Raw genomic sequence first — 44,454 nt, forward strand, 5'->3', positions numbered from 1 at the left:
CTCATCGGCCTCGGCCTCGGCACGGCCTACGGGCTGCTCGGCACGCAGTCCGCGCTCGGCTTCCTCACCCAGGTGATCGTGGACCTCCCGTGGGTCCAGCTGGCGGCCGTCCTGGCCGTGGCGGTCTGCGCCGGACTGCTGGCCTCCGTGGTCCCGGCACGCCGAGCCGCCCGCCTCTCGCCGGTGGCGGGCCTCGCCACCGAGTAACGGCAGAGCGTGGCGTGGCCCCCGCGCACTCCGTGCCGGGGCCACGCCTGCACACTCGGCTGAGAACCGGGGACGGCGCCCAGAGCAGGCGCAGAGAACAGAGGACGACGGCGGTAGGGAACCTACCGCCGTCGTCCTCTGTCATGTGCGCTCTGTCATGTGCCCTCTGTCAGGGGCTGGGCTCAGCGCGCCGCAGTCCCGCGCGATCGCGTGTCCGGTCAGCTCAGGCCGCGGGTTCCTCGTAGCGCGGGAAGACCGGCGCCGGGTCCGGCAGCTCGGTGCCCGGCTCGAGCGGCATGTCAAACGCCGCGAACATGCGGGCGGCGCCCTCGGGCTGGCCGAGCACGTCGAGCAGCCGGCTGGCCGCCTCCGGCACGACCGGCTGGACCAGCAGCGCCACGCGCCGCACGACCTCCAGCGTCACGTACAGCACCGTGCCCATGCGATCGACGTCGGTCTTGCGCAGCACCCACGGCGCCTGGTCCGCGAAGTAGGCGTTCGCCTCGCCCAGGACGTGCCAGACCGACTCGAGGGCCCGGCTGAACTCCTGGCGGCTGTAGAAATCACGGTTGGTCTCCAGGAGCCGGCCGGCCAGATCCAGAATCGCGCGGTCCGCGTCCGTGAACTCCCCGGGCTCGGGGACGCACGAGGCGCAGTTCTTCTTGACCATGGACAGCGAGCGCTGCGCCAGGTTGCCGAGATTATTTGCCAGGTCCGAGTTGATGCGCCCGACGATCGCGTCGTGGCTGTAGCTGCCGTCTGCCCCGAACGGGACCTCGCGCAGGAAGAAGTAGCGCATCTGGTCCAGACCGTACTTCTCGACGAAGTCCGCGGGAGCCACGGTGTTGCCGAGGGACTTGGACATCTTGACGCCGTTGTTGTGCAGGAAGCCGTGGATCATGACGCGCTTGGGCAGCTCCAGTCCGGCGGACATGAGGAACGCGGGCCAGAAGATCGCGTGGAAGCGGGAGATGTCCTTGCCGATGACGTGGACGTCGGCGGGCCAGTACTTCCGGAAACTGGCCGACTCGACGTCCGGGAATCCTGCGCCGGTGAGGTAGTTGGTCAGCGCGTCCACCCACACGTACATCACGTGCTTCTCGTTGCCCGGGACGGGCACGCCCCAGTCGAACGTGGTGCGCGAGATCGAGAGATCATCCAAGCCGCGCTCCACGAAGCGGATGACCTCGTTGAACCGGGAACGGGGCGCGCCGAAGTCCGGCTGGCTGCGGTAGAGGTCCAGCAGCTTGTCCTGGTACGCGGAGAGCCGGAAGAAGTAGGACTCCTCCTCCGTCCAGGTCACCTCGGTGTCCGTCTCCTTGGCGTAGCGGACGCCGTCCTCGCGGACCTCGGTGTCCTCCTCGGAGTGGAAGGCCTCGTCCCGGACGGAGTACCACCCGGCGTACTTGTCCAGGTAGATGTCCCCGTTGGCCTCCATGCGCCGCCAGATCTCCTGGGCGGCGTCGATGTGGTCCGGATCCGTGGTGCGGATGAAGCGGTCGTAACTGGTGCCGAGCTCGTCGTTCATCTGCTGGAAGGCGTCGGAGTTGCGCTGGGCGAGCTCCCGCGGGGAGAGTCCCATCCGCTGGGCCGTCTGCAGCATCTTCTGGCCGTGCTCGTCGGTACCCGTCATGAAGAAGACGTCGTGCCCGTCGAGCCGCTTGAACCGGGCCATGGCGTCCGTGGCGATGACCTCGTAGGCGTGGCCGATATGGGGCTCGCCATTGGGGTAGGAGATCGCCGTGGTGATGTAGAAGGGGGGCTGCTCGGTGGAAGTCACCCAAGAGAATTTACCGCATGGACGGCGGTTCCCCGGCGGTGCGCGGCCGGCTGTGAAGAGAGCCGGCACCGCGTCGTCGACGCCGTGCCGGCTCTCGCCGTTCGTCTCTCGGCTCCCACCGTCAGAATGGGCGCCAGCGCCTCCCCGGCACCGCCGTGCGGGGAGGCACCCCTGCTGTAGATCAGCAGGACTCGAGATTCGCCACCTTCTGCGAGAGCACGCCCTCGCCGCCCAGCAGGGTCACCAGTTCGACGCCGGCGTCCGCATGCAGGATGTCCTTCAGCGAGGCCGCGGGAACGCACGTAGGACGCGAGAGGTAGATCGGCGTAGCGTGCCAGCCCGCCGAGGCAGCTCCGGCCAGAGCATCGGGGTAGTTCATACCCGTCGCGAGCATCACCTCGCGCGAGATGCCGAGCAGCTCCCGATTCACGAGGAGGTTGGTGTGGTAGCGGTCCTTGCCCGAGTAGCGGAAGGTGTCGATGCCGTCGGCCTCGAGTCCGGATTGGAACCCAGCGGAGATGACACCGTTGCCACCCACCAGGGACGCTTGGAAGATCCCGAGCTCGTCCAGGAGGGCGACCGTCTCCGCGTCGGGGCTCGTGCTGGTTCCCCGGACGAGAACCACGGGCACCTCGAGCGCACCGGCGAGGGGCGCTGCGGACAGGGCATCGGGGTAGTCGAGGCCGGTGGCCAGGTAAGCCTCCTCGGCGCCCTCCGGGAAGACGGAGCGGGCGATGTTCGCGGCCGTCTCGTACCGGTTGTCGCCGCCGACGCGCTCCACGGCCTTCTCTCCGACGATTCCTGCGACGGAGTCCGCCACGGTTTGGCTGACGGCACCTTCGCCGCCCACGAGGACTACCTTGTACGGCGCGAGGCGCTTGATCTCCTCGGCGACCGTGGGGTCCAGCGCGCCGGCGGGCGTCAACAGCACAGGTCCGCCCTCCGTGGCCGCCGCCGGACCGGCGACCAGTGCATCGGCGAAGTCGTGTGCCGTCGCCAGGTAGACGACGCTGGAGCCCCCGGGGAAGTAGGTCTTGGAGATCTCCACGGACGTCTTCATGCGGTTGCTCCCGCCAAGCCGGTCGACCTCGACACCCGGCGGCACAGCGGCCGGCTGGGCGGCGGATGCCGCCGGCACGGCCGTGGCCGTCAGGGCGGCGGCGAGAAGACCGGCGGCGACGGTTCGGCGGACGCGGGCGCGCCCGGAAGCGGGCGCGGAGGAAGTCAAGGACATAAGAGTCCCCTTCGTGAATGCACCTGATGAGTGCGAGCGAGAGTCACCCGAAATGGTGTGATGAGCAGAAAGATACCACCCGGAGCAACCGTTTCAGCGGCCGATGCAGAAACGTTGTAGAACAACGGTACGGGGCGCCACCTCCGCGGCCGCAGCCGCGTGGGTGACGCCCCGCCGTCGTCCTGTACGGGCCGGGCCCGCCGGCGTCAGTCCGTCAGGTCGACCTCGCGCGCGAACGTCGCTCCGACGGTGGTGCGCACCTGCTCGAGGGTTCCCTCCGGGAGCGCGTCGTCCACGGTGAGGATCGCGAGCGCCTCGGCGCTGTCCGCGCTCGGCGAGACCTGCATGCCCACGATGTTGACGCCACGCTCCCCGAGGACGGCGCCGAGGGCGCCGACGACGCCCGGGCGGTCCTCGTAGCGCAGGACCACGAGGTGCTCGGCGATCGGGATCTCGATCTCGTAGCCGTCGATGCCGACGAGCTTCTCGATCTGCTTCGGGCCGGTCAGGGTGCCCGAGACGGCGAGGACCTTGCCGTCGCTGGTGGCACCGCGCAGATTCAGGACATTGCGGTACTCCGGGGAGTCGCTGGTGGTGATCAGGCGCGCCGCGACACCGCGCTGCTCGGCGAGCACGGGGGCGTTCACGTAGGACACCTGCTCCGAGACGACGTCGGTGAAGATGCCCTTGAGGGCGGCCAGCTCGAGCGCCTTGACGTCGAGGCTGGCGATCTCGCCGGCGACCTCGATGTCGAGGCTGACCAGCGAGTCCTCGGTGAGCGCCGTGAAGATCCGGCCGAGCTTCTCGATCAGCGGGATGCCCGGGCGGACATTCTCGTCGATGACGCCGCCGGCGACGTTCACGGCGTCGGGCACGAGCTCGCCGGCCAGCGCCAGGCGCACGGACTTGGCGACCGAGATGCCGGCCTTCTCCTGGGCCTCCTCGGTGGAGGCGCCCAGGTGCGGGGTGACCACGACGTTCTCGAACTCGAAGAACGGCAGATCGGTGCTGGGCTCGTTGACGAACACGTCGATGCCGGCACCGGCGATCTGGCCCTCCTTCAGCGCCGTGTAGAGGGCCTCCTCGTCGACGAGGCCGCCGCGGGCCACGTTGACGACATAGGCGGAATCCTTCATCTTCGCGAAGGCGTCGGCCCCGAGCATGCCGAGGGTCTCGGGGGTCTTCGGCATGTGGATGGTGATGAAATCGCTGGCGGCGAGGAGCTCGTCGAGATCCATCAGCTGCACGCCGAGCTGCTGGGCCCGGGCGGCGGTGACGTAGGGGTCGTAGGCGGCGACCTTCATGCCGAAACCCTGCAGACGGGCGGCAACGAGGGCACCGATCCGGCCGAGGCCGATGATGCCGGCCGTCTTCTCGTAGAGCTCGACGCCGGCGTACTTGGAACGCTTCCACTCACCGTTCTTCAGGGCGCCATTGGCCGCCGGGATGCGCCGCGCGAGGGAGACGATGTGCCCCACCGTGAGCTCGGCGGCCGAGATGATGTTCGACGTCGGGGCGTTGACGACCATGACGCCGGCCTGGGTGGCCGACTTGATGTCCACGTTGTCCAGGCCCACGCCGGCGCGGGCGATGACCTTGAGGTTTCTTGCCGCCGCGATGGCCTCGGCGTCCACCTTGGTGGCGGAGCGGACCAGGATGGCGTCCACGTCGGCGATGGCCTCGAGCAGCTGAGATCGATCGGCACCGTTGGTCTGGCGGATCTCGAAGTCCGGACCGAGGGCCTCGACTGTTGCGGGCGAGAGCTCTTCGGCGAGCAGAACGACGGGCTTGTTCTCTGACACTGCGGTGGCACCTTCTCTGAGTGTGGGATGCGGTCACGACCGGCGACCGGGCTGAGGGCACAGGTCTGCCGAATCTAGGCTATGCGGGGGCCGCCCCGCCTCCGAACCCCGCTCCGCACTGTTACAGGTCGGCAGTCTCCGCCGCGCAGCCCACCGCCGCCATGGCGCGCCGGCCCTTCCCTTTACCTGCACCATTCCTTAGTCTTCCGGTGGGTGAATCCCCACGCCCGCCATGGCGGGTGCCACATGCCGACGCGCCGTACCGAGGACCATTCCGAGGCGGCTTGCAGGCAGAATAAAGGTTGTGGCCATCGCCACTCCCTTCGTCTATCTCTGGAGTCTCCCCATGGCGCCTCAGAACGCCACCTCCGGCCCGCCCGCCACCCGCGGACCGCTCCTGTCCCTCGCGACCGCCGCACTGACCGCAGCGCTCTCCGTCTCGCTGGCGATGGCCGGCGCAGCGCCGGCTCCCGCCGCTTCGCCGTCCGCTCCCCTGCCCTCTCCCTCGGCCCCGGCGTCCGAGGGCGACGGCACACCCGTTGCGCCCGCCGAAGGCGCGCCGGATGTCCCGGACCCGGCGGCCGTCGAGGCCGAACTGCCCGATGGGCCCGCGAATCCGCAGGCCGAGGTCCACGCGGCCGTCGAGGAAGTGGCCGCGCGGGCGGTCGCCTCACTCGACCTCGATCCTGCGCAGGCCTCCGTCGTCGGCGCGACCTGGCAGGGCCCGAACCCGGAGGCCGAGTACCGGGCCAGGGTCGACGGCGAGTGGAGCGAGTGGCAGGAGCTGCCCGACGACGACGCCGACTCCGGTACCGGCGCCGCACAGCCGCAAGAGGCGGGGTCCTCCGACCCCGTGGCCCTCGTCCGGGCCACCGCCGTCGAGGCCCGCGCCACCAACCCGGACTTCGGCTCCGAGCTGGAGCTCGTGGCCTACTCCTCCCCCGAGACCGCGGTCGACCGCGAGATCACCGAGGGCAAGGGCGGCACCGACTCCCCCTCGCCGGCGGTCGAGCCCGCCGCGGAGCCTACGGCGACCGCGACGGCGATGGAGACGCTCGCCGTCGAACGCGCCGCCGTGCGGACCGCGCCCAGCTCCTCCAGCAGTGTCCTCAACCGGGTCATCACGCGCTCGTCCTGGGGCGCCGCCGCACCCGTGTGCGATCTCGGCAACAGCGAGCGCAAGTACGCCACGATCATCCACCACACCGCCGGCACCAACAGCTACACGGTCTCCCAGGTGCCGGGGATCCTGCGCGGCATCCAGCGCTTCCACATGGCCAAGGACCCCACCTGGTGCGACATCGGCTACCACATGCTCGTGGACAAGTGGGGCAACATCTACGAGGGCCGCGGCGGTGGACTGGGCGTCTCCCGCGTCGCGACCCACGCCGCGGGCTGGAACAGCGACACGTTCGGCGTTTCCGTCATGGGCGACTACACCAACGCCAAGCCCTCGTCCGATGTGGTCCGTTCCCTGCAGCAGATCGCCGGCTGGCAGGCGGCCTACTGGGGCTACGACCCCACCGGGACGGTGCGGCTCGTGGCCGGCCGCGGCAGTCAGAAGCACGACGACGGCGCCACGGTGACACTCCCCCGCGTCTTCGGGCACCGCGACGTCGGCTACACCACCTGTCCGGGCCTGATCTACAACTACCTCGGAACCGTGCGCACGGGCGCGAAGGCCTGGATGCCCAACGAGGCGTCCGGCCAGACGGGCGTCGGGGCCTACCGGATCGCAGGCGACGACCGCTACACGACCTCCGTGGCGGCGTCGAAGCAGGCCTACCCGAGCGGCGCCCGCACGGTGTACGTCGCCACCGGGGCGGACTACGCCGATGCGCTCGTCGCGGCCCCGGCCGCTGCGCGACAGGGCGCCCCGCTGCTCCTGACCCGCCCGGGTGGGCTGCCCGGCCCCATCGCCGCCGAGGTGGACCGGCTGAACCCGCGGAAGATCGTCGTGGTCGGCGGGACCGGGGCCATATCCAATACGGTGGTGAGCCAGCTCAAGCGCTACACGTCGAACGTCGTGCGGCACGGCGGCGACGATCGGTACTCGACGGCGGCCGCCGTCGTGCGTGGTGCCTTCCCCTCGGCCTCGCGCGCCTACATCGCGACCGGGCTCGACTACCCGGACGCTCTCGCCGCCTCGGCGCTGGCAGGCTCATATGGCGCGATCGTCATGCTGGTCCCCGGCAGGGACTCCACGGCGAACGCGGAGACCCAGCAGGTCCTGCGTGGCCTCGGCGTGGACAAGGCAGTCATCGTCGGCGGGCCGGCCGTGGTCTCCAGCGGCATCGCCACCTCGCTGCGCGCCTACTCCCCCAGCCGCGTGTACGGCAGCAACCGGTACGAGACCGCGCGGAAGCTGAACTCCGGGCTCGTGGACTACGCCTCCCGGGTCTACTTCGCCACCGGCCGGGACTTCCCGGATGCACTCGCCGCGGCGGCGATCGCCGGCACGCGACGCGCCCCGCTGTACCTGACCCACCCCACGTGTGTACCGCTGGCGATCCGCACGGACATCGTGGAGTCGGACGTCGCCACCGCCACCATGGTCGGCGGCACCGGGGTGCTCACCAACGCCGTCGGACGGATGTCTCCCTGCTACTGACCTCCTCCACCGGCCGACCCCGTCGGGACATCGCGCCGGGTGCACGAGAAGAGGGCTGGCCCCCGCTGCGGTAGCAGCGGGGGCCGGCCCTCTTCTCGCTCCGGACGGTTCATCCGTCCCGGACCCGGGGATCAGCGAGCGGCGCTGCCCTCGGTGTAGTCGTCGTCCTGCTGGCTCCACGAGAAGTGCGAGCGCAGGGCCTTGCCGGTCGCCTCGATCGGGTGCCCGGCCTCCTCCTCGCGCAGCTTCAGGAACTCGGCGGCGCCGTTGTCCTGGTCGTCGATGAAGCGCTGGGCGAACGCGCCGGACTGGATGTCCGCGAGGATCGCCTTCATGGACTCCTTGACCTCCGGGGTCACCACGCGCGGTCCGGAGACGTAGTCGCCGTACTCGGCGGTGTCGGAGATGGACCACCGCTGCTTCGCGATGCCGCCCTCCCACATGAGGTCCACGATGAGCTTCAGCTCGTGCAGGACCTCGAAGTAGGCGATCTCCGGCTGGTAGCCGGCCTCGGTCAGGGTCTCGAATCCGGCCTGGACCAGGTGGGAGACGCCGCCGCAGAGCACGGCCTGCTCGCCGAAGAGGTCGGTCTCGGTCTCCTCGGTGAACGTGGTCTTGATGACGCCGGCGCGCGTGCCGCCGATCCCCTTGGCGTAGGACTTGGCCAGATCCCAGGCAGAGCCGGTGGCGTCCTGCTCCACCGCGATGATGTCCGGGATGCCGCGGCCGGCGACGAACTCGCGGCGCACGGTGTGGCCCGGGGCCTTCGGGGCGACCAGGAGGACGTCCACGCCGGCCGGCGGCTGGATGTAGCCGAAGCGGATGTTGAAGCCGTGGCCGAAGACCAGCGCGTCGCCGTCCTTCAGGTTGGACTCGATGTCCTCCTTGTACAGGTGGCGCTGCACCTGGTCCGGCGCCAGGATGACGACGACGTCGGCCCAGGCGGCGACCTCGGACGGGGTGCCGACGGTCAGGCCCTCCTCCTCGGCCTTGGCGCGGGACTTCGAGCCCTCCTTGAGGCCCACGCGGACCTCGACGCCGGAGTCGCGCAGGTTCAGCGAGTGGGCGTGGCCCTGCGAGCCGTAGCCGATGACGGCCACCTTCTTGCCCTGGATGATCGACAGGTCAGCGTCGTCGTCGTAGTACAACTCGGTCACAGTAACTCCTTGGTAGTGCGGGGCTGGGGGAAACTAGGCGGAAACGGAGCGCAGTGCGCGCTCCGACATGGATTTGGAACCGCGGCCGATGGCGAGCGTGCCCGACTGGACGATCTCCTTGATCCCGAAGGGCTCCAGCACGGAGAGCAGCGCGTTGAGCTTCTCGGCGTTGCCGGTGGCCTCGAGGACCAGGGAATCGGTCGCCACGTCGACGACGTTGGCGCGGAAGAGGTCGGCGGCCTGGGTCACCTGCAGCCGGGTCACGGCGTCGGCACGGACCTTGACCAGGATGTGGTCGCGCTGCACCGAGGCCTCGGGGACGAGCTCGACGATCTTGAGCACGTTGATGAGCTTGTTGAGCTGCTTGGTGACCTGCTCCAGCAGGTCGCCCTCGGCGTCGACGACGACGGTCACGCGGCTGATGCCCTCGTGCTCCGTCGGGCCCACGGCGAGTGAGTGGATGTTGAACGCACGGCGGGCGAAGAGGCCGGCCACGCGGGTCAGGACGCCGGGGACGTCCTGCACGAGCACGGAGAGTGTGTGACGTGCCATGGCTTAGTCCTCCTCTTCCCAGTCCGGCGTCATGTCGCGCGCGATCTGGATCTGGTCGTTGCTGACGCCGGCCGGGACCATCGGCCAGACCATCGAGTCGCGGCTGACCACGAAGTCGATGACCACCGGGCGGTCGTTGATCTCCAGCGCCTGGGCGATGGTCGCATCCACGTCCTCCGGACGTTCGCAGCGCAGGCCGGCGCAGCCGTAGGCGTCGGCGAGCTTCACGAAGTCCGGGATGCGGGCCGTGCCGTGACCGGTGTTCAGGTCCGTGTTGGAGTAGCGGGAGTCGTAGAAGAGCGTCTGCCACTGCCGGACCATGCCCAGCGATGAGTTGTTGATGACGGCGACCTTGATCGGGATCTGGTTGATCACGCAGGTGGCCAGCTCCTGATTGGTCATCTGGAAGCAGCCGTCGCCGTCGATCGCCCAGACCACCCGGTCCGGGTTGCCGACCTTGGCGCCCATGGCGGCCGGGACGGAGTAGCCCATGGTGCCCAGGCCGCCCGAGTTCAGCCACTGGTGCGGCCGCTCGTACTTGACGAACTGCGCAGCCCACATCTGGTGCTGGCCCACGCCGGCGACGTAGACGCCCTCCGGCCCGGTCAGCTCCCCGATCCGCTGGATCACGTGCTGCGGTGCGGTGAGCCCGTCGTGCGGCTCCGTGTAGCCGATCGGGTACGTCTCGCGCAGACGCTTCAGCGTGCTCCACCAGGAGGCGAGGTCCTGGCGTCCCGACTCCTCGAAGCGGGCGCGGCAGGCGTCCAGCAGCTCGGGGATGATGTCGGCGAGGTCGCCGACGATCGGCACATCCGCCACGCGGTTCTTGGAGATCTCCGCGGGGTCGATGTCGGCGTGGATCACCTTCGCGTTCGGGGCGAAGGTGGAGAGCACGCCCGTCACGCGGTCGTCGAAGCGCGCGCCCAGGGTGATCAGCAGGTCGGACTGCTGCAGGGCGGTGACCGCGGAGACGGCACCGTGCATGCCCGGCATGCCCACGTGCTGCTCGTGCGAGTCGGGGAACGCGCCGCGCGCCTGCAGCGTCGTGGCGACCGGGGCCCCGACGAACTCGGCGAGCTCGCGCAGCTCCCGGGAGGCGTGCGCCTTGATGACGCCGCCGCCCACGTAGAAGACCGGGCGCTGCGCCGCGGCGATCAGCTTGGCGGCCTCGCGGAGCTGCTTCGAGTGGCCCTTGCTGATCACGCGGTAGCCGGGCAGGTCGATCCTCGGCGGCCAGGAGAACTCCATCGTCGCCTGCTGGGCGTCCTTGGAAATGTCGACGATGACGGGCCCGGGCCGGCCGCTGCCGGCGATGTAGAACGCCTCGGCGAGGACGCGCGGGATCTCCTGCGCGTCCGTGACCAGGAACGAGTGCTTGGTGATCGGCATGGTGATGCCGACGATGTCCGCCTCCTGGAAGGCGTCCGAGCCGATGACCGCGCTGTTGACCTGGCCGGTGATGGCGACCATCGGGACCGAGTCCATGTGGGCGTCGGCGATGGCGGTGACGAGGTTGGTGGCTCCCGGGCCGGAGGTGGCGATGCACACGCCGACCTCGCCCGTGACCATGGCGTAGCCCTGGGCGGCGTGGCCGGCTCCCTGCTCGTGACGGACCAAGACGTGGTTGATCACGCTGGAGTCCATCAGCGGGTCGTAGGTGGGGAGGATGGCCCCGCCCGGCAACCCGAAGACGTCTGTGACGCCCAGTTCTTCCAGTGAACGAACGATGGCTTGTGAGCCAGTCATCTCGGTGGGGGGCACGACGTTGTTCGGTCCCTGCACGGGATTGGCCCCCTCCACGGCGGAAGAGACAGGAGCAACATCCTTCGCGCGGCTGGCCGTCCTGGCCACCAGCGCCGGGCTGATGTCGGGTCCGTTTGTCATGGATTCTTCCTTCTCTTCGATGCAATCACGCATAAAAAAACCCCTCTGGCCCGGCAGTTCCTGGGCTTCAGTGGGGGTTCAGCGCGTCACCTGTCCGACCAATCGGCGGCTAGGCCACGCGCTCGGTAACTCGTAGGACGGTGATGATGCTCTGCATGCCACTCAGTCTTGCCCTGCCAGCAGGGGGTGTCAACGAGCCACACGCCCCGTCTCGTATCGTGGACACGACGTCCAAAGGCTGAACAGGCGCGACGGCGTCCTCAGCCGCACCGCGGCGGCCGGCGGAGGACGCCGTCGTACCCTGCCCCTGCGGCGTCAGCCGCAGAAGGCCCCGACGCTCGCGGACTTCACGAGCTTGGTGTACTTGGCCAGCACGCCCGTGGTGAACCGCGCCGGGAGGGGCTCCCAGCCGACCTTGCGGGACTCGAGCTCGGCCGGCTCGACCAGCAGGTCGAAGGTCCGGGCGGCGATGTCCACGCGGATCCGATCGCCGTCGCGGACGAACGCGATCGGGCCGCCATCGACGGCCTCGGGGGCGACGTGGCCGATGCACAGGCCCGTGGTGCCCCCGGAGAAGCGGCCGTCCGTGAGCAGGAGGACGTCCTTGCCGAGGCCGGCGCCCTTGATCGCGCCGGTGATGGCGAGCATCTCGCGCATGCCCGGGCCGCCCTTGGGGCCCTCGTAGCGGATGACGACGACGTCGCCGGCCTTGATCTCGCCGCGGTCCAGCGCGTCCAGGGCGCCCTGCTCGCGCTCGAACACGCGGGCGGTCCCCTCGAAGACGTCGGCGTCGAACCCCGCGGACTTCACGACGGCGCCCTCCGGGGCCATCGAGCCGTGCAGCACGGTGACGCCGCCGGTCTTGTGCATGGGATTGTCGAGTTGTCGCAGGACCTTGCCGTCGAGCGGGCCGGGGGCGATCTCCTCGAGGTTCTCCGCGATCGTCTTGCCGGTCACCGTGAGGCAGTCGCCGTGCAGCAGACCGGCGTCCAGGAGTGCCTTCATGACCACCGGGACGCCGCCGATCTTGTCCAGATCGAACATGACGTGCTTGCCGAAGGGCTTCATGTCCGCCAGGTGCGGGACCTTGTCGCCGATGCGGTTGAAGTCCTCGAGGGTCAGCTCCACCTCGGCCTCGCGGGCGATGGCCAGCAGGTGCAGGACGGCGTTGGTGGAACCGCCGAACGCCATGGTGACGGCGATGGCGTTCTCGAACGCCTTCTTGGTCAGGATGTCGCGGGCGCGGATGCCCTGGCGGAGCATCTCGACGACTGCCTCGCCGGAGCGGCGGGCGTACATGTCGCGACGGCGGTCGGCCGAGGGCGGCGCGGCCGAGCCAGGGAGGGACATGCCGAGCGCCTCGCCGATGGAGGCCATCGTGTTGGCCGTGTACATACCGCCGCAGGCGCCCTCCCCCGGGCAGATCGCCCGTTCGATCGCGTCGAGGTCCTCGCGGCTCATGGTTCCGGCCGCGCACGCGCCGACGGCCTCGAAGGCGTCGATGAGCGTGACCTCCTTCTCCGTGCCGTCGGACATCTTGGCGAAGCCGGGCATGATCGTGCCGGCGTAGAGGAACACGGAGGAGAGGTTCAGGCGGGCCGCGGCCATGAGCATGCCCGGCAGCGACTTGTCGCAGCCGGCCAGCAGGACGGAGCCGTCGAGGCGCTCGGCCATCATCACCGTCTCCACGGAGTCGGCGATGACCTCGCGGGAGACCAGGGAGAAGTGCATGCCCTCGTGGCCCATGGAGATGCCGTCGGAGACCGAGATGGTGCCGAACTGCATCGGGTAGCCGCCGCCCGAGTGAACGCCCTCCTTGGCACCCTGGGCGAGACGGTTGAGCGATAGGTTGCAGGGCGTGATCTCGTTCCACGAGCTCGCGATGCCGATCTGCGGCTTGGAGAAGTCGTCGTCGCCCATGCCGACGGCGCGGAGCATTCCGCGGGCCGGGGCGGCATGGATGCCATCGGTGACGGCGCGGCTGCGTGGCTTGATATCTACGGTGGAGTCCTGCGTCATAGCCGCGATTCTAGGCCTGCCGATTCTGGGCCGACCAACCCGTGACTCCGGCACGTAACGATCCAGTGAATTCTTTCCACAACACCCAGATTTTTGTCAGCGACCCTCCATAGACTGTTCGCATGGTCACCACCAAAGACCCCGAACTGTGCGATGCGGCGTTGAAGGCGCACCTGCACCAGGCATTCGACCACCAGATCCCCAACTTCGGCAGCTACAACCTCGTCTACGCCACTGGCAACGCCGGCAGTGGCGGCAGTCTCATCGTCGGTTTCCGGCGCCAGCCGCTCGAGCTGGTGCTCGCCCCGGTGAGCCCCGCGGACCTCGCCCCCCGCGAGCAGCCGATCTCCGTCAACATGACCAACCTGTCCCATCTGGCCGAGGTGCGTGACGGCGGCTTCGAGGTCGGCACGTCCACGGGCCGTGTTTTCCGCTTCGAGGTGGTCCCCCAGCCGAGCATCGCCGTGCCGGAGTCCGTCTTCCCCGAGTCCGGCAACGTCCTGCTCGACCAGACACTGGACGCGGAGGAGTTCGTGGGCTTCATGGACGAGTTCATGACTGCACTCGAGCTCGTCACGATGCAGCCGCAGTAACTCTGCGGACTCGGCGCCGCCGGTGCCCTGCGGCCCGGCCGCAGCCGTCGATCGCCCCGGTCGGACGAAGCCCCGGCGGGCCTAGTGAGACCCGGAAGACCGCCCCGATGTGAACTCCGCCTCAGTCGGCCCGTTCGAGTTGCAGCCCCCCGTGGGGGTGTGTATTGTTATTTCTCGTTGCGAACGCGACGGGCGCCGAAAAGGGCCCGAAACAGCAGCAAGATGCGCCTCTAGCTCAATTGGCAGAGCAACTGACTCTTAATCAGTAGGTTCCGGGTTCAAGTCCCGGGGGGCGCACTGGATATCGAAGGCCTCCCATTCCGGTGGGGGGCCTTCTGCGTCTGATTCGATTCGCGCACGCCCCGGTCTGACGCAGCCCTCAGCGGGCCGGCTTCGCCTGACGCAGCGCGATCCGCTCAGGGAGTTGTTGCGAGACTCTCGACGTCGCGCCGGAGTTCGTCGAGGACCCTGTGCGACTGGGCGTGATCTGCCGGGGTCTGCTCCGAGAGGGCGCCGATCCACGCGAGGAGCTCCTCCAGCGTGGCCGCCCCGGCCATGAAGAGACCCAGCCGGTCAGCGGCCTCGCCCATAATGGCGCACGGCCGTGGCAGCAGTGTCAGCGCGCGGTTCATCCATCCGTCACGCAGGTATTCGGCATGCGTCAGCGCATCCATTGTCGTCCCCCCAGAAGTACTTGAAGCGCCAAGTATATGCGTGCCTCCCCCGCGGCGGCGTTGGCGCACCTCGGCTGCCCCGTGCGCCGACGGGCTCCGCGTCTGCGATGTGTACTACCCTGCTAGCTGCTGGTGCGCCGCATCGCACGGCCGGGCCCACGAAGTCGACGGGCCTCCGGCCCGACGGCACGGCATACAGCGCACCCCGGGTCGGCCCGAACCGCTGGCCTCGTCCACCGCCCTGCCGCCCCGGCGATGCGGAGGAGCACGACTCGAACCCACAGGAGGACCACATGGCCGAACGACTCGCCCCCGGCGCCACCGCGCCCGCCTTCGCCCTGCCGGACGCCGACGGTAACGACGTCTCGCTCGCGGACTACGCCGGGCATCGGGTGATCGTGTACTTCTACCCGGCGGCGTCCACGCCCGGCTGCACCAAGCAGGCGTGCGACTTCCGGGACAGCCTCGCCTCCCTGACATCGGCCGGATACCGGGTGCTGGGCATCTCGCCGGACTCCCCCGCCAAGCTGAAGAAGTTCGTCGAGAAGGAGGGACTGACGTTCCCGCTCCTCTCCGACGAGGACCACCGGACCGCGGAGGCCTACGGCGCCTGGGGTGAGAAGAAGAACTACGGGCGCGTCTACGAGGGCCTGATCCGCTCGACCATCGTGGTCGGCGAGGACGGCACCGTCCAGGTCGCCCAGTACAACGTGCGTGCCACCGGCCACGTCGCCAAACTGCGCCGGGATCTCGGCCTGGACGCCTGACCGGAGTTCGTCCAGCCTTTCCGGGCACGCGGTACCCGTCCGGTAGACTGGTCCGGTCCGCCGCACGCCCAGGCGACGGCGGGACCCGCGAGCGTGGCGAAATTGGCAGACGCGCTGGATTTAGGTTCCAGTGTCTTCGGACGTGGGGGTTCAAGTCCCCCCGCTCGCACCCTTCGGGACCGGTCGGCCTCCGCCTGCCGGCACCCTCGAACCGCACGGCATCTGCACGCCCCCGCGCCCTGCCGCCCCGAGGCGGCGGTTCCGCAGGCGCGCGAAGGAGACCAACCCCATGGCACGAACGTCCACCGGTGCCGGCCCCGGGCCCACACGTCGCTCAGTCCTCGGCTGGGGTCTCGGCCTGGGCGCCACGGGCGTGGCCGCCCTCACCGGCTGCACCCCGGCGGCCGAGCCGGCTCGCCCGACGGCCGGGCCCGCCTCCGCCGGTCCCGTCACCTTCCGCGTCGGCACCCCGGCCGGCCCTGCGTCCCTTGACCCCGCGGTGGTCGCGGACGCGGAGTCGCACCGGGTGACCCGGCAGCTGTTCGAGGGCCTCGTCGGCGTCGATCCCGACTCGGGCGCCCCGGCCCCGGCCCTGGCCGAAGCGTGGGAGGTCTCCGACGACGGCCTGACCTACACGTTCACCCTCCGCGACGGCGTCAGGTTCCACGACGGCACCGAGCTCACGGGCGACGTCGTGGTCCACAACTTCGAGCGCTGGGCCGGCGGGGAGGCCCCGGGCGACGGGGCATTCGTCGCGTTCGACACGATCTTCCACCACCAGAACGCCGCCGTCCCGGCCGTGGACGAGCGCGTCGAGGACCCGGGCACGCCGACGATGGGCGAACTGACCGAGGCCGCACTGGACCGCATCCCCGAGCCGCCGCAGGCGATCCTCGACGGTGCCAGCTACTACAAGTCCTGCACGGCCCCCGACCGGCTGACCGTGGTGCTGGAGCTCAACGCCCCTCTGACCGGGCTGATCCAGGCGCTCACCGTCCCGGGGCTCGCGCTCGCCGCGCCGTCGTCGACCGCCGAGGCCCCCGTGGGCACCGGACCGTACCGCTTCGCCGGGCTGGACGAGGAGACGACGGTCCTCGAGCGTTTCGCGGACCACTGGCGGGCGGAGGAGTTCCCGGACGCCGTCGACCGGGTGGAGTTGCGCGTCCTGCGCGATGCACCCTCGCGCCTGCGCAGCCTCAGCCGCGGCGACGTCCACGGCTACGACACCGTGACCGCGCACGAGATGCGCGACCTGGTGCGCGCAGGACAGCAGATCGTCCAGCGCGACCCGTTCTCCGTCCTCTACCTGGGCATGAACCAGGTCTCCGGCCCGCTGCGCTCCCTCGACGTCCGCCGCGCGGCGGCGCATTCCATCCAGCACTCCGACGCCTGGCAGCGGCTCTTCATCGCCGGGACCGAGCAGGCCCGCTCGTTCCTGCCGCCGAGTCTGGGCGTCGAGGCCCCGGAGACTTACTACGGCTACGACCCGACGACGGCGACCGCCTTCCTCGAGACGGCCGGGTACGACGGGGAGCCGATCCCCTTCCTGTACCCGCTGGACGTCAGCCGGGGCTACCTGCCGTTGCCCGAGCTCGTCTATGCGGAGCTCAGCGCCCAGCTCACGGCGGTCGGCTTCGTCCTGGAACCGGTGCCGATCCGCTGGGAGGACGGCTACATCGACGCCGTGCTCAGTGGCGAGCACGCGGGGTTCCACCTGCTCGGGTGGAACGGCTCCTACCGGGATCCGGACCACTTCCTCAGCTCCCTGTTCGGCCTCTCGAGCCGGCAGTTCGGCTACGACTCGACCGCCCTGAAGACCCATCTGGCCGCCGCCCGGTCCATGCCCGAGGGCCCCGAGCGGGCCGCCGCCTACCAGGCGATCAGCGACCTGCTGGCGCGGGACCTGCCCGCGCAGCCGCTCTCCTTCCCCATCTCGGCGCTCGCGATGTCGACCGCCGTCGTGAACTATCCCTCCAGTCCCGTCCTGGACGAGGTCTACGACCGTGTGAGGCTCGACGCATAGCCCCGTGGCGGGCCCCGATGGATTTCCGCGGCCTCAGACCAGCGCGCTAACCTGAGTGCCGAACCTTGATTTTTCGATGGAGATGATCCGTGCCCGCCTCACCTGGAAACCACCACATTGATGTCGCGCTGATCGGCGGCGGAATCATGTCCGCGACGCTCGGGGCGTTCATCAAGCAGCTCGAGCCGGACTGGAGCGTGAGCCTGTTCGAGAACCTGGACGAGGCGGGACTCGAGTCCTCCGACCCATGGAACAACGCCGGCACCGGCCACTCCGCCCTCTGCGAGTTGAACTACAGCCCCGCCGCGGCGGACGGGAGCGTGGATCCCGCCAAGGCCATCAAGATCAACGAGCAGTTCCAGGTCTCCCGCCAGTTCTACGCGTTCATGGTAGAGCAGGGTCTGATCGGCGAGCCGCAGAGCTTCATCAACCCGCTGCCGCACATGAGCTTCGTCATCGGCGACGACCATGCGGACTACCTGCGGACCCGTTACGAGGCGCTGCGCGGTCAGCCGCTCTTCGAACGGATCGAGCACACCGAGGACCTCGCGACCATCCGCGAGTGGGCACCGCTCGTGGCCGAGGGCCGCGACGAGTCCCAGCGCGTCGCAGCCTCCCGGGTCGCCTCGGGGACGGACGTCGACTTCGGTGCGCTGACCCGCCAGCTGACCACCCATCTCGGTCAGAGCGGCGTGGACCTCAACTTCGGCCACCGGGTGACCGGCCTGGACCGCGACGGCTCCGGATGGAAGATCTCGGTCAGGAACAACGCGACGGGCGAGAAACGGTCGGTCACGGCGAAGTTCGTCTTCGTCGGCGCCGGCGGTGGCGCGCTGCGCCTCCTGCAGTCCGCCGGCATCCCCGAGATCAAGGGCTTCGGCGGATTCCCCGTCTCCGGCCAGTTCCTGCGCAACACCAGCGAGGCGACGATCGAGCGGCACCACGCCAAGGTGTACGGGCAGGCGTCCGTGGGCGCCCCGCCGATGTCGGTGCCCCACCTGGACACCCGTTTCGTCAACGGCAAGCGGTCGCTGATGTTCGGGCCGTACGCGGGGTTCTCCACCAACTTCCTCAAGACCGGTTCCTACCTGGACCTGCCGCTGTCCATCCGCCCGCACAACATCGTCCCAATGCTGGCGGTCGCCAAGGACAACATGGACCTCACCAAGTACCTGGTCTCGGAGGTCCTCAAGTCGCGCGGCAAGAAGGACGAGGCCCTGCGCGAGTACTACCCCGAGGCGGTCTCCGACGAGTGGGAGCTCATCTCCGCCGGCCAGCGCGTACAGGTCATCAAGAAGGACCCGAAGAAGGCGGGCGTGCTCCAGTTCGGCACCGAGGTCATCACCAGCGCCGACGGGAGCATCTCCGGACTGCTCGGCGCCTCCCCCGGTGCGTCGACGGCTGCTCCGATCATGATCGACCTCCTCCGCCGCTGCTTCCCGCAGCGGTTCGCCGGCTGGGAGTCCAGGCTCACCGAGATCATCCCGAGCTTCGGCCGCAAGCTCAACGAGAACCCGGACCTCCTCGCCGAGGTCACGGAATCCACCGACCGGGTGCTCCAGCTCGGCTGATCACTTCCACGGCGCTCCCCCGGCCTCGCCACGGCCGCGGGAGCGCCGTCGTCGTACCTGGGCCGACGGTCTCCGACCGGTGCGCACCGGTTCTTATATGCAAATGCATATAAATGGGGTAGAGTGGCCATGCCAACGACCACCAAGGAGCAGGCATGCAGATCGGCATCTTCAGCGTCAGCGACATCACCACCGACCCGACCAACGGGACCACGCCCACCGAGCACGAGCGCATCAAGGCGTGGGTCGCGATCGCGAAGAAGGTCGAGGAGATCGGGATGGACGTCTTCGCGGTGGGCGAGCACCACAACCGACCGTTCTTCTCCTCCTCGCCCACCACCACGCTGGCCCACCTCGCCGCCCAGACCGAGCGGATCATCCTCTCGACGGCGACCACACTGATCACGACCAATGACCCGGTGAAGATCGCCGAGGACTTCTCGATGCTCCAGCACCTCTCCGACGGCCGGGTCGACCTGGTCCTGGGCCGGGGGAACACCGCGCCGGTCTACCCGTGGTTCGGGAAGAACATCCAGGACTCCGTGGAGCTGACGGTGGAGAACGTGCACCTGCTGCACCGGCTCTGGAACGAGGACTCGGTCACATGGCAGGGCAAGTTCCGCACGCCGCTGCAGAACTTCACCTCCACGCCGCGACCGCTGGACGACGTCGCGCCGTTCGTCTGGCACGGCTCGATCCGCACGCCCCAAGTCGCCGAGATCGCCGCGTACTACGGCGACGGCTTCTTCGCCAACAACATCTTCTGGCCCAAGGAGCACTACCAGCAGCTCATCGGTCTCTACCGCGAGCGGTTTGAGCACTACGGGCACGGCCGCGCCGACCAGGCCTTCGTGGGCCTCGGCGGCCAGTTCTACATGGCCCGGAACTCGCAGGACGCGGTCCGGGAGTTCCGTCCGTACTTCGACAACGCGCCCGTCTACGGGCACGGCCCGTCGCTGGAGGACTTCACGGCGCAGACGCCGCTGACCGTCGGCAGCCCGCAGGAGGTCATCGAGAAGACGCTCAGCTTCCAGGAGTACTTCGGCGACTACCACCGGCAGCTGTTCCTGGTGGACCACGCCGGCCTGCCGCTGAAGACGGTGCTGAACCAGCTGGACCTGTTCGGGGAGTACGTTCTGCCGGAGTTGCGTGCGGAGTACGCCAAGCGCAAGCCGGCGGACCACCCCGACTCCCCGACCCACGAGACGCTGATGGCCGCCAAGGCCGCCGGGATCAAGCCGGCGATGGCCAAGGCGGCACCGGAGGGCGCGCCGACGGACGCCGCACCCGCCGCAGCCCGGAGTGAGCACAGTGCCTGAGCTCCCGTCCGTCAGGGAGACGGCCCTGGCCTGGGAATCGCTCTTCCGGTGCCAGGTGACGATCATGCGCCGGCTCCAGCAGCTCCCGGAGTTCAAGGAGCTGAGCATGCGCGAGTACGACGTGCTGTTCAACCTCAAGCGGGCTCCGCGCTGCGGCCTGCGCCTCGGCGACCTCAATGAATCGCTGCTGCTCAGCCAGCCCAGCCTGAGCCGGATGATCGACCGGCTCGTGGCACGCGGGCTGGTGGTGCGCCAGCAGGATCCCAGCGACCACCGGGCCATCCTGATCACGCTCACCGAGGCCGGTGCCGAGGTCCAGCGCCGGATCGGCCGGGCCCACGTCCGGCACATCAACGAGGTACTCGGCGGGGCGCTCGACGCGGAGCAGCTCGAGCAGTTGCGCGCGCTGACGACGGCGCTCAGCGAGTCCGTCGCAGCAGAGCAGGACTAGGCCGCGGCCGCAGGGGCCTAGGCCCTCGAGTCGGCGGCGGAGCCGGCGACCGCTTCGACCGCCGCGACGACGGCTCGCGCCGCCTGCGTCAGCTCGGCCTCGCCGACGGCTCGGGTGAAGCTCACGCGGACCGAGGTCAGCGCCACGTCCGGCGCGTACCCCATCGCCAGGAGCACCGGGGACGGCTCGTCAGCGTCCGCGTGGCACGCCGATCCCGACGAGCAGTACACGCCGCGGCGCTCCAGCTCCAGCAGGACCGCCTCGCCGGCGGTCCCCGGGAAGCAGAAGGACACGATGCCGGGGACGCGTCGCGTCGGATGGCCCGTGGCGATGGCCCGCTCCGGTGCCCCCGGCCGGTTCAGCCGCGCCAGCACGGCATCCCGCAGGAAGGAGCCGAAGCCCTCCTGGCCGCCGGCCCGGGAGGCCTCAGCGGCCAGGCGCAGGGCGGTGGCGGTCGCGACGGCGCCAGGGACGTTCTCCGTGCCGCTACGGCGGCCGCGTTCCTGGCCGCCGCCGTGGAGCAGCGGCTCCACGGGCAGCCGGCCGCGGACCATGAGCAGGCCGGCGCCCTTGAGTCCACCGATCTTGTGCCCGGAGACGCTCATCGCGTCGGCGTGCTCGGCGATGCTCCGCAGGTCGAGCCACCCGGCGGCCTGGACCGCATCGGTGTGGAACAGGGCGCCGGCCTCGCGCGCGAGCGCGGAGATCTCCGCGACAGGCTGCACGGTCCCGACCTCGTTGTTCACGGCCATGACCGACACCAGCGCGGTGTCCGGGCGCAGCAGCGCCGCGACCGCGTCCGGGTCGACGCTCCCGGTGCCGTCCACCGGCGCGACCGAGACCTCGAACCCGTGATGCGCCTCGAGGTACCGCAGGGGCTCGCGCACCGACGAGTGCTCCACCGCGCTCGTGACGATGTGCCGTCCACGGGGCGCCACCAGGGCCAGGCCCTTCAGGGCGAGGTTGTTCGCCTCCGTCCCGCCGGAGGTGAAGACGACGTCGCCGGGACGGACCCCGAGGGCCGCGGCCGCCGTCGTGCGCGCGTAGTCCATGGCGCGGGCCGCCGAGCCGCCGAGCTCATGCCGGCTCGACGGGTTGCCGAAGTCGTGGCTGAACAGGGGTCCGACCAGCTCCAGGACCTCGGGCCGGACCGGCGTGGTCGCGGCGGCGTCGAGGTAGATCATGCCGGCTCCGTCCCGTCGGCCCGCACGACGCCCCGGGATTCGAAGTCCAGGCCGAGGTCGAGGGCGCGCACGCTGTGCGTCAGGGCACCGGAGGAGATCACGTCCACGCCGGTGGCCGCGATCGCCGGGACGCGCTCGAGGGTGACCGTCCCCGAGGCCTCGACGGTGCAGCGGCCGGCGACGCGGCGCACGCCCTCGGCGAGGTCCTCCAGCGAGAAGTTGTCCAGCATGACCGTGTCCACCCCGGCCGCGACGACGGGCTCTAGCTGGTCCAGGCGGTCGATCTCCACCTCGAGGTGCTGGGTGTGGCCCAGCCGGGCCCGCAGGTCGCGCAGCGCGGCGGTCAGCTCATCGCCCTCGCCGAGCAGCGCGAGGTGGTTGTCCTTCGCCATGACGGCCTCGGAGAGGTTGTCGCGGTGGTTGAACCCGCCACCGCAGCGCACCGCGTAGCGCTCGAGCACGCGCAGCCCGGGCGTGGTCTTGCGCGTGTCGGCGATGCGGACCGAATGTCCGGAGGCCGCGTCGACCAGGGCTCGTGTCTGCGTGGCGATCCCGCTCATCCGCTGCAGGAGGTTCAGGCCCACGCGCTCGGCGGTCAGGACACCGCGGGCGGGCCCGGTGACGACGGCGAGGCGGGCGCCGGCGGCGAACCGCTCCCCGTCCCGCAGCTCCAACCCGACGCGGAGCCGGTCGTCGGTCAGGCGCATGGCTGCCGCGAACGCGTCCAGTCCCGAGACCACGCCGGGCTCGCGGGCGACGACGGCGGCCGTCGCCTGGGCGTCGGCGGGGATGAGGAGGTCCGCGGTCAGATCCCCGGCGGGCGCGTCCTCCAGGAGGGCTGCGGTGACAATCCGCTCCAGCTGCAGGCGCGGGACCGGCCGGACGGACTCCAGGGCGCCCAGGTCGGCGGCCGTCGCGGCCGCGGCTCGCGTCGGGATGGCGGTATCAGGCATGGGCGAGACGGTCCTCTCGGGTGGCTCCGGCCGGCGTGGCCGGAGCGAAGAACGGGGTGGAAGGCCGAGCCGCGGCGTCGGCGCGGGCATCGCGGCGGTGATGGGCGCCGAGGGATTCGGTGCGACGACGGGCCGCGACGGCGATCCGGTGGGCCACCTGGACGGCGTTGAGCAGCTCGTGCCGGTCGCGGTCCCAGGAGTCGTCGCGCCCGGCGAGGAGTTCGGCCTCCATCGCGGCCAGCCCGGATTCGGCCCGGGCCAGGCCCGCCTCGTCGCGTTCGACGGCGAGGTGGGTGCCGGTGAGCGCGTGCAGCTGCTCCCAGTCGGTCGCGACGCCGCCGAGCAGCCGCGCCGCGGCGGCGGCTCCGCCGGTGGGCCGCCCACCGTCCGGCCGCGCGGCGTCGGCGGCGGGTGCCGCGCTCGCCGCCGGGCCAGAGGCGGCGATGTCAGCCACGGCGCGCCACGCGAAGACGAGGGCCTCGAGCAGCGAATTGGAGGCGAGCCGGTTGGCGCCGTGGACGCCCGTGCAGGCCGTCTCGCCGGCGGCCCAGAGTCCGGGCAGCGCGGTCCGCCCGGCGAGGTCGGTGGGGACGCCGCCCATCCAGTAGTGCTGGGCCTCGGCCACCGGCACGAGGTCGCGCCCGAGGTCCAGCCCGTGCGCGGCCAGCGCGACGGCGATGGTGGGGAAGCGCGCGGCGAGATCTCGGTCCGCGAGGTGCCGGGCGTCGAGGTGGACGACCCCGGTCCGGGCGCGCTCCGCGTGGATGGCGCGGGCGACGACGTCGCGCGGGGCCAGCTCCGCGTCCGGGTGCCGACCGGGCATGAACCGCTCGCCGTGCCCGTTGCGCAGATGCGCCCCCTCGCCGCGGACGGCCTCCGTGATCATGAGCGGCGCGCCGGCCTCCGGGCGCCACAGGGTCGGGTGGAACTGCACGAACTCCGCGTCGGCGAGGTCGAACGGCACGCCCAGCTCCCGGGCGGCGCGCAGGGCCAGCGCGGCGCCGTCCCCGGTGGCGCCGTCGGGGTTGGTGGTGTGCGGGTAGAGGCGGCCGATGCCGCCGGTGGCGAGCAGCACCGCGCCGCGCAGCCCCTGCGGCCCGCCGGGCGAGGCGCCGGTGGGCTCCCCGGCCGGGTCGGCGGTCTCCGTGGTGGCGATGTCCTCCGTGAAGCGCACGCCCACGACGGCGCCGGGGACCGGCGCGGGAGACGCACCGGCGTCGTTCCCGGCGGCCCGGCGGGACGGCCGGGCCCCGGCCTGTTCCACGAGCAGGTCGGTGACGAACGCGTGCTCGCGCAGATCGATCCGGCCCTCCGAGGCCAGGCGGCGGACGACGGCGATCAGCGCCGAGGCGATGCCGCGGCCGGTCGCGTCGCCGCGGTGGTGGAGGATCCGCGGGTGCCGGTGGGCGCCCTCGAGACCGAGGGCGTACCGGGCCGGGTCGGCGGCGTCGCGGTCGAACTCGACCCCGAGGGCAAACAGCCGGGTGCAGTGCTCCCACGCCTCGGCGCACAGGGCCCGCACCGCCTGCTCGTCGCCGGCGAGGGCACCGGCGCGCAGCGTGTCCTCCACGTGGGAGGCGATCGAGTCGCCGGGCGCGGCCAGGGGCGCGGGTGCGACGGCGGCGATGCCGCCCTGCGCGTACCAGGTGTTGGAGTCGCGGAGCCGGTCCTTGGTCAGCAGGGTGACGGGCAGCCCGCGGCCGGCCGCGGCGAGGGCGGCGTACAGGCCGGCGAGTCCGGAGCCGACGACGATCAGCCGGCCCGGACTGCTCGACCGGCGCGGCGGACCCGTGGGGTCGCCGCCCGGTGCGGCGCCCGAGCGTTGCGCCGCGCCGTCGCGCCCTCGGTCGCGGAGGTGGTTCGCAGCCATGGCCGTCAGGGGCGCGCCGCGAGCATGCGCTCGAGCGCGGTCTTGGCCTCGACGGCGGTCGCAGCGTCCACAGTGATGCGGTTGACGATGCGGCCGGCCACCAGCGCCTCCAGGACCCACGCCAGGTACCCCGGGTGGATGCGGTACATGGTGGAGCACGGGCAGATCACCGGGTCCAGGCAGAAGATCGTGTGCTGCGGGTACTCGGCGGCCAGCCGGTTGACCATGTTGATCTCGGTGCCGATCGCGAAGGTGGTCGGCTCCGTGGCAGCGGCGACGGCCTTCCGGATGAAGTCCGTGGAGCCGGCGGCGTCCGCGGCGTCGACCACCTCCATCGGGCACTCCGGGTGGACGATGACGCGGCACCCCGGGTACTCGGCCCGCGCGCCCTCGATCTGGCCGACGGTGAAGCGCTTGTGCACGGAGCAGAACCCGTGCCAGAGGATGACCTGCGCCTCCTGCAGGGCTGCGGCCGTGTTCCCGCCGAGCGGGCGGCGCGGGTTCCACAGCGGCATGGCCTCGAGCGGCACACCCATGGCCTTGGCCGTGTTGCGGCCGAGGTGCTGGTCCGGGAAGAACAGCACCCGGCGGCCACGCTCGAATGCCCACTCAAGGACCGTCGCGGCGTTCGACGACGTGCAGACGATGCCGCCGTGCCGGCCCACGAAGGCCTTCAGCGCGGCCGAGCAGTTCATGTAGGTGACGGGGATGACCGGGGCGCGGCCGTCGTCGTCCTCGTCGGCGTAGAGCTCCATGAGCTGCTCCCAGCACTCCTCGACGGAGGACTCGTCCGCCATGTCGGCCATCGAGCAGCCGGCGGCGAGGTTCGGCAGCACCACGGCCTGGTCCTCGCGGGAGAGGATGTCGGCCGTCTCGGCCATGAAGTGCACGCCGCAGAAGACGATGTACTCGGCGTCGGGCTTGGTCAGCGCGGCGTTGGCGAGCTGGAAGGAGTCGCCGACGAAGTCCGCGTACTGCACCACCTCGTCGCGCTGGTAGAAGTGCCCGAGGACCACGAGGCGATCCCCCAGCGCCTCCTTGGCGGCGCGGATCCGGGCATCGAGCTCGGCGTCCGTGGCGAGCCGGTACTCCTCGGGGATGCCGCCCTGCCGCGGGGTGTCCGCCGGCGCGGCGTCGGCCATGGAGGCGCCCGGACCGTAGGCCGGGGCGCCGCCGTCGAAGTTCCACGGCGACTTCGCCAGGTCCGGCGTGCAGGTGGAGGACGACGCCGCCGCGGTCGGGGCGCTGTCGGTCCCCCGGGCGTCGGGGCGGCGCTCGGGGTCGACGGTGCGGGTGAGTTCCTGGATGGTGACGCTGACGCTGCTCATGACTGGACCTTCGATGCGATGGCGGACGATGCGGTGGAGGACGATGCGGTGGCTGGTTCCTGCCCGGCGGCGGCAGGCGACCCCGGGGCCGGGGCGGCCGGTGGGGCCGGTGGGGCCGGGGCGGGCGCTGGGGAGGGCTCGGCCGGCGGGGCCTCCCCGTCGGGGTCGGCGTACCGGTAGAGCTTGGGCGGTCGGTGCTTGACGCCCTGGAGGTACTCGCCGGTGTCGACGAGGTCGGGCGAACCGCGGAGCTGGCGGCGGAAGTTCGCCGGATCGAGGGGGCGCCCGAGGATGGCCTGGTGGACCTCGTGGATCTGGGCGAGCGTGAACCGGTCGCCCAGCAGACGGTGCGCGATCTTCCCGTAGGCCACCTTGTTCCGCAGGCGTTCCAGGGCGTACGCGACGATCTGCGAGTGGTCGAACGCGAGGTTCCGGGCGGCCTCCTCCGAGTCCGCGGGGAACCAGGAGACGTGGGGGTCGTCGACGAGCGTGGAGTTCGCGCCGCCGGCCGGATCGGCGTCGGCGTCGCGCACCAGCGCCCAGTAGGCGATGGTGACGACGCGCTGGGCCGGCGAGCGGTCGACGCCGCCGAAGGTGTAGAGCTGCTCCAGGTAGCGCGGGACGAGTCCCGTGGTGCTGCGCAGGTGCTCTGCGGCGGCCTCCTGGAGCGACTGCTGGGGCAGCAGGGGGCCGCCCGGCAGCGCCCACTGGCCCCGGTACGGCTGGCGGGTCCGGCGCACGAGCGGGATCCAGAGCCGCAGCCCCTCGCCGGACCGCGACTCGGAGCCGGCCCGGCCGTCGTCCGGCCGGGCCCGGCGCAGCGAGAAGATGACCGTGGACACGGCGATCTGCGGGCTGGCCGCAGCCCGCTCGCTGACGTTCATGAATTCCACCACGGGGTCCTCGCTCGATCGGCGAACAGTTAATGTCAGAGTGACTATAACTGAGTGTACGCGCCGGTCGGGCCGGCCCCGTCCACTGTTACGGGCCCGGTGCATCCCGGGCCGCGACGCGGACAGGCTCCCGCTACTGCGGTCCCGTCCTCCCGGGACCGCCGACTCCGGCCGCGGCGCGAACCAGCGGCAGGGCCCGCGGCGGGATGAGGGAGTTCAGGACCACGACGGTCGAGGAGCGGACCACCGTGCCCGTGGCGATCACGGCGTCCAGCACCCGCTGCAGATCCGCGTTCGAGCGCGCGACCACGCAGGCCAGCAGGTCGAACTCCCCAGAGACGGTGTGCAGCTCCAGCACCTCCGGCACCCCGGAGAGCGCCTCGGCCACGGCGTCGTGCCCGCTGTCCTGGTGGATGGCCAGGGAGCAGTACGCGCGCACCGGATAGCCGATCCCCTCGGCCGAGAGGTGCGGTCCCCAGCCGGTGACGACTCCGCGGGCCGCGAGCCGGTCGAGCCTCGCCTGCACGGTGGCGCGGGCGATCCCCAGTGTGCGCGAGGCCTCGAGGACCGACATCTTGGGATCGGAACTGAAGATCTCGATGATCCGTGCATCGACTTCGTCGACCATGCCGCCTCCGTTTCGAGAGTAGTCAAACTGTTCATTAGACGCACCTTATCGTGGCACACTTTGCACAACTTGCCAGATGCTGCAACCGCAGATTGCCTCGATCCTCCGAGGTGCCTAGGGTCACATCAACCAAGGAAAGGAGCGGCGTCATGAGCGTGACCGCCACCCCTGCGGCGACCGGGGCCCTGGAGCTCGACCCGCAGCGTCTGCAGGCCGACGAGCTCAAGCGGCTCCTCGCCCAGATGATCACCGTCCGCCACCTGGACACGTCCGCCATCGCCTGGCAGCGCCAGGGCATCATCCCCGGCTACGCCCCCATGCAGGGCCAGGAGGCCGCGCAGGTCGGCAGCATCGCCGCCCTGGACATGACGCGCGACTTCGTCTTCCCGACCTACCGCGAGATGGGCGCGGCCTATGCGGCCGGCGTCGACATGGCCGAGTACATGGCGACCCACAAGGCCACCTGGAACGGCGGCCTTCACGACCCGGTGAAGTACCGTTTCACCCCCATCCAGACGGTGATCGCCGGCTCGGCGCTGCACGCCGTCGGCTGGGCCCACGGCCAGCGCCTGGACGCCCTCCGCGAGGGCCGCGAGCAGACGGATCTGCCCGCCTCCCTGATCTACCTCGGCGACGGCGCGTCCTCGCAGGGCGACATCCACGAGGCCATGAACTTCGCCGGCGTCTTCAAGACGCCCACCGTCTTCTTCGTGCAGAACAACGGGTGGGCCATCTCCGTGCCGACCGAGCACCAGGTCGCCGGCGGCTCGGTGGCCGCCCGCGGCGCGGGCTACGGGCTGCCCTCCGTGGCGGTGGACGGGAACGACGTCGAGGCCGTCGTCCGCGCGGCCCGGGCGGCCGTGGCGCACGCCCGCTCGGGCGCCGGAGCCGTCGTCGTGGAGGCGTTCACCTACCGGCGCGGCCCGCACTCGACGTCGGACGATCCCGGCCGCTACCGGTCGCTCGAGGACGAGCGGCGCGACGCCGGACCGGACCCGATCGAGCGGCTCGCCGAGCGGCTGATCGCCGCGGACGAACTCACCGAGTCCGAGGTGCGGGAGCTCTGGGCGGACGCCGCCGCGTTCGAGGAGCGCACCCGCGAGGCCGTCGCCGCGCAGGGCCCGCGCCCCGGCGCGGAGATGTTCGAGTACGTGTACCAGGAGACCACGCCCGTCCTGCAGCAGCAGGCGGCCCAGTGGCGCGAGGAGTCCGACCATGCCTGAGGCGACCATGACCGCGAACACCGGAGCAGTCCGGACGGGGACGCAGGAGCTCTCGCTGAACAAGGCCATCAACGCGGCCCTCGCCGACGCGCTGGAGGAGAACCCGCGCGCGTTGGTGCTGGGCGAGGACGTGGGCCGGCTCGGCGGCGTCTTCCGCATCACCGACGGGCTCCAGGAGCGCTTCGGCGCCGAGCGCGTCTTCGACACCCCGCTGGCGGAGTCCGGCATCCTCGGCATGTCCGTGGGGCTGGCGATGGCCGGCTACCACCCGATCCCCGAGGTCCAGTTCGACGGGTTCACCTACCCGGCCGTGAACCAGATCGTCACGCAGATCGCGCGCATGAACTTCCGCACCCGCGGCGCCCTGCCGATGCCGATCACGCTGCGCATGCCGAGCTTCGGCGGCATCCAGTCCCCCGAGCTGCACTCGGAATCGCTGGAGTGGCTGTTCGCGCACGTCGCCGGGCTCAAGGTGGTCTCGCCGTCGAACCCGCACCAGGCGTACCACCTGCTGCGCCACGCGGCGACGATGCCGGACCCGGTGGTCTTCATGGAGCCGAAGTCCCGCTACTGGCAGAAGGGCAGCGTCGACTTCGACACCCCCGGCGACCTGACCGGCTCGGTCGTGGCCCGCGAGGGTCGGCACCTGACCCTCGTGGCCTGGGGCGCGATGGTCTCCCGCTGCCTGCAGGTGGCGGACATGGCCGCCGAGGACGGGGTGGAGGTCGAGGTCTTGGACCTGCGCTGGCTCAAGCCCATCGACGCCGAGGGACTGGCGAGATCCGTCGCCAGGACCCGCCGCGCCGTCGTCGTCCACGAGGCACCGAAGAGCGCCGGGCTCGGCGCCGAGGTGGCCCAGCTGATCACCGAGCACTGCTTCGGCACCCTGAAGGCGCCGGTGGAGCGCGTCACCGGATTCGACGTCCCCTTCCCCTCCGGCAGCCTGGAGAACGAGTACCTGCCCAACGCCGACCGCATCCTCTTCGGCATTCAACGAGTATTGGAGTACCGCCGTGGCTGAAATCTCCTTCCCGCTGCCCGACCTGGGCGAGGGCCTGATCGAGGCGACCGTGCTGGAGTGGCTGGTCGCCGAGGGCGACCAGGTCGAGCGCAACCAGCCGATGGTCGAGGTCGAGACCACCAAGAGCTCGCTGGAGCTGCCGAGCCCGCAGGCCGGGACCGTCGTGCGCACGCACGGCGAGCCGGGCGACACGATCAACGTCGGCGACCCGCTGATCGTCTTCGAGGTCCCCGACGACACCGCGGGCATCGTGGGCACCGTGCCGAAGGACGAGGCGCCCAAGCGCCGCGTGCGGCTCAGCGCCAACCTCGACGACGACTGAGGCCGGCCGTGACCGACGTCCCGCACCTGACCGCCCACCTCTTCGCGCCCGAGGGCGCCGAGACGGGCCGGCCCGTCCTGCTCATCCACGGGTTCGCCTCGTCCACCGAGCTCAACTGGGTCACCACCGGCTGGGTGAAGTACATGAACTACGCCGGCCGCCGGGTCGTCGCCGTCGACCTGCCCGGGCACGGGCAGACACCGTTGCCCGGTTCGGATGACGGCAGCGCCGAGGCGCCGGTGCCGAGCCTGCTCCGCGCCGGCATCCGGCAGGCGGCCCTCGAGGCCCTGGGACACGCCGGCGACCTCGCGGGCGCCGGGCCAGGCGATCGCACCGAGGCGACCGACGGGCTGGTCGACGTCGTCGGATACTCCTTCGGAGCACGCCTGGCCTGGGGCCTGGCCGCGGACTATCCAGAGCTGGTCCACCGACTCTGCCTCGGGGGTGCCGCCGCCACGGACCCGCTCGCCGACTTCGACGTGCCCGAGGCTCGCGCGGTGCTCGCGAGCGGAGACGAAACGGAGCACATGACCGACCCGATGTCGGACGCGCTGCTGCAGATGGCGCAGCTGGTGCCGAGCAACGACGTCGACGCCCTGCTGCAGGTGATCGAGGCGGTGGGCGCCGAGCCATTCGTGCCCGGGGAGTCAGTCCCGCAGCAGCCCGTCCTCCTGGTCGCCGGGCAACGGGACGAGCTCGCCGAGACCATGCCGCGCCTGACCGAGTTGGCGCGCGTCGCAGGCGGGGCCGAGGAACTCTGGCTGCCGGCGCGCACGCACTCGAACGCGGTGACCTCGCGCGCCTTCAAGCAGGCGGCGCTTGAGCACTTCGCGTCCTAGCTGGACCTGGCAGAACACCCGGCAGGACACCCGCCAGGCAGAACCCGAAAGCCGCCTGCGCGACTGCGCGTGGGCGACCTCGCCGTCTCCGCGGCCAGGGCGTGCAGCAGTCGGCCATGCGTGGAGGACCACGGGCAGGCCCCGCCAATCCCCGTGACACAGGCCACTATTATCGTATACGATTTCGTACATCCGATCCGTACTCATCGAGCCCCGGGAGCAGATCTTGACGAACGACCATGGGAACGACACCGCAGCGGCCGCCCAGGCGAACCCCTCCGGCGAGCGCCCGGCCGACCAGCCCTTCCTCGACTCGGTCGGCAAGGTCCTGGCCGTCCACCTCTCCTACCGGTCGCGAGCCGAGCAGCGCGGCCGCACGCCGAAGTTCCCGTCCTACTTCATGAAGGCTGCCTCCTCCCTGGCCCCGAGCGGCGGCACCGTGGAGCGCCCGGCCGGTACGGAGCTGCTGGCCTTCGAGGGCGAGATCGCCCTGGTCATCGGCACGCGCGCACGGCGCGTCTCCCCCGAGGCCGGCTGGTCCCACGTGGGCTGGGTGACCGCCAGCAACGACCTCGGCCTGTACGACATCAAGTACGCGGACAAGGGATCGAACGTCCGCTCCAAGTCCGGCGACGGCTTCACCCCGCTCGGCCCGGCCCTGCTCCCGGCCGACGCGGTCGACCCGCAGCGGCTGCGGATCCGCACCCGGGTCAACGGGGAGATCGTCCAGGATGCCACCACCGAGGAGCTCCTGTTCGAGTTCGGCCAGATCGTCGCGGATCTCTCGCAGCAGATGACCCTCCTGCCCGGCGACGTCATCCTCACGGGCACCCCGGCGGGCTCGTCCGTCGTCGTGCCAGGCGACGTGGTGGAGGTGGAGGTCGACGACGTCGCCTCCGGCCGCACGACCGGCCCGCTGGCAACGACCGTGGTCCAGGGCGAGGCGGGCTTCGCCGCCTTCGGAAACCCGCCCCGGATCACCGACGCCGACCGGGTCGACGCCTACGGCACGGCGGAGGCCGCCGGCGTCGAGCCGGCACCCACGGGCCGCGAGGTCCTCACGGACGAGGTCCGGGAGAAGCTGCGCTCCGTGGCCACGGCGACGATCTCCGGCGCCCTGCGCAAGCGCGGGCTGAACAACGTGGCGATCGAGGGCCTCACCGCGACGAAGGGCACGCGCAAGGTCATCGGCGTCGCCCGCACCCTGCGCTACGTGCCCAACCGCGAGGACCTCTTCACGGCCCGCGGCGGCGGCTACAACGCGCAGAAGCAGGCGATGGACTCGCTGAAGCCGGGCGAGATCCTGGTGATGGAGGCCCGCGGCGAGCAGGGTTCGGCCACCCTCGGCGACATCCTCGCGATGCGCAGCCAGGTGCTCGGCGCGGAGGCGATCATCACCGACGGCGCCGTGCGGGACCTCTCGGCGGTGGAGGACGCCGACCTGCCGGTCTTCCACAATGGGGCGCACCCGGCCGTCCTCGGCCGCAAGCACGTCCCCTGGAGCGTCGACGAGACCATCGGCTGCGGCGGCACCACCGTCCAGCCCGGGGATGTGATCGTCGGCGACTCCGACGGCATCCTCGTGATCCCGCCGGCCCTCGTCGCGGAACTCGCCGACGAGGTCGTGGAGCAGGAGCGCCGCGACGCGTTCGTCCTCGAGCACGTCAAGCGGGGCCACGCGATCGACGGTCTCTTCCCCATGAACCAGGAGTGGCTGGACAAGTACCGCACCTGGGTCGACGCCGGAGCGGACCTTGGCGCCCTCTAAATCGGAGCAGGCGTACGAACTGATCCAGGACAAGATCGTCTCCGGGGCCTACTCCCCCGGCTACCGGCTCGTCCTGGGCAGCATCGCCGCCGAGCTCGGCTGCTCCACGGTCCCCGTCCGGGAGGCCATCCGCCGGCTCGAGGCCGAGGGCCTCGTCGCCTTCGAGCGCAACGTCGGGGCGACCGTGGCGAACGTCGACGCGACGCTCTACCTGCACACGCTCCAGACGCTCTCAGTCCTCGAGGGCGCCGCGACGGCGCTGGCGGCACCGCTGCTCGACGCCGACGACCTCACCGAGGCCCGCCGGATCAACCGCGACATGGAATCCTGCCTCCAGGCCTTCGACCCGCAGCGGTTCTCCCGGCTGAATGTGGCTTTCCATGAGCGGCTCTACGGCCTCTGCCCGAACCCCCACATCCTGGACCTGGTCCAACGGGGCTGGAACCGCATGCGGGCCATGCGCTCCTCGACGTTCTCCACCGTGCCCGGCCGGGCGCGGGAGTCGGTCGCCGAGCACGACGGACTGCTCGACCTGCTGGAAGCGGGGACGCCGGTCCACGCCATCGAGGCGGCCGCGCGCGACCACCGCACCAACACGCTCAACGCGTACCTCGCGGTCGCCGGCCTCCCGCCGTCGCCGCTGTACCTGCCACTGCCCGACGCGACACCCCACGACGCAGACACCACGGACCCCACACCCGATCCCGCCCTGCGCGGACGAAAGGACACCCCATGAGCCAGCACTTCGTCCCCGACGCCCTCCCGACCCGCCTGCAGCACTACATCGGCGGCGAGTTCGTCGACTCGGTCGGCGGCGAGACCTTCGAAGTCCTCGACCCGGTGACCAACCAGCCCTACGCCACCGCCGCGTCCGGCCAGAAGGCCGACGTCGACGCCGCCGTCGCCGCTGCCCGCCAGGCCTTCGCTCACGGCCCCTGGCCGCGCATGAAGGCCCGCGAGCGCGCCAACGTGCTGTACCGGATCGCCGACGCCGTCGTCGAGCAGGAGGACCGCCTGGCCGAGCTCGAGACGTTCGACACCGGCCTGCCGATCACCCAGGCCCGCGGCCAGGCCAAGCGCGCCGCCGAGAACTTCCGCTTCTTCGCCGACCTGATCGTCGCCCAGCACGACAACGCCTTCAAGGTCCCCGGGGCGCAGGTCAACTATGTCAACCGCAAGCCGATCGGCGTCGCCGGACTCATCACCCCGTGGAACACGCCCTTCATGCTGGAGTCCTGGAAGCTCGCCCCGTCCATCGCCTCGGGCTGCACCGTGGTCCTCAAGCCGGCCGAGTTCACGCCGCTCTCCGCGTCCCTGTGGGCGGCCATCTTCAAGGAGGCCGGCCTGCCCGACGGCGTGTTCAATCTGGTCAACGGACTCGGCGAGACGGCCGGCGACTCCCTGGTCAAGCACCCGGACGTCCCACTGATCTCCTTCACGGGCGAGTCGTCCACCGGGCAGACCATCTTCCGCAACTGTGCGGAGGGCCTGAAGGGCATGTCGATGGAGCTCGGCGGCAAGTCGCCGGCGATCGTCTTCGCCGACGCGGACTTCGACGCCGCGATCGACTCCACGCTGTTCGGCGTCTTCTCCCTCAACGGCGAGCGCTGCACGGCCGGCAGCCGGATCCTGGTCCAGCGGGACATCTACGACCGTTTCTGCGCGGTCTACGCGGAGCGCGCCCGCAACATCAAGGTCGGGGATCCGCACGACCCGCAGACGCAGGTCGGCGCGCTCGTCCATCCGGAGCACTACGACAAGGTCATGGGCTATGTGGAGCTCGGCAAGTCCGAGGGCCGGCTGCTCGCCGGCGGAGGCCGCCCGGAGCACCTGCCCGCGGGCCAGGAGAACGGCTCCTACGTGGCGCCGACCGTCTTCGCCGACGTCGCCCCGGACGCGCGCATCTTCCAGGAGGAGATCTTCGGCCCCGTCGTCGCGATCACGCCCTTCGACACGGACGAGGAGGCGCTCGAACTGGCGAACGGCACCAAGTACGGGCTCGCCGCGTACGTGTGGACCTCGGACCTGAAGCGCGCCCACAACTTCGCCCAGGACGTCGAGGCAGGCATGGTCTGGCTCAACAGCCACAACGTCCGCGACCTGCGGAGCCCGTTCGGCGGCGTGAAGGCCTCCGGTCTCGGCCACGAGGGAGGCTACCGCTCCATCGACTTCTACACCGACCAGCAGGCCGTGCACATCACCCTCGGCGACGTCCACACCCCCAAGTTCGGGTCCCTGGACGACGCCGCGAAGCTCGACGGCTGACCCGACCACCCCACCCTCCCGACGGCGGCACGCAGCGCCGCGTGCCGCCGTCGTACCCGCCCCAGGAGACAGACATGACCGAGAAGACCGCCTCCCACGAGATCCCCCGGCCCACCGCGCCGGCGCCGGACATCCTCCGCTGCGCCTACATGGAGCTGGTGGTGACCGACCTGGCGAGGTCCCGCGACTTCTACGTGGACCTGCTGGGCCTGCACGTCACCCACGAGGACGACGAGCAGATCTACCTGCGCTCCTTCGAGGAGTTCATCCACCACAACCTGGTCCTGACCAAGGGCCCGGTCGCGGCCGCGAAGGCGTTCGCCTACCGCGTCCGCACCCCCGAGGACGTGGACCGCGCCGAGGCTTACTACCGTGAGCTCGGCTGCCGGACCGAGCGCCGGAGCGAGGGGTTCGTTCGCGGCATCGGCGACTCCGTGCGCGTCGAGGACCCGCTGGGCTTTCCCTACGAGTTCTTCCACGAGGTCGAGCACGTGGAGCGCCTGCACATGCGCTACGACCTCTACTCGGCCGGCGAACTGGTGCGCCTGGACCACTTCAACCAGGTCACCCCCGACGTCCCCCGGGGCCGGAAGTACCTGGAGGACCTCGGCTTCCGCGTCACCGAGGACATCAAGGACGCCGAGGGCACCACCTACGCCGCCTGGATGCACCGCAAGGGCACCGTGCACGACACCGCACTGACCGGCGGCAACGGACCGCGACTGCACCACGTCGCCTTCTCCACGCACGAGAAGCACAACATCATCCAGATCTGCGACAAGATGGGCGCCCTGCGGCTCTCCGACCGGATCGAGCGCGGTCCGGGTCGCCACGGCGTCTCCAACGCGTTCTACCTGTACATCCTGGATCCGGACGGCCACCGCATCGAGATCTACACGCAGGACTACTACACCGGCGACCCGGACAACCCGGTCATCACGTGGGACGTCCACGACAACCAGCGCCGCGACTGGTGGGGGAACCCGGTGGTGCCGTCCTGGTACACCGAGGCCTCCCCGGTCCTGGACCTGGACGGGAACCCGCAGGAGGTCGTCGAGCGCACCGACAGCTCGGAGATGGCCGTGACGGTCGGCGCCGACGGCTTCTCCTACACGCGCGAGCAGGACGAGGACGGGACGTACCGCGGAGAGGCCTCCAAGGGGTTCAAGCTCGGCAACCAGGTCTGAGCCGTCCCGCCCAGACACGACGGCGCCCGGCTTCTCCCAGCCTCATCATGGGGGGAGCCGGGCGCCGTCGCGTCGGCGCGGGCGCGCGGTGGAGGCCACCGATTAGGCCCGCTCCGGCCGTGACGTCCGGCCGCCGCGGGTGCAGACTGGAGGCATGGGTGAGGAGCAGCCAGACAGGGGCTCGGACGCCGTGGCGCCCTACGCCGACCGTCACGAGGCGGCAGTCGCCCTGGCCGCGGAACTGGAACACGAGATGGGTGGCGCGCTGCGTGCGCGCAGCCCCCTCGTGCTGGGGCTGGCCCGCGGCGGGGTGCCCGTTGCCGCCGGCATCGCCAGAGCCCTGGGGCTCGACTGGGACGCACTGATCGTCCGGAAGCTCGGCATCCCCGGACACAGCGAGGTCGCTTTCGGGGCGGTCGCCGCGCACGCCGGCCACACCGCCGAGTACCGGGTCGAGACGGTCCTGCGCTCCCTCCCCCGGCACGTGACCCGGCGGCAGCTGCGCCGCGTCGAGCGGGAGGAGACTGCCGAACTCCGGCGTCGGCAGCAGGACTACCTGGACGGTCGTTCGGCTCCCGTGCGCGGTCGAACCGTGGTCCTGGCCGACGACGGGTTGGCCACCGGCGCGACGATGCACGCCGCCGCGGACGCCGTCCGCGCGGCCGGAGCCCAGGAGATCGTCATCGCCATCCCCGTCGGACCGCCCGACGTCTGCGCCGAGCTGGCCCGTTCGGTCGACCGGCTCGTGTGCCCGCGCCGACCCACCGATTTCCGAGCCGTGGGCGCCGCCTACCGGAGATTCGAGCAGGTCACGGACTCGGAGGTGCTGGCCCTCCTCGACGGACGGAAGCCGGGCCTCGGCCGCGCCTAGCCAACCAGGCTCTACCGCGGCCAGTCGCCTACCCGGTGTCCCGCGGCAGCGAGCCGAGGCGCTCGCCGTCGGCGTCGAACACCACGAGTTCGTCCCCGTGCACCTCCATGGTGTGCAGCCCACCCATCCATTGGGTCCGGTCCTCGCACCACATCTCCGTCCGTACGATGGCGGGCGCCTCGATGCGCCCTCCCTCGACGTCCCACTCCCCCGAGAGCCAATTGCAGCCGTCCGAGCCGGTGAGGACCCCGCCCTCGTCGAACCGGAGCCAGGGCGAGGCCCCGTCGTCGTCACCCCACTGGCCGATGACCCGCTCCTCGACGGACTCCCCCGCACCGCTGGGCTGGACGCACGCCGACGCCAGCAGGGCGGACGCGACCGCCACTCCCAGCGCCACGGGGCTCCGCAGTGAACGAGTCATGCCTCCAGCATGGACCGCCGGGGTTGGATTTCCCCGGGTTCCAGCGGAGAGCTTCCTCTATGCCGCCCTCCCACCCGCAGGGAGCCGAGACGACGAGGCGGTGCGGACCGAGGTCCGCACCGCCCCGTGTTCGTCGGCGCCGGCCGGCGACTACTCCGCGGCCCCGCGAGGAACCGGATGCACCTCCTCGACGTGGAGGTTCTTGCCCCGCGTCTCTTTCACGCAGGAGACGGCCACGAGGGACACGATGGTGATCCCCAGGACGTAGACGCCGATGCTCCACGACTGGCCGGTGCCCGTCAGGAGCGACTCGGCGATCAGCGGGGCGAAGGCACCGCCGAGGATTGCACCGAGGGCGTAGCCGATGGACACGCCGGAGTAGCGGACGTCGACGGGGAACATCTCGGCGTACAGCGCCGACTGCGGGCCGTAGGACAGGCCGAGGCCGATCGTCAGGACGAACAGCGCGATGAAGTACGCGATGATGTTGCCGGTGTCCAGGACGAACCACATGGGGATCGCCCAGACGGCGACGATGGCGTAGCCGATCTGGAACGTTCGGATGCGCCCGATCCGGTCGGAGAGGATGCCGCCGTACATGGTGAAGATCAGCCAGCCGAAGGACGCGAGCGTCGTCGCGAGCAGCACCGGCGGGCGCGCCATCCCGAGTTCGCGGGTGACGTAGGTGGCGAAGAAGGCGATCAGCAGGTAGCCCGCGGCGTTGTTGGCGATGAAGATCAGTGCGCAGAGCATGACCTCCTTGGCGTTCTTCTTGAAGAGCCGTCCGAGCGGGGCGGACGACTCCTTCTTGCGCTCCTGGAGCTCCAGGAAGATCGGGGACTCCTCGACTGCACGGCGGATGAAGTAGCCGACGGCGATGAGGACGATCGAGAACAGGAACGGGACACGCCAGCCCCACTCCAGGAACGCCTCGTTGCCGATGGCCGTCGTGAGGATCCACATCGTGAACGTCGCCAGGATCATGCCGCAGGGAACACCGATCTGCGGGTAGGCCCCGAAGAAGCCGCGCTTCTCGACGGGCGCGTGCTCCACGGACATGAGGGCTGCGCCGCCCCACTCGCCGCCGGCGGAGAAGCCCTGGAGGACCCGCAGGAGGATCAGCATCACGGCTGCTCCGGCGCCGATCTGCGCATGCGTGGGCAACACGCCGATCAGTGCCGTGGCGGCGCCCATCATGATGAGGGTGAAGACGAGCATCTTCTTGCGTCCGAGCCGATCCCCGAGGTGGCCGGCGACGATCGCCCCCAGCGGGCGGAACAGGAAGGAGATGCCGATCGAGGCCCAGGAGGCCAGCTGGGCCCCCGTCTCCCCCAGTGGAGCGAAGAAGAGCGGGCCGAGCACGAGGCCGGCGGCCTGGGCGTAGATGAAGAAGTCGTACCACTCGATCGTGGTGCCGACGAGCGTGCCGGCGAGGACCTTGCGCTCCTCTTTCCGGCTCGACTCGTGGTGCAGGGTGGCGGAGGCCATAGGAACTCCATTGTTCGGGCACGCGGTGCGGTGCGGTGATCGAATTACCTACCGACCGAACGGTCGGGAACTGCTTGAATGCTACACCAGTGCGACGCAGGTCACATAGGGCGATCTCGCCCCCCGTCCCCGGCCGACTCGAAGTGAGCCCCCAGGGAGACCACCGAAGGGGCCCGCCCGCGACAAATTGTTCTATAATCGAACGCGATGTTCTATTTTTGAAACAGCTACTACCGTAGGCTGACGTGACTCACCACACAAGAGGGCGTGCCCGGCTTGAGACGCGCACCGAAGGGATCCCCGCATGAGCACCCAAACGGACTCGACCAACCCGCTGGCGAAGCCTGCGTCGCAGACGCTCTCGCGCGGACTGCGCATGCTCGAGGTCCTGGCCGAGGCGTCCGGGCCCCTGACGATCGCCGAGCTGGCAGCGGAACTCGGGCTGCACCGATCGATCGCCTACCGAATCCTGCGGACCCTGGAGGAACACAATCTGGCGCACCGGGGACATTCCGGTGCCGTCGAGCTCGCACCTGGCCTGGCGGTGCTCGCACGCGGCGTGCAACGCGATCTGCAGTCCGCCGCGTTGCCGGAGCTGACGGCGCTGGCGAACGAGCTGGGCGTCAGTGCGTTCCTTGCGGTCTGGGACCACCGCGACTGCATCACGCTCGTGACGGTTGAACCTCGCCACTCCAGCGCAGCCGTCATCCAACGCCCCGGCAGCCGCCACGCCTTCACCCGGGGAGCCCCCGGGATCGCCATCCAGTCCTCTCACACCGCCGAGGAGTGGGCGGCGCGGATGCCCGAGGAACCGTACCGCGAGGCGGCCGCGGAGGCCCGCCGTCGTGGCTATGCCTCGAGCCACGACGAGGTGATCCCGGGTGTGTCCTCGGTCGCCTCGCCGGTCATCGTGCCGGGCCAGCTTCCCGCCTCGGTAGCGATCGTCTACCCGACGGCAACCGGCCCCCTGCCCGCGGCGAAACTGGGTGACCGGGTATCACTGGCGGCCCGGACCATCGAGCGCTCACTCGGCGGTACATCGCAGCGGTAACCGACAGGGCACGGCCAGGTCTCACCGGACGGTCACGGCGTCCGTCTGGAGCGAAGTGCTGGAGCCCTCCCGGTGCTTGTGGACCACGAGCTGTGTGGCGATCTGGCTCTTCAGCTCCTGGACGTGACTGATGACGCCGACAACACGGCCGCTGCTGCGCAGGTCGTCGAGCGAGCGCATGACAAGCTCGAGTGTTCCCGGGTCCAGAGTGCCGAACCCCTCGTCGACGAACAGCGTCTCCATGTCGATTCCGCCGGACTCGGCCTGGATGACGTCGGCCAACCCGAGGGCGAGAGCGAGGGAGGCCATAAACGTCTCGCCGCCCGACAACGTGCTCGGCTCACGGGTCTGCCCGTTCCACTCGTCGACGACGCTGATTCCCAGACCGCCCTTGCCACGACCGCCGGAAGCGTCAGTGTGGCGCAGCTCGAACCGCCCACCGGTCATGATGGAGAGCCGCTCGGTGGCCGCCGCAGCAACCGCCTCGAGTCTGGCCGCCAGCACGTACGTGCTGAGGGTCATTTTCAGTGTGTTCTCCCCGGCTCCGGCGACCGTGTCCGCGAGCCCCCGCACGAGCTCGTACTCCTCCAGCAGGCTGCCCTGGTCCGCCACGAGCTGGTCCAATGCGTCCAGGTCGGCGGTGAACCGTCGCCCGTAGCTGAGCAAGGCGCCTCGGCTTTCCGCCAAGGCCGCCCGGTGAACCTCCGCGGTCTGAGCGGCAGCCTCGGCGCCGGCCAGTTCCGCATCGTCCGGTACCGGCTCGCCGGAGGCGCGGGCTCGGAACGCACGGGCCACGGCATCGCTCTCGGCGAGCGTGTTCAGCCGGATCTCACGCTCGTCGAACTCGCGGACCCCGCGCCGCAAGACCTCGGCCTCGTCGGTGGCCAGCCGGGCCAGCGCCGCGGCATGAATCGCCTCGTCGAGTCCGGCGCCGTCGTCCGACGCCTCCGCAGAAAGGAAGTCCTGCTCGGTCAGTGTCTCGCGGAGCCCCTGTCCTGCCTCCTCGGCTGCTTCCACCACGTTTGATACCGCGTCTGCGGCGTCGCGCCAGGCCTCCAGTGCCCGGCAGACGCCGCGGACGCTGGACAGCCGGTCTTCGAGGGTGGCGGCCGGCGCCACCGCCTCGGCCAGTTCGGCCTCGAGCCGGGCCGCGCGCGCGGTCGATTCCTCCACGGTGGCGGCCAGCACTCCGGCCTCCTGCTCGCTCCGTCGGTCCTCGGCGTCGAGTGCCTGACAGGCCTGACTCCCGGAGACTGCGTCGGCTTCCAGCCGGACGATTCGCGCCGCGGTCTCCCGAGCTTGGCGAGCCGATTCCTCGGCCTCGGCGAGCGCGGCGGACGCCGCATCGGGGTCCAGGTCCGCCGCCTCGGCCGAGAGCCGAGCCATGTCGCGCTCAGCGGTCGCCTTGGCTGCTGCTGCCTCGCGCTCCCGGCGTTGGGCGTCCTCGGCGGCCGCTTCCGCGGCCTCGAGTTCGGCGTCGGTGACGGCCGAGGCGCCGGAGGGTGCCGCTGGAGCGGGATGCGCCTCACTTCCGCAGACGGCGCACGGCTGGCCGTCGACGAGCTCCGCGGCGAGGACGGCCGCCGACTGCTCCAGTCGGTCGCGCACTAGCTGGGCGCGGATCGCCCGTCGGCGCAGGAGCTCGTCCTCGGCCTCCAGCCATGTCTCCACCCGCTGGCGCAGGTCGGCCGCGAACGCATCGCGCGCGGTGACGGCCTCCAGACGCCGACGGGCGGCCGCCACGACCTCCTCCTGCCGCGCGAGGTCGTGCGCCGAGGCGCGGAGGCCCTTCAATTCGGCTTCGACGGTCTCGAGTCTCGCACGCTCCTCGCTCAACTCCCGGGCGGTCGCGGCCCGCTGGCGCTCGAGCTCTGCCTGGCGATCCCGTGCCGACCCCAACTTCTGCTTCACCTCCGCCAGCTCGGCCTCCCGTCCACGGAGGGCCTCCAGGCGGGAGACCAGATCGACGGCGGCCCTGCAGGCCTGCCCGAGATCCGCGGCGACGGGGCGTTCGGCCGTGAGTACCTCGGCCAGGCCGGCGACACCGCGTGCGTCGGCCTCCGCCGAACGGAGCAACTGGCGGGCCTGTGCCAGGCGGCTGCGGGCCGCGAGATATCGACGCTCAGCGCGCTCCACCCGCGTGCCGCGCTCGTGCTGATCGAGCCGTTCGCGCGTTTCCACGATGCCGGGTCGCTGGTCCTCGTGGAGCTCGCGCTCGCGCTCCAACTCGACGAGTCGAGCCGCGTCATCTCGGCGGCGTCGCACCTCGCCCACCCGCTCCCGAGCCGCGGCAAGGCCGACGCGCGCCGCTTCGTCCCGCTGGTCCGCCTCGTCCGTGCGAGCGCGCAGGAGTTCCGCGACGGTCTCGGCGAGGGCACGCGGTTCGGGCAGCGGCGCATCGTCCGGGTAGTCGGAGAGCGCCGCGTGCCACTCCGCCAGCGTCTCCGCGGGCGGCCGAGCACCGCCAGCGGCGGGGCCGGCCGGTTCGTCCCCGTCAGCCCCGGCCTCCAAGAGGTTCTCCGCGGAGTCATGGACCAGACGACTCGTCAGCGTCCGTTTGTTGCGTTCGGCGGACTCGGCACGGCGCGCGAGTTCGCGGCGGCGTTCCGCCAGGAGATCCTCGACGCGACGATACGTGGTGACGTCGAAGAGTTTCTGCAGCAGTTCCGCGCGGTCCCTGTCGTCGGCACGCAGGAAGCTCGCGAACTCGCCCTGCGGCAGCATGGCGACCCGGGTGAATTCCTCCCGGCCCAGGTGGATCAGTCCCTTGACCAGCTGCCCGACCTCGTCGTTCCGTGCGGAGAGCGTCGTCCACTGTCCGTCGAGGAACTCCCGCAGAGAGCTCTGCGCCTGCTGCCGGGTCGTGCCGGTCCCCCGCGCCTTCGGCCGGTCCCACGCGGGAGAGCGCATCGCCTCGAACCGTCGCCCGCCGATGCTGAACTCGCAGAGCACCTCAGGTGGCGTCGAATCGTCCGCATAGGCGCTGCGGATGCTCCGCGCCTTCTCCCGGGCCCCCGGAAGCGAGCCGTAGAGCGCGTAGCAGATGGCATCGAGGATCGTCGTTTTGCCCGACCCGGTATCACCGTTGAGGAGGAAGAGCCCGCCGGCCGAGAGTGCCTCGAAGTCGATGTCCTCGCGGTCCTTGAAGGGCCCGAAGGCCTGGATCACCACGCGATGGATCCTCATGCCGTCGCCGCCTCGGTCAGGGCGGCCTCGACGAGCCGCTCCAGTTCCCCCCGCTCGGCACCGTTGGCGGAGCGCTGCCGCACGTGCGCCAGGAAGTCGGCGGAAACCTCCAGAGGCGGTCGGCCCTGCCCGACACGCTGTGCGTAGGTCGACTGCCGCGCCGCACCGTCCGCAGGCGCGAAAATCAACTGCAGGACGTGCGGAAAGCGCTCCTTGAGCCGGGACAGGGCGCGGGCGGGGCGCTCGGCGTCCGTCAACGTGATCTGACAGTAGGCCCCCTCCGCCTCGGCGTACTCGGAGGCTCCGAGAAGCTCGTCGATCGGCCCGCTGAGCCGCCGCAGCGGCCGGTGGGCGCGCCAGTCCACGCCCTCGACTTCGACGGGTGCGGTGGAACCGGCCGAACGATCCGCCCCCGTCCTGAGGAGCCAGGCACCCTTGGTGTGCCCGGCTTCGGAGAACGAGTAGTGCAGGGGCGATCCGGAGTAACGGACTCCAGGGGCCAGCACCTGCCGTCCATGCAGGTGTCCGAGCGCGGCGTAGTCGAAGCGTTCGAACAGGCTCGTGGGGACCACGTCGAGTCCTCCGACGCTCAGAGGCCGCTCGCTCTCCGAACCTGCACCGCCGGAGGCGAAGACGTGCGCCATGACGATGCCGACGACGGGGTCCGCCGTCGTCGTCCGGCGCTCGTCCAGGTCGGCCCAGATCCGGTCGAGGACCTCCGCCGCCACGGGCGTGTGCCCGGGATCGGACACGCCCAGTCCATCGCGCACCAGCCGGGGCTCGAGATAGGGGACGGGATAGACGGCTACCTGGTGACCGTCCGCGGGGAAGACCACCGGCTCCCAGGCCCGGGTCACCTCGGTTCGCACATGCAAGCCGCCGAACGCCATGAACGACGACCCCACGCCGAGCCGCACCGCGGAGTCGTGGTTGCCGCTCGTGACGACGATCTCTGCGCCCGCCCGGCGAAGACGCACCAAGGCGTCGTCGAACACCCGGATGACGTCGACCCGGGGCATCGCCTGGTCGTAGACGTCCCCGGCCACCAGCACCACATCGATCCCTTCGGCGCGCACGAGATCCACGAGCTGGTCCACGAAGCCGCGCTGGGCCGGGAGCATGTCCTCCTCGTGGAAGGAGCGACCCAGGTGCCAGTCCGAGGTGTGCAGGAGCTTCATGGGTCCAGCCTAGGTGTAGTGACCATGGACGTTAGGTACGGGTTCGGAGTGTCGGCGTGACATGAGGAAGACCTCCGGGTGAGGTGTGGAGCTGTCAAGAAACCGTTCCTCATACCCGGAGGTCTTCATGGTCC

36 protein-coding genes and 2 tRNA genes (1 of these 38 cut by a window edge) are annotated in these 44,454 nt (G+C 70.7%); 20 read left to right on the forward strand and 18 right to left on the reverse strand.

Annotation, left to right across the window (positions count from 1 at the left end):
• Nucleotides 1–207 carry the end of an FtsX-like permease family protein gene (locus RIN46_RS13040; RefSeq protein ID WP_309081948.1) on the forward strand. Its footprint begins 2,307 nt before the window's first position, so the window shows 207 of its 2,514 coding nt (coding positions 2,308–2,514); the start codon falls outside the window, past its left edge; the stop codon is at nucleotides 205–207.
• A 223-nt stretch (nucleotides 208–430) separates the two neighbouring features.
• On the opposite strand, the gene metG is transcribed toward RIN46_RS13040, so the two are convergent.
• From metG to serA, 3 genes are all read right to left on the reverse strand, one after another.
• Nucleotides 431–1,987 carry a methionine--tRNA ligase gene (metG, locus tag RIN46_RS13045; RefSeq protein WP_309081949.1) on the reverse strand — a complete coding sequence of 519 codons (1,557 nt, stop codon included), beginning with the start codon at nucleotides 1,985–1,987 and terminating at the stop codon, nucleotides 431–433.
• Nucleotides 1,988–2,168: 181 nt separating this feature from the next.
• Entirely contained in the window at nucleotides 2,169–3,221 is a 1,053-nt protein-coding gene (locus RIN46_RS13050; protein WP_309081950.1) for a cell wall-binding repeat-containing protein, read from the reverse strand.
• Nucleotides 3,222–3,427: 206 nt separating this feature from the next.
• Nucleotides 3,428–5,023 (reverse strand): phosphoglycerate dehydrogenase, encoded by a 1,596-nt coding sequence (gene serA / locus RIN46_RS13055; protein ID WP_309081951.1) that lies wholly within the window; start codon nucleotides 5,021–5,023, stop codon nucleotides 3,428–3,430.
• A gap of 304 nt (nucleotides 5,024–5,327) precedes the next feature.
• Here serA and RIN46_RS13060 point away from each other — a divergent pair, with 304 nt between their 5' ends.
• The gene (locus RIN46_RS13060; protein WP_309081952.1) at nucleotides 5,328–7,634 is read left to right on the forward strand and encodes a cell wall-binding repeat-containing protein; all 2,307 of its coding nucleotides are present in this window, start codon (nucleotides 5,328–5,330) and stop codon (nucleotides 7,632–7,634) included.
• 131 nt (nucleotides 7,635–7,765) lie between these two features.
• On the opposite strand, the gene ilvC is transcribed toward RIN46_RS13060, so the two are convergent.
• From ilvC to ilvD, 4 genes are all read right to left on the reverse strand, one after another.
• A complete protein-coding gene (ilvC, locus tag RIN46_RS13065) occupies nucleotides 7,766–8,791 on the reverse strand; it encodes a ketol-acid reductoisomerase (RefSeq protein ID WP_309081953.1) in 1,026 nt (341 codons plus the stop codon).
• Nucleotides 8,792–8,824: 33 nt separating this feature from the next.
• Nucleotides 8,825–9,343, reverse strand: a complete 519-nt coding sequence (ilvN, locus tag RIN46_RS13070) for an acetolactate synthase small subunit (RefSeq protein ID WP_309081954.1) — start codon at nucleotides 9,341–9,343, stop codon at nucleotides 8,825–8,827.
• A 3-nt stretch (nucleotides 9,344–9,346) separates the two neighbouring features.
• Nucleotides 9,347–11,227, reverse strand: a complete 1,881-nt coding sequence (locus RIN46_RS13075) for an acetolactate synthase large subunit (protein ID WP_309081955.1) — start codon at nucleotides 11,225–11,227, stop codon at nucleotides 9,347–9,349.
• A gap of 315 nt (nucleotides 11,228–11,542) precedes the next feature.
• Complete coding sequence (gene ilvD / locus RIN46_RS13080; RefSeq protein ID WP_309081956.1) at nucleotides 11,543–13,246, reverse strand: dihydroxy-acid dehydratase; 1,704 nt, start codon at nucleotides 13,244–13,246, stop codon at nucleotides 11,543–11,545.
• 122 nt (nucleotides 13,247–13,368) lie between these two features.
• Between ilvD and RIN46_RS13085 the strand changes: the two genes are divergently transcribed.
• Together RIN46_RS13085 and RIN46_RS13090 are read left to right on the forward strand one after the other, a co-directional pair.
• Entirely contained in the window at nucleotides 13,369–13,839 is a 471-nt protein-coding gene (locus tag RIN46_RS13085) for a hypothetical protein (RefSeq protein WP_309081957.1), read from the forward strand.
• A 224-nt stretch (nucleotides 13,840–14,063) separates the two neighbouring features.
• Nucleotides 14,064–14,136: transfer RNA gene (locus RIN46_RS13090), tRNA-Lys, on the forward strand.
• A gap of 119 nt (nucleotides 14,137–14,255) precedes the next feature.
• On the opposite strand, the gene RIN46_RS13095 is transcribed toward RIN46_RS13090, so the two are convergent.
• The gene (locus RIN46_RS13095) at nucleotides 14,256–14,471 is read right to left on the reverse strand and encodes a hypothetical protein (protein ID WP_309081958.1); all 216 of its coding nucleotides are present in this window, start codon (nucleotides 14,469–14,471) and stop codon (nucleotides 14,256–14,258) included.
• Between the two features lie 335 nt (nucleotides 14,472–14,806).
• Here RIN46_RS13095 and bcp point away from each other — a divergent pair, with 335 nt between their 5' ends.
• The 6 genes from bcp to RIN46_RS13125 all read left to right on the forward strand — a co-directional run bounded on the left by bcp (nucleotide 14,807) and on the right by RIN46_RS13125 (nucleotide 20,644).
• The gene (gene bcp / locus RIN46_RS13100; RefSeq protein ID WP_309081959.1) at nucleotides 14,807–15,280 is read left to right on the forward strand and encodes a thioredoxin-dependent thiol peroxidase; all 474 of its coding nucleotides are present in this window, start codon (nucleotides 14,807–14,809) and stop codon (nucleotides 15,278–15,280) included.
• 87 nt (nucleotides 15,281–15,367) lie between these two features.
• Nucleotides 15,368–15,449: transfer RNA gene (locus tag RIN46_RS13105), tRNA-Leu, on the forward strand.
• A gap of 120 nt (nucleotides 15,450–15,569) precedes the next feature.
• Entirely contained in the window at nucleotides 15,570–17,303 is a 1,734-nt protein-coding gene (locus tag RIN46_RS13110; protein WP_309081960.1) for an ABC transporter substrate-binding protein, read from the forward strand.
• Between the two features lie 89 nt (nucleotides 17,304–17,392).
• Entirely contained in the window at nucleotides 17,393–18,874 is a 1,482-nt protein-coding gene (locus RIN46_RS13115; RefSeq protein WP_309081961.1) for a malate:quinone oxidoreductase, read from the forward strand.
• 155 nt (nucleotides 18,875–19,029) lie between these two features.
• Nucleotides 19,030–20,193 (forward strand): LLM class flavin-dependent oxidoreductase, encoded by a 1,164-nt coding sequence (locus RIN46_RS13120; protein WP_309081962.1) that lies wholly within the window; start codon nucleotides 19,030–19,032, stop codon nucleotides 20,191–20,193.
• Nucleotides 20,186–20,644: a MarR family winged helix-turn-helix transcriptional regulator gene (locus tag RIN46_RS13125; protein ID WP_309081963.1), complete on the forward strand. Its 459-nt coding sequence runs from the start codon at nucleotides 20,186–20,188 to the stop codon at nucleotides 20,642–20,644. Before RIN46_RS13120 ends, RIN46_RS13125 begins: the two co-directional genes overlap by 8 nt.
• 17 nt (nucleotides 20,645–20,661) lie before the next feature.
• Here RIN46_RS13125 and RIN46_RS13130 read toward each other — a convergent pair whose 3' ends face one another.
• The 6 genes from RIN46_RS13130 to RIN46_RS13155 all read right to left on the reverse strand — a co-directional run bounded on the left by RIN46_RS13130 (nucleotide 20,662) and on the right by RIN46_RS13155 (nucleotide 27,500).
• Nucleotides 20,662–21,828 (reverse strand): cysteine desulfurase family protein, encoded by a 1,167-nt coding sequence (locus RIN46_RS13130; protein ID WP_309081964.1) that lies wholly within the window; start codon nucleotides 21,826–21,828, stop codon nucleotides 20,662–20,664.
• Nucleotides 21,825–22,781, reverse strand: coding sequence for a carboxylating nicotinate-nucleotide diphosphorylase (nadC, locus tag RIN46_RS13135; RefSeq protein WP_309081965.1), 957 nt, complete (start codon nucleotides 22,779–22,781; stop codon nucleotides 21,825–21,827). Before nadC ends, RIN46_RS13130 begins: the two co-directional genes overlap by 4 nt.
• Nucleotides 22,774–24,651: an FAD-binding protein gene (locus tag RIN46_RS13140; protein ID WP_309081966.1), complete on the reverse strand. Its 1,878-nt coding sequence runs from the start codon at nucleotides 24,649–24,651 to the stop codon at nucleotides 22,774–22,776. The genes nadC and RIN46_RS13140 overlap by 8 nt, the downstream gene beginning before the upstream one ends.
• A 5-nt stretch (nucleotides 24,652–24,656) precedes the next feature.
• Complete coding sequence (nadA, locus tag RIN46_RS13145; RefSeq protein ID WP_309081967.1) at nucleotides 24,657–25,979, reverse strand: quinolinate synthase NadA; 1,323 nt, start codon at nucleotides 25,977–25,979, stop codon at nucleotides 24,657–24,659.
• A complete protein-coding gene (locus RIN46_RS13150; RefSeq protein ID WP_309081986.1) occupies nucleotides 25,976–26,863 on the reverse strand; it encodes an NUDIX domain-containing protein in 888 nt (295 codons plus the stop codon). The genes nadA and RIN46_RS13150 overlap by 4 nt, the downstream gene beginning before the upstream one ends.
• Before the next feature lie 142 nt (nucleotides 26,864–27,005).
• A complete protein-coding gene (locus RIN46_RS13155) occupies nucleotides 27,006–27,500 on the reverse strand; it encodes an Lrp/AsnC family transcriptional regulator (RefSeq protein WP_309081968.1) in 495 nt (164 codons plus the stop codon).
• Nucleotides 27,501–27,649: 149 nt separating this feature from the next.
• On the opposite strand from RIN46_RS13155, the gene RIN46_RS13160 reads away from it, so the two are divergent.
• From RIN46_RS13160 to RIN46_RS13200, 9 genes are all read left to right on the forward strand, one after another.
• Nucleotides 27,650–28,723 (forward strand): thiamine pyrophosphate-dependent enzyme, encoded by a 1,074-nt coding sequence (locus RIN46_RS13160; protein ID WP_375141888.1) that lies wholly within the window; start codon nucleotides 27,650–27,652, stop codon nucleotides 28,721–28,723.
• Nucleotides 28,724–28,730: 7 nt separating this feature from the next.
• Complete coding sequence (locus RIN46_RS13165) at nucleotides 28,731–29,744, forward strand: alpha-ketoacid dehydrogenase subunit beta (protein WP_375141889.1); 1,014 nt, start codon at nucleotides 28,731–28,733, stop codon at nucleotides 29,742–29,744.
• Nucleotides 29,737–30,066, forward strand: a complete 330-nt coding sequence (locus RIN46_RS13170) for a biotin/lipoyl-containing protein (protein ID WP_309081970.1) — start codon at nucleotides 29,737–29,739, stop codon at nucleotides 30,064–30,066. Before RIN46_RS13165 ends, RIN46_RS13170 begins: the two co-directional genes overlap by 8 nt.
• A gap of 8 nt (nucleotides 30,067–30,074) precedes the next feature.
• Nucleotides 30,075–30,905 (forward strand): alpha/beta fold hydrolase, encoded by an 831-nt coding sequence (locus RIN46_RS13175; protein ID WP_309081971.1) that lies wholly within the window; start codon nucleotides 30,075–30,077, stop codon nucleotides 30,903–30,905.
• Nucleotides 30,906–31,233: 328 nt separating this feature from the next.
• The gene (locus RIN46_RS13180) at nucleotides 31,234–32,673 is read left to right on the forward strand and encodes a fumarylacetoacetate hydrolase family protein (protein ID WP_375141890.1); all 1,440 of its coding nucleotides are present in this window, start codon (nucleotides 31,234–31,236) and stop codon (nucleotides 32,671–32,673) included.
• Nucleotides 32,660–33,409: a GntR family transcriptional regulator gene (locus RIN46_RS13185; RefSeq protein WP_309081973.1), complete on the forward strand. Its 750-nt coding sequence runs from the start codon at nucleotides 32,660–32,662 to the stop codon at nucleotides 33,407–33,409. Before RIN46_RS13180 ends, RIN46_RS13185 begins: the two co-directional genes overlap by 14 nt.
• Nucleotides 33,406–34,938, forward strand: a complete 1,533-nt coding sequence (gene hpaE, locus RIN46_RS13190; protein WP_309081974.1) for a 5-carboxymethyl-2-hydroxymuconate semialdehyde dehydrogenase — start codon at nucleotides 33,406–33,408, stop codon at nucleotides 34,936–34,938. Before RIN46_RS13185 ends, hpaE begins: the two co-directional genes overlap by 4 nt.
• 74 nt (nucleotides 34,939–35,012) lie before the next feature.
• Nucleotides 35,013–36,125: a 3,4-dihydroxyphenylacetate 2,3-dioxygenase gene (gene hpaD / locus RIN46_RS13195; protein ID WP_309081975.1), complete on the forward strand. Its 1,113-nt coding sequence runs from the start codon at nucleotides 35,013–35,015 to the stop codon at nucleotides 36,123–36,125.
• Between the two features lie 154 nt (nucleotides 36,126–36,279).
• A complete protein-coding gene (locus tag RIN46_RS13200; protein ID WP_309081976.1) occupies nucleotides 36,280–36,996 on the forward strand; it encodes a phosphoribosyltransferase family protein in 717 nt (238 codons plus the stop codon).
• Nucleotides 36,997–37,024: 28 nt separating this feature from the next.
• On the opposite strand, the gene RIN46_RS13205 is transcribed toward RIN46_RS13200, so the two are convergent.
• Nucleotides 37,025–37,417 (reverse strand): META domain-containing protein, encoded by a 393-nt coding sequence (locus RIN46_RS13205; protein WP_309081977.1) that lies wholly within the window; start codon nucleotides 37,415–37,417, stop codon nucleotides 37,025–37,027.
• A 150-nt stretch (nucleotides 37,418–37,567) separates the two neighbouring features.
• Nucleotides 37,568–38,905 (reverse strand): MFS transporter, encoded by a 1,338-nt coding sequence (locus tag RIN46_RS13210; RefSeq protein WP_309081978.1) that lies wholly within the window; start codon nucleotides 38,903–38,905, stop codon nucleotides 37,568–37,570.
• A gap of 304 nt (nucleotides 38,906–39,209) precedes the next feature.
• Here RIN46_RS13210 and RIN46_RS13215 point away from each other — a divergent pair, with 304 nt between their 5' ends.
• Complete coding sequence (locus RIN46_RS13215) at nucleotides 39,210–39,956, forward strand: helix-turn-helix domain-containing protein (protein ID WP_309081979.1); 747 nt, start codon at nucleotides 39,210–39,212, stop codon at nucleotides 39,954–39,956.
• A gap of 21 nt (nucleotides 39,957–39,977) precedes the next feature.
• On the opposite strand, the gene RIN46_RS13220 is transcribed toward RIN46_RS13215, so the two are convergent.
• Nucleotides 39,978–43,142, reverse strand: coding sequence for an SMC family ATPase (locus tag RIN46_RS13220; RefSeq protein WP_309081980.1), 3,165 nt, complete (start codon nucleotides 43,140–43,142; stop codon nucleotides 39,978–39,980).
• A complete protein-coding gene (locus tag RIN46_RS13225; protein WP_309081981.1) occupies nucleotides 43,139–44,320 on the reverse strand; it encodes an exonuclease SbcCD subunit D in 1,182 nt (393 codons plus the stop codon). Before RIN46_RS13225 ends, RIN46_RS13220 begins: the two co-directional genes overlap by 4 nt.
• Nucleotides 44,321–44,454: the final 134 nt, after the last annotated feature.

Source organism: Zhihengliuella sp. (genome assembly GCF_031178195.1).
GTDB lineage: Bacteria > Actinomycetota > Actinomycetes > Actinomycetales > Micrococcaceae > Zhihengliuella.

Excerpts from the sequence above, each read along its gene's own strand:
- RIN46_RS13050 (WP_309081950.1), bottom strand. The coding sequence starts at position 3,221 with ATGTCCTTGACTTCCTCCGCGCCCGCTTCCGGGCGCGCCCGCGTCCGC.
- ilvN (WP_309081954.1), bottom strand. The coding sequence starts at position 9,343 with ATGGCACGTCACACACTCTCCGTGCTCGTGCAGGACGTCCCCGGCGTC.
- RIN46_RS13075 (WP_309081955.1), bottom strand. The coding sequence starts at position 11,227 with ATGACAAACGGACCCGACATCAGCCCGGCGCTGGTGGCCAGGACGGCC.
- ilvD (WP_309081956.1), bottom strand. The coding sequence starts at position 13,246 with ATGACGCAGGACTCCACCGTAGATATCAAGCCACGCAGCCGCGCCGTC.
- RIN46_RS13085 (WP_309081957.1), top strand. The coding sequence starts at position 13,369 with ATGGTCACCACCAAAGACCCCGAACTGTGCGATGCGGCGTTGAAGGCG.
- RIN46_RS13095 (WP_309081958.1), bottom strand. The coding sequence starts at position 14,471 with ATGAACCGCGCGCTGACACTGCTGCCACGGCCGTGCGCCATTATGGGC.
- bcp (WP_309081959.1), top strand. The coding sequence starts at position 14,807 with ATGGCCGAACGACTCGCCCCCGGCGCCACCGCGCCCGCCTTCGCCCTG.
- RIN46_RS13110 (WP_309081960.1), top strand. The coding sequence starts at position 15,570 with ATGGCACGAACGTCCACCGGTGCCGGCCCCGGGCCCACACGTCGCTCA.
- RIN46_RS13120 (WP_309081962.1), top strand. The coding sequence starts at position 19,030 with ATGCAGATCGGCATCTTCAGCGTCAGCGACATCACCACCGACCCGACC.
- RIN46_RS13130 (WP_309081964.1), bottom strand. The coding sequence starts at position 21,828 with ATGATCTACCTCGACGCCGCCGCGACCACGCCGGTCCGGCCCGAGGTC.
- nadC (WP_309081965.1), bottom strand. The coding sequence starts at position 22,781 with ATGCCTGATACCGCCATCCCGACGCGAGCCGCGGCCGCGACGGCCGCC.
- RIN46_RS13140 (WP_309081966.1), bottom strand. The coding sequence starts at position 24,651 with ATGGCTGCGAACCACCTCCGCGACCGAGGGCGCGACGGCGCGGCGCAA.
- nadA (WP_309081967.1), bottom strand. The coding sequence starts at position 25,979 with ATGAGCAGCGTCAGCGTCACCATCCAGGAACTCACCCGCACCGTCGAC.
- RIN46_RS13150 (WP_309081986.1), bottom strand. The coding sequence starts at position 26,863 with ATGAACGTCAGCGAGCGGGCTGCGGCCAGCCCGCAGATCGCCGTGTCC.
- RIN46_RS13155 (WP_309081968.1), bottom strand. The coding sequence starts at position 27,500 with ATGGTCGACGAAGTCGATGCACGGATCATCGAGATCTTCAGTTCCGAT.
- RIN46_RS13160 (WP_375141888.1), top strand. The coding sequence starts at position 27,650 with ATGAGCGTGACCGCCACCCCTGCGGCGACCGGGGCCCTGGAGCTCGAC.
- RIN46_RS13165 (WP_375141889.1), top strand. The coding sequence starts at position 28,731 with ATGACCGCGAACACCGGAGCAGTCCGGACGGGGACGCAGGAGCTCTCG.
- hpaE (WP_309081974.1), top strand. The coding sequence starts at position 33,406 with ATGAGCCAGCACTTCGTCCCCGACGCCCTCCCGACCCGCCTGCAGCAC.
- hpaD (WP_309081975.1), top strand. The coding sequence starts at position 35,013 with ATGACCGAGAAGACCGCCTCCCACGAGATCCCCCGGCCCACCGCGCCG.
- RIN46_RS13200 (WP_309081976.1), top strand. The coding sequence starts at position 36,280 with ATGGGTGAGGAGCAGCCAGACAGGGGCTCGGACGCCGTGGCGCCCTAC.
- RIN46_RS13205 (WP_309081977.1), bottom strand. The coding sequence starts at position 37,417 with ATGACTCGTTCACTGCGGAGCCCCGTGGCGCTGGGAGTGGCGGTCGCG.
- RIN46_RS13210 (WP_309081978.1), bottom strand. The coding sequence starts at position 38,905 with ATGGCCTCCGCCACCCTGCACCACGAGTCGAGCCGGAAAGAGGAGCGC.
- RIN46_RS13215 (WP_309081979.1), top strand. The coding sequence starts at position 39,210 with ATGAGCACCCAAACGGACTCGACCAACCCGCTGGCGAAGCCTGCGTCG.
- RIN46_RS13220 (WP_309081980.1), bottom strand. The coding sequence starts at position 43,142 with ATGAGGATCCATCGCGTGGTGATCCAGGCCTTCGGGCCCTTCAAGGAC.
- RIN46_RS13225 (WP_309081981.1), bottom strand. The coding sequence starts at position 44,320 with ATGAAGCTCCTGCACACCTCGGACTGGCACCTGGGTCGCTCCTTCCAC.